We start from the raw sequence: 57167 nt of genomic DNA on the forward strand, positions 1-57167 counted from the left end.
ATTACCTGTATGAGCCGGGCAGCTTTGTGCCGGTGGCCCAGGCCCTGCGCAGGGGGCCGGTGCGGCTGCACAAGCAGCCGGACTGGAGCCAGCGCAGTTACGACTTCGACCAGGACCCGTTGTGGCAAACGCACATGCCGCCGCAGGCGTTTGATGCGCTTGCGTGGTACCAGTGCGATCACCTGGGCACGCCAATGGAACTGACTGACCACCATGGGGCGGTGGCGTGGGCGGGGCAGTACAAGGCGTGGGGGGAGGTGCGTGAGGAGCGGTCGGCTTGGGCGAGGCAGGTTGGACTGGGTAATCCGCTACGGTTTCAGGGGCAGTATCACGACCGGGAGACTGGCCTGCACTACAACCGGTATCGGTACTATGATCCGGGGGTTGGGCGGTTTATTGGGCAGGACCCGATCGGGTTTTCAGGCGGTTTGAACGTATATCAATACGCACCCATCCCAATACATTGGGTTGATCCACTTGGCTTGACGAAAAAATGTAATTTATGCACTGATCAAGAAAATAAAAAAGAAAAACTACAGTGTGATGAAATATACGATGATTACAATCAGGCAATGAATGATGCCCTTAGCTTCACGCATATCACAGCTAAAGGTAGCGTTCCGAACCCAGCAAAATTTGGATCGCAACCGTTTAACGGAAGAGTAGTTCGTGGAGAGTATTGAGGTTTTCGGGTGGAATATGATGAAAGACATAAATCTCACATCAATGCGTTCAATAGAAAGAAAAATGTGCGAACCATTTGCTTTGATGCTTCAGGAAAAACCGTGACCAAAATAGTAAAGAGATTTAATCCATGGGTTTCTCAAAAAAATGTCAAGAGTTTATCGAGTTGCATGCATGTAGCGATCACGAAGAGGTAGATGTTTTTAAAGTTATAAGTGACAACTTCCCCATTAGCTGTTCCTCCATTGACTGGAATCGTGTAGAAAACAAAACAACATATGAAAGTGTTTCGCGAAGCGATCTTAAAAGAGAACTAATTTCAATTTTGGAAGCTATAGGTTTTCAGTCATTCCATGATTTTTTTGTTATGCATATGGATAATGCAATCCCCTTGTTGAAAACAGGTATTTACGAGTGGCTAGACTTTGTGGATGAACTGGATTTTGTTGATACATTATTTTTGTCGGTTGACAGAAAATTAGTGATTCATTGGGACTTCTACAAGAATTTGCATGTAAGAATAATTGGGTAAGGCAGCCGTTCCAGGCATCCAATGCCGCAAGCAAGCTGCACTGACTCCAGAGCGAATCCGGTATCTGTTGAGGCGATGGTACAACACTACTATTTTTGTTGCCGGAATAAGAAGTAAATGAATTTTCCTAACGTTATGAATCCGCAAGCATTGACTACGATATATGGAGGGATGCCAAATTTTCTAGGGTCAGATATTACAGAGGTTAATTTCAGGCGGGATGAACCAAGGTTATCTATTAAGCTGGTTACTCGAGAAAAGCCTGAGAATAGCCCTGTGAAGTGGCCAAGAAATTATGATGCGGTCTATATTGAACTATCATTTATAGGGAGTAAATGTATCGATTTTAGCGAGTGGGGCTATGAGAATGTTATTTGTGAAATTTCGTTTGATGTCGTGGATGAGGCCGTCGCTATAAAGATACGCTGCGTTGATAATAGTCGACTGAAATTTACTTGTGATTTGGTTCGTGTCGAGAGCGTGCGGCATGGTCTCACTGGTACCCCTTGACGAGCTAACTCCACGCAGCTCGGATCGCGCCGCATCGACCTGCGTTCGACAGCATGGAGATTTCACCCTACAACATCCTCTCCAACCCCACCGCCTTGCTCACCCACGCATTGAATCGTCGCCACAGCCCGCCTGGCTCTGTCGTCAACGTGTGCAACTGCCCATTGTCCTCGGTCACCCACACCAGCTTGCCGTCGACCAGCCGCGGCTCGTAGCTCAGCGCCGGCGCCATGCCCTGCAGCGCCAGGTCGCGGGTGTACTCGGCCAGTTGCGGGCTGTCCACCAGCACGCCGACCTCGGTGTTCCACAGCACCGAGCGTGGGTCGAAGTTGAACGAGCCGATGAAGGTCTTCTGCCGATCGAACACGATCGCCTTGCTGTGCAGGCTCGAGTCCGATGCACTGCCGAAGTGATGGATACGCCCGCTGCTGGGGTCGCCGGGCTGGCGGCGCAGTTCGTACAGTTTTACCCCGTGTTCCAGCAGCGCCTTGCGGTACGGCGCATAGCCGCCGTGTACCGCCGGCACGTCGGTGGCCTCCAGCGAGTTGGTCAGCAGGCTCACCGACACCCCGGCGTCGGCATGGCTGGTCAGGTACAGCAGGCCGGTCTCGCCAGGTACGAAGTAGGCCGATACCAGGATCAGCTCATGGTGCACGTCGTTCAGGTCGGGCGCCAACTGCTGGGTCAGCAGCAACCGCGGGTCTGGCTCGGCCTGGGCCAGCACCTTGCTTGGCGCATCCCACAGCGCCTGGTTGTGTGCCCAGATCAACTCGTTGCGCCACGAATCCAGGCGCGGGTGGGTCTTGTAGGCCATCAGGCGGTCGTACAGTGCCTTGCGCTTGACCCTGGCCTCGCTGAGCGAAGCCTCCAGGCGCTCGCGGCTCACACGCAGGTCGTCGGCGTTCGGGGTGCTGAACATGAAGTCGCCAATGGGTCGGCTCAGGGCACTGTTCCAGTACTGGTCGAAGCTGTGCCCCAGCTGTTCGGCCACCGGCCCCACGCCCAGCATGTCGATGTCGGTGAAGTTCAGGTTGGGCTCGGCGTCGAAGTATTCGTCACCCAGGTTGCGCCCGCCGACGATGGCCATGCTGTTGTCCACCAGCCACAGCTTGTTGTGCATGCGCCGGTGCTGCAGCGACAGGTTGAACAGCCTGCCCAGGGCACGGGTCACGCCGGTGCTGCGCCCCAGGTGCAGCGGGTTGAACACGCGAATCTGTACCTTCGGGTGCGCCGCCAGGGTGGCGATGACCTCGTCCAGGCCGTCGCTGGTGGTGTCGTCGAGCAGGATGCGCACGCGCACGCCACGGTCGGCAGCCTGCAGCAGTTCGTGCACCAGCGCGCGGGTGCTGAGCCCGTCATGCACGATGTAGTACTGCAGGTCGATGCTGCTCTGGGCGTTACGGATCAGCTCGGCGCGGGCGTGGAACGCCTCGGTGCTGTTGGGCAGCAGGCGAAAGCCGGACCGCCCCTCATGGGCGCTGGCCTGGCGCTGCACCGAACGGCCAAAGGCCGAGTCGCTGGCGGGCAGGGCCTGGGTCACGGTACGGGGCGTGCTGGAGGTGGCGCACCCGGCAAGGGTGAGCGCCAGCATCAGTAACAGCGCGAAGGCCCTGGGTTTGGTCAAAGGGGCATGTCCTTGAGCAGGAAGGCAGTTGGGGGTTGGACCACGCGGGGCGGCGCAACGTTACCCGCCGCGCTCATCCTCGGCCAGTAGACGAATGGCGGTTTCGCCGACCTTGCGCACGGCCGCTTCGATTTCGGCAGTGGCGCGGGCGGCAAAGTTCATGCGCAGGCAGTTGCGGAACTTGCCCGACGCCGAAAAGATGCTGCCCACCGCAATCTGCACACCTTGCTCAAGTAAAGCCCGGTTCAGGCGCAAGGTGTCGAAACTTTCCGGCAGTTCCACCCACAGCACGAAGCCGCCCTGGGGCCGGCTGGCGCGGGTGCCGGCGGGGAAGTAGCGGCTCACCCAGTCGATCATCTGATCGCGGGCGCGCTGGTACTGGCCGCGCACACGGCGCAGGTGCGGCTGGTAGTGGCCGCCCTCGATGAAGTCGGCAATCGCCAGCTGCGGCTGGGTGGCGGTGTAGCCGGTGCTGATGTACTTCATGTGCATCACCCGCTCCAGGTAGCGCCCCGGCGCCACCCAGCCCACCCGCAGGCCGGGCGCAAGGGTCTTGGAGAACGAGCTGCACAGCAGCACGCGGCCGTCGTCGTCGAACGACTTGATGGTGCGTGGGCGCGGGTAGGTGTAGGCCAGGTCGCCATACACGTCGTCCTCCAGGATCGCCACGTCGAAGCGCTGGGCCAGGGTCAGCAGGGCGCGTTTGCGCGCCTCGGGCATGATGTAGCCCAATGGATTGTTGCAGCTGGGGGTCAGCTGGATCAGCTTGATCGGCCACTGTTCCAGGGCCAGCTCCAGGGCTTCGAGGCTGATGCCGGTGAGCGGGTCGGTGGGGATCTCCAACGCTTTCATGCCCAGGCCCTTGAGGGTCTGCATGGCGCCGTGAAAGCTCGGTGATTCGACCGCGACGATGTCGCCCGGCTGGCACACCGCGCGCACGCTGATCGACAGGGCTTCCTGGCAGCCGGTGGTGATCACCAGGTCTGCCGTGCTCAGGCTGCAGCCCGAATCGAGCATCAGCCGCGCCACCTGCTCGCGCAGGGCTTCGGTGCCGGCGACGGTGTCGTAGTACAGGCCGGGCATGTCCTGGCGCCGGCTCAGCTGCGCCAGGCTGCGCAGCAACGGCTTGAGGGTGGGGCTGCCGACATCGGGCATGCCGCGGCCCAGTTGCACCACGTCCTTGCGCGGCACGCTGCGCACCAGCTCGAACACCTGGTCCCATTGCGAGATATCCACAGGGCGCTGGGCCGGGCGGCTGACGTCGGGCAGGGCGGGTAGTGGGCGATGGTCAGGCACGAAATAGCCGGACTTGGGCCTGGGCGCCGCCAGCCCGTGGTCTTCCAGCACCCGATACGCCTGCTGCACGGTACTCAGGCTCACGCCATGCTCGACGCTCAGGGCCCGCACCGACGGCAGGCGGTCGCCGGGGCGGTAGAGGCCCTGCTCGATGCGTGCGCCAATCAGTTCGGCGAGGTTGACGTAGAGGGTCATGGCGTACTCCTGGGCGGGAAAGCGGCTGGCAACCGGTACAGATTGGGCAAAAATACAGCATTCAGCGCCGTTATCGACACATCTGTATGGAAATAATACCTGGCGGTTGAATCTGTAATGCCTTTCAGCACCCGCGCATCATGGCTGCACGGTTACCCACCCTGGAGGAATGAAACGATGAACGGCGCGAGCGATGCAGGCCTGCCACTGTGCACCAAAGGCGAGGTGGCACGACATGAGGCGCCCGCCAGCCCGAGTCGCTGGGCTGTGATGATGCGGCGGTGGCGTTCACGCCATGCGCTGCTGCAGCTCGATGCCGAGCAGCTGCGCGATATCGGCCTGACCCGCGAACAGGCCGTGAAGGAAGGTCTCAGGCCATTCTGGAGACCCTAGGCCAGTGCCTTGAGGCGGTGCCACAGCATGCCCAGCGCCAACAGCGGCGAGCGCAGGTGCTTGCCGCCAGGGAAGGTGATGTGCGGCACCTGGGCGAACAGGTCGAAGCGCCCGCTCTGCTGGCCGCTGATCGCCTCGCCCAGCAGCCGCCCGGCCAGGTGCGTGGCGTTGAGCCCGTGGCCGGCATAGGCCTGGGCGTAGTAAACGTTGGGCCGGTCGCGCAGGCGGCCGATCTGCGGCAGGCGGTTGGCGCCGATGCCGATCATGCCGCCCCACTGGTATTCGATGCGGGTGTCGGCCAGTTGCGGGAACACCTTGAGCATCTTGGGCCGCATGTAGGCGCCGATGTCCTGCGGATCGCGCCCCGAGTAGTGGCAGGCGCCACCGAACAGCAGGCGCCGGTCGGCCGAGAGGCGATAGTAGTCCACGGTCACCTGCTGGTCGCACACCGCCATGTTCTGCGGCAGCAACTCGTTGGCCAGGGCTTCGCTCAGCGGTTCGGTGGCGATGATGTAGCTGCCGGCCGGCAGCACCTTGCCACTGAGCTCGCGGTCCAGGTCGTTGATGTAGGCATTGCAGCACAGCACCAGCGTGTTCGCCCGCACCGAGCCCTTGGCGGTGTGCACATGCACCTGCGGGCCGTGCTCGATGCGGGTGACACGGGAATGCTCGAACACCTGCACGCCCAGCTGGCGCGCGGCCTCGGCCTCGCCCAGCGCCAGGTTCAGCGGGTGCAGGTGCCCCGAGCCCATGTCCACCAGGCCGCCGGCGTAGCGACGCGAGCCGACCACCGTGTGCATCTGGTCGGGCTGCACCAGGCGCAGCTCATGGGTGTAGCCCAGTCCGCGCAGCTCGTCGATCTCTTCGCTGAAGCCCTCGAATTCCCGTGGCTTGTTGGCCAGGTCGCAGTAGCCCCAGGTCAGGTCGCAGTCGATGGCATGGCGTTCGATGCGCTGGCGCACGATGTCCACTGCTTCCAGGCCCATCAGTTTGAGGCTGCGCACTCCCTCGCTGCCGATCACCGGGGTGAACTGGTCCAGGCCGTGTCCGACCCCGCGAATCAGCTGCCCGCCATTGCGTCCACTGGCGCCCCAACCGATCTTGTGCGCTTCGAGCAGCACCACGCTCAGGCCGCGTTCGGCCAGTTCGATGGCGGTATTGAGGCCCGAAAAGCCGCCGCCCACCACGCACACATCACAGTTCAGCTCGCCTTGCAGGGGCGGGTACGCCGGTTGCCCGGCGCTGTGGGCAGCGTAGTAGGAAGTGGTATGCACGTTTGAAGGATCCTGGTAGGGCTGTGTGGAAAATTTGACACAGCATAGGCGGTGCTTTGATCGGCAGGCAACCGTGGGGCAAAATGGCGCTTCAGCCTTTCCCGCCACGAGTCTGCCATGAGTTGCAACAGTCACAAGATCCGCTTCCTGCGTGAGCAGATCCCGTCGTTCGCCTGCGTGCCGGGCTGCCACGATTGCTGCGGCCCGGTGACCACCTCCAGCGAGGAAATGGCGCGCCTGCCACGCAAGAGCGCGGCCGAGCAACAGGCCGCGCTGGATGAGCTCAACTGTGTGCACCTGGGCCCCGAGGGCTGCACGGTGTACGAGGAGCGGCCGCTGATCTGCCGCCTGTTCGGCACCACCCCGCGCCTGCCGTGCCCCAATGGTCGCGGCCCTGCCGAGATGATCGACCCGCAGGCCGAGCGCCTGGTGCACCAGTACATCGCCAGCACCCGCCAGGTGCTGGTGTAAGGCTCAGTCCGGAATCGGCAGGTTGAGGCTTTCCTTCACCTCTTCCATCACGATGTAGCTCTTGGATTCGCGCACGTGCGGCAGCTTGAGCAGGATGTCGCCCAGCAGCTTGCGGTACGAGGCCATCTCCGAAATGCGGGCCTTCACCAGGTAGTCGAAATCGCCCGATACCAGGTGGCATTCCAATACGTGGGGCAGCTTGAGCACCGCGCGGCGAAACTCCTCGAAAGTGTCCCCCGACTTGTAGTCCAGGCTGATCTCGACGAACACCAGCAGGCTGCCCTTGAGGTGCTGCGGGTTGAGCCGGGCGTTGTAGCCCATGATGATGCCTTCGCGCTCCAGACGCCGGACCCGCTCGGTGCACGGGGTGGTCGACAGGCCGACCTTCTCGCCCAGTTCGGTGAACGAGATGCGCCCGTCGGTCTGCAGGATGCGCAGGATGTTGCGGTCGATCTTGTCCAGTTCACGTTTGCTTTGATGCTGGGTTCTCATAGTGGATGCCCCTCCGTAAAAGCCGACCCTGCCGAGAATTCTCGCCAAATATAGGCTTTTATATAGTGAAAAGCACTGCCTCTACCTTCCTATACTGCGCCCATCCATGCCTTAAACAACAAATGTGTGCGGTACGCCGCCTCGAGGGATAACAACATGCGCGTTCTGGTACTTGGTAGCGGCGTCATCGGGACCGCCAGTGCCTACTATCTGGCTCGTCAGGGGTTTGAAGTGGTGGTGGTCGATCGCCAGCCGGCGGTGGCCATGGAAACCAGCTTCGCCAACGCTGGCCAGGTATCGCCGGGTTATGCCTCGCCCTGGGCTGCACCCGGTGTGCCGCTCAAGGCCATCAAGTGGCTGCTCGAGCGCCACGCCCCGCTGGCCATCAAGGCCACCGCCGACATCGACCAGTACCTGTGGATGGCGCAGATGCTGCGCAACTGCACGGCCAACCGCTATGCGGTGAACAAGGAGCGCATGGTGCGCCTGTCCGAGTACAGCCGCGACTGCCTCGACGAGCTGCGTGCCGAAACCGGCATTGCCTACGAAGGCCGCACCCTGGGCACCACCCAGTTGTTCCGCACCCAGGCGCAACTGGACAACGCGGCCAAGGATATCGCCGTGCTGGAACAGTCCGGTGTGCCCTACGAGCTGCTCGACCGCGACGGCATTGCCCGCGTGGAGCCTGCCCTGGCCAATGTCACCGACATCCTCGCCGGTGCCCTGCGCCTGCCCAACGACCAGACCGGCGACTGCCAGCTGTTCACCACGCGCCTGGCCGAAATGGCGCGCGACCTGGGCGTGGAATTCCGCTTCGGGCAGAACATCGAGCGCCTCGATCACGCGGGCGACCGGGTCAACGGCGTATGGATCGACGGCAAGCTGGAAACCGCCGATCGCTACGTGCTGGCCCTGGGCAGCTACTCGCCGCAACTGCTCAAGCCGCTGGGCATCAAGGCCCCGGTGTACCCGCTCAAGGGCTACTCGCTGACCGTGCCGATCACCGACCCGGCCATGGCCCCGACCTCGACGATTCTCGACGAGACCTACAAGGTCGCGATCACCCGCTTCGACAACCGCATCCGCGTCGGCGGCATGGCCGAGATCGCCGGTTTCGACCTGTCGCTCAACCCGCGTCGGCGCGAAACGCTGGAGATGATTGTCAACGACCTTTATCCTCGCGGCGGCGACCTGAGCCAGGCCAGCTTCTGGACCGGCCTGCGCCCGACCACCCCCGACGGCACGCCGATCGTGGGCGCCACGGCGTTTCGCAACCTGTTCCTGAACACCGGCCACGGCACCCTCGGCTGGACCATGGCGTGCGGTTCGGGTCGCCTGCTGGCCGACCTGATGGCGCGCAAGAAGCCGCAGATCAGCGCCGAAGGCCTCGACATTTCCCGCTACAGCAACAGTCAGGAGACTGCAAAGCATGTCAATCCAGCGCCAGCTCACCAATGAGCGCATGAGCCAGATCGTTACCCACAACGGCACCGTCTACCTGTCGGGCCAGGTGGGTAATGACCTGAACGGCGACGTCGGCCAGCAGACCCGCGAGGTGCTGGCCAACATCGAGCGGCTGCTGGACCTGGCCGGTACCGACAAGAGCCGCGTGCTGTCGGCGACCATCTACCTCAGCGACATCGACACCCAGTTCCAGGCCATGAACACGGTGTGGGACCAGTGGATAGCCAAAGGCAATGCCCCGGCCCGCGCCACCGTTCAGGCCCGGCTGTGCAATCCGCAGATGCTGGTCGAGATCTCGATCGTCGCCGCCCTGCCGTAATCCGTTACCCAACTCACCCGACTGCCAGAAGGCTGCCGTCATGCGTCCCGCCCGTGCCCTGATCGATCTCCAAGCGCTGCGCCACAACTATCAACTCGCCCGCGAACTGACCGGCGCCAAGGCGCTGGCCGTGATCAAGGCCGACGCCTACGGGCACGGCGCGGTGCGCTGCGCCCAGGCGCTGGAGGGCGAGGCCGACGGGTTCGCCGTGGCTTGCATCGAAGAGGCGCTGGAGCTGCGTGCTGCCGGCATCAAGGCCCCGGTGCTGCTGCTCGAGGGCATTTTCGAAGCCAGCGAGCTGCCCCTGATTGCCGAGCAGGACCTGTGGTGCGTGGTGCATTCGCTGTGGCAGCTCGAAGCCATCGAACAGGCAGGCCTGACCCGCCCGATCACCGTGTGGCTCAAGCTCGACACCGGCATGCACCGCGTCGGCCTGCACCCCAAGGACTACCACGGCGCCTACCAACGTCTGCTGGCCAGCGGCAAGGTGACGCGCATCGTGCTGATGAGCCACTTCGCCCGTGCCGACGAACTCGACAGCACGGCCAGCAGCGAGCAGGTGGCGGTGTTCGAAGCCGCGCGCCAGGGCCTGAGTGCCGAGGTCAGCCTGCGCAACTCGCCGGCCGTGCTGGGCTGGCCGCAGGTGCCCAGCGACTGGGTGCGTCCGGGCATCATGCTGTATGGCGCCACGCCCTTCGAGGTGCCGCAGGCCCAGGCTCAGCGCCTGCAGCCGGTGATGACCCTGGAATCCAAAGTGATCTGCGTGCGCGAACTGCCGGCCGGCGAGCCGGTGGGCTACGGTGCGAAATTCATCAGCCCGCGCCCCACCCGCGTGGGTGTGGTCGCCATGGGCTATGCCGACGGCTACCCGCGCCTGGCACCCACCGGTACCCCGGTGCTGGTGGCCGGCAAGCGCAGCCAGCTGATTGGCCGCGTGTCGATGGACATGTTGTGCATCGACCTCACCGATGTGCCCGAGGCCGGGCTGGGCAGCCCGGTGGAGTTGTGGGGCAAGCACGTGCTGGCCAGCGACGTGGCGATCCAGGCGGGCACCATCCCGTATCAGATCTTCTGCAACCTGCGTCGGGTGCCGATGGTGTACAGCGGCAATTGAGGCGCCAAAGCGGACGGGCTGCGGGTCGAAGTGTTGTAAATACTGAACGCTGTTGCGATGATACCGTTCAATTTCGACCCCACGTGTTCGTTTAGGAGGGCCCAGGCCTTGGACGTCGGTGAACGACTGCAAGCCATTCGCAAGCTCAAAGGCCTGTCTCAACGCGAGCTGGCCAAGCGGGCGGGCGTGACCAACAGCACCATCTCGATGATCGAGAAGAACAGCGTGAGCCCTTCGATCAGCTCGCTGCGCAAGGTGCTGGGCGGTATTCCGATGTCGATGGTGGAGTTCTTTTCCGAAGAGCTGCAGCCCGAGAACCCGACCCAGATCGTGTACAAGGCCAACGAACTGATCGATATATCCGACGGCGCAGTCACCATGAAGCTGGTCGGCAAGGCCCACGCCAGCCGCGCCATTGCCTTTCTAAACGAGATCTACCCGCCCGGTGCCGACACCGGCGAAGAGATGCTCACCCACGACGGCGAAGAGACCGGCATCCTGCTCGAAGGGCGCCTGGAGCTGGTGGTGGGGCTTGAAACCTTCATCCTCGAGGCGGGCGACAGCTACTATTTCGAGAGCACCAAGCCGCATCGATTCCGCAATCCCTACGATGAGCCGGCCCGGCTGATCAGTGCCGCCACCCCGGCCAACTTCTGAGCCCACGCGCGTCGCCAATGCGCGGCGGATTGTCGCGGCTAAACCCCTTTGGTCTTTAGGGTTGTTTCGGTGAGGCGGGGTTCCCGCTATACTTGCGCGGCCTGCGAAACCGTGGCCGCGGGCGTGACTAGCCACCATGAGGGTGTACGCGTGAATCTAATCAAGACAATGCTGGCCGTACCAGCAGCCGTAGTAGCCCTATGGGCCGTCAACGCCCAGGCTGTGACCAATGACGACATCGCCAAGCGGCTGGAGCCGGTCGGTCAGGTGTGTGTACAAGGGCAGGAATGCAAGGGCATGGAAGTGGCCGCCACTGCCGGCGGTGGCGGTGCCAAGACCCCGGATGAAGTCATCGCCAAGCACTGCAACGCGTGCCATGGCAGCGGTCTGCTGGGCGCACCGAAGATCGGCGATACCGCCGCCTGGAAAGAGCGCGCCGACCATCAGGGCGGCCTGGACGGCATCCTGGCCAAGGCCATCACCGGCATCAACGCCATGCCGCCAAAAGGCACCTGTGCCGACTGCTCGGATGACGACCTCAAGGCCGCCATCGAGAAGATGTCCGGCCTCAAGTAAGCCCGACGCTGCAGCTACAAGGCCCGCCACGTGCGGGCTTTGTCGTTTCTGACGCTGGCCATTGCAGCAAACGCGGGGCATGCTCGGTCCAACCCTGGAATCACGGATGCCTAGGAGGCCGAGATGGCGCACCGCTGTTCGATCGAGATCGCCGTGGACGAAGTGCTGGCGCGTTTGCCGGCGCACATCCACATGGGCCTGCCACTGGGCCTGGGCAAGCCCAACCGCTTCGTCAATGCGCTGTATGCACGGGTGCGTGAGCTGCCCGAGCGGCAACTGACCATCTACACCGCACTGAGCCTGGGCCGCCCGGACCTGGGTGACGGCCTGCAGCGGCGCTTTCTCGAACCCTTCGTGGAGCGCGTGTTCGCCGACTACCCCGAACTGGACTACCTGCAGGACCTGCGCCGCGACCGGTTGCCGGCCAACATCCGCGTCGAGCAGTTCTTCATGCAGCCGGGCAGCATGCTGCACAGCCACATGGCCCAGCAGGACTACGTCAGCAGCAACTACAGTCATGCGGCCCGCGACATCAATGCCAAGGGCCTGAACCTGGTGGCGCAGATCGTTGCCGCCCACCCCGAGCGCCCCGGGCACCTGAGCCTGAGCTGCAACCCCGACATCACCCTCGACCTGCTGCCGATGATCGCGCGCCGGCGTGCAGCCGGCGAAACCATCCTGATGCTGGGGCACGTGCACGACGAGCTGCCCTACATGCCGGGCGACAGCGAACTGGCGCAGGACGATTTCGACCTGTTGATCGACGCCCCGGAAACCACTCGGCTGTTCTCCACGCCGAACATGCCCGTCACCACCCAGGACCACTTCATCGGCGTGCACGCCAGCACCCTGGTGCGCGACGGCGGCACCTTGCAGATCGGCATCGGCGCCATGGGCGATGCGCTGGCCGCCGCGTTGCTGGCGCGCCAGGGGGACGCGCCGGAGTACCAGGCGCTGCTCGCCGACCTCGACCTGGCGCCCTGGCAGGTGCTGATCGAGCGTGAAGGCGGCACTGCGCCGTTTGCCCAGGGCCTGTATGGCTGCAGCGAGATGTTCGTGAACGGATTGCTCGCGCTGGCGGAGGCGGGCGTGGTGCGCCGGCCGGTGGCCGACGGGGTGCTGGTGCATGGCGGTTTCTTCCTCGGGCCGCAGGCGTTCTACCAGCGCCTGCGCGAGATGCCGCTGGCGCAGCGCAAAGCCTTTGCCATGCACGCGATCAGCTTCATCAACGAGCTGTACGGCGACGAGGCGCTCAAGCGCGAACAGCGCCGCGATGCACGCTTCATCAACACCGTATTCACCATGACCCTGATGGGAGCGGGGGTGGCCGACCAGCTCGAGGACGGTCGCGTACTGAGCGGGGTGGGCGGGCAGTACAACTTCGTCGCCCAGGCCCATGCGCTGGAAGGCGGGCGTTCCATCCTGCTGCTGCGCAGCTGGCGCGAAGCCGGCGGGGAGGTCAGTTCCAACCTGCTGTGGACCTACGGGCACTGCACCATCCCGCGGCATCTGCGCGATATCGTGGTGACCGAGTACGGCATTGCCGACCTGCGCGGGCAGACCGACGCCGAGGTGATTGCGCGGTTGCTGGCGATCAGCGATTCGCGGTTCCAGCCCGGGCTGATGGAGCAGGCGAAAAAGGCCGGCAAGCTGGCGCAGGATTTCGAGCTGGATGCGCGCTTCACGCAGAACACGCCGCAGCGGCTGGAGGCATTGCGTGGGCGGCATGCGCGGTTGTTTGCCGAGTATCCGCTGGGCAGCGATTTCACCGCTGAAGAGAAGGACCTGCTGCGCGCGCTGAACTGGCTCAAGAGCAAGTTCAAGTTGAGCGAGGCGCTGGAGCTGGGCAAGGCGGCACTGGATGCGCCGGGGCCGGAGCGGTATCCCGAGCATCTGCGGCGCATGGGCCTGAGCGAGCCGGACGGGCTGAAGGAGGACCTGTACCAGCGGTTGCTGCTGGCGGCTTTGCAAACTACCGCGTAGAACGCTTTCGCCGGCAAGGCCGGCTCCTGCAGGCGGTGGAGCACCTGTAGGAGCCAGCCTTGCTGGCGAAGAGGTCGGTAAGCCTTACTCGATAAAGCTGACCACACCACCGTCCAGCGACTTCACCCGGGCCAGCGACTCGACGCGATAGCCCTGGCTGTCCAGCTCGGCACGCCCGCCCTGGAACGACTTCTCGATCACGATGCCCAGCCCGGCCACGGTTGCGCCGGCCTGCTTGATGATCGAGATCAGCGCCTGCGACGCCTTGCCGTTGGCCAGGAAGTCGTCGATCACCAGCACGCGGTCGCTGCTGTTGAGGTGACGCGGCGAAATCGCCACGGTGTTCTCGGTCTGCTTGGTGAACGAGTACACCGAAGCCACCAGCAGGTTCTCGGTCAGGGTCAGCGACTGGTGCTGGCGGGCGAAGATCACCGGCACGCCCAGCTTCAAACCGGTCATCACCGCCGGGGCAATCCCCGAGGCCTCGATGGTGACGATCTTGGTCACGCCCGCATCGGCGAACAGACGGGCGAACTCGTCGCCAATCAGTTGCATCAGCGCAGGGTCGATCTGATGGTTGAGAAACGCATCGACTTTGAGAACCTGATCGGAAAGCACGATGCCTTCTTCGCGAATCTTCTGGTGCAGTGCTTCCACTGGTGTAATTCCTCGATGTAGCCAAAAGGCCCCGGCAACAAGCCAGGGCAAAGGTGGATTATCTATCGTTTGAGCATGGCGCGGATATCGGCCAGGGCCGTATTGCCACGCACGGCTTTGACTTCCGTGGGTGTATCGTCCAGGCCTTCCCAGGCCAGGTCGTCATCGGGCAATTCATCGAGGAAGCGGCTTGGCGCGCAATCGATGATCTCGCCGTACTGCTTGCGCTTGGCGGCAAAGGTGAAGGCCAGGGTCTGGCGTGCGCGGGTGATGCCCACGTAGGCCAGGCGCCGCTCCTCCTCGATGGTGTCGGCCTCGATGCTGGAGCGGTGCGGGAGGATTTCCTCTTCCATGCCCATGATGAACACGTAGGGAAACTCCAGGCCCTTGGAGGCATGCAGCGTCATCATCTGCACGCCCTCGGCGCCTTCTTCCTCTTCCTGCTGGCGTTCGAGCATGTCGCGCAACACCAGCTTGCCGATGGCTTCCTCGATGGTCATGCCGCCTTCCTCGTCCTTCTCGAGGGTGTTTTTCAACGCCTCGATCAGGAACCAGACGTTGCCCATGCGAAAGTCCGCGGCCTTGTCACTGGAACTGTTGGTACGGATCCAGTTCTCGTAGTCGATGTCGGTCACCATGCTGCGCAGCGCGGCGATCGGGTCTTCCAGCGCGACCTGCTCGCGCACCTTGTCCATCCAGCGCTTGAAGCGCTGCAGGCGATCGGTGAAGCGGCTGTCCAGGTGCTCGCCCAGGCCCAGCTCCTCGCTGGCGGCATACATCGACACCTTGCGCTCGGTGGCGTAGTTGCCGAGTTTTTCCAGGGTGGTGGAGCCGATTTCGCGGCGCGGCACGTTGATCACGCGCAGGTAGGCGTTGTCGTCGTCCGGGTTCACCAGCAGGCGGAAGTAGGCCATCAGGTCTTTTACTTCCTGGCGGCCGAAGAAACTGTTGCCGCCCGACAGGCGGTAGGGGATCTGGTGGTGCTGCAGCTTCAGCTCGATCAGCTTGGCCTGGTAGTTGCCGCGGTAGAGGATGGCGAAGTCGCTGTACGGGCGGTCGGTACGCAGGTGCAGGCTGAGGATCTCCATGGCCACGCGCTCGGCCTCGGCTTCCTCGTTCTTGCAGCGGATCACGCGGATCTCGTCGCCGTGGCCCATCTCGCTCCACAGCTGCTTCTCGAAGGCGTGGGGGTTGTTGGAGATCAGCACGTTGGCGCAGCGCAGGATGCGGCTGGTGGAGCGGTAGTTCTGCTCCAGCATCACCACCTTCAGGGACGGGTAGTCGTCCTTGAGCAGCATCAGGTTTTCAGGGCGCGCGCCGCGCCAGGCATAGATCGACTGGTCGTCGTCGCCCACCACGGTGAACTGGTTGCGCGTACCGATCAGCATCTTCACCAGCAGGTACTGGCTGGCGTTGGTGTCCTGGTATTCGTCCACCAACAGGTAGCGCACCTTGTTCTGCCACTTCTGCAGAATGTCGGGGTGGTCCTGGAACAGCTTGACCGGCAGCAGGATCAAGTCGTCGAAGTCGACCGCGTTGAACGCCTTGAGCGTGCGCTGATAGTGCGCATACACGATGGCGGCGGTCTGCTCCTTGGGGTTGCGCGCGTTCTCCAGGGCCTCGGGCGGCAGGATCAGGTCGTTCTTCCAGGCGCCGATCATGTTCTTGATCTCGTCGACGCCATCGTCCCCGGAGTATTCCTTCTGCATGATGTCGGTCATCAGGGCCTTGACGTCGGTTTCGTCGAAAATCGAGAAACCCGGCTTGAAGCCCAGCCGTTCATGCTCCTTGCGAATGATGTTCAGGCCAAGGTTGTGGAAGGTCGATACCGTCAGGCCGCGCCCCTCGCCGCCGCGCAGCAGGGTGCCCACGCGCTCCTTCATCTCGCGCGCCGCCTTGTTGGTGAAGGTCATGGCCACGATGTACTGGGCACGGATGCCGCAGTTCTGGATCAGGTGGGCGATCTTGCGCGTGATCACGCTGGTCTTGCCGGAGCCAGCACCGGCGAGCACCAAAAGAGGGCCGCCGACGTAGCTCACGGCTTCCTGTTGCCGGGGGTTGAGTCGGGACATGACGTTAACCGGGGGTCGCTGAAAAATAGCCGGGCATTTTAGCAGGCGCAGAGCAATTGTGCCGCGACCGTCTGACAGTGTGACGTACCACGCGATCTTAATTTGCCGCTTTTGATACTTTCCCGCAGGATGCGTGGCGAAATACCGCGGGATCAGGACGAAGGAATGTCGTGAGTTAAAGTGAAAACCATTTACATTTGATGGTTCAGGATCGAGCATCCCGCCCACATCGTCATTGACCGCGTTCTCGTGCTAAGGAGCCAGCTTGTCTACGCTTGTCGAACCGTTGCGTCTGCTTCTGCTGGCGGACGGGCCGCACTGGGCCGTTGCCCTTGGTGAATGCCTGCTGCCGCTGGGCGGTGGCGCGGTGCTGGTGACCGCACCCGGCTGGGACGCGGTCGACAGCCTGTTCGCCCGCGACCGCAACGCGCTGGTGCTGGCCACCCCGGGCTTGCAGCCGGCGCCGGGGCGTTGCGACCTGCCCATGGTGCTGCTGCTGGAGCAGGAGCCGCCCGAGGCGCCGCCGGGGGTGAGCGACTGGCTGGTGTTCGAGCAGTTGAGCGGCGACATGCTGCGCCGCTGCCTGCGCCATGTGCGCGAGCGAGGTGTGCTCGAAGCCACCCTGCAGCGCCTGGCCGAGCAGGACCCGCTGACCGGCATTGCCAACCGCCAGGGTTTCCAGACCCTGCTGGCCGCGCGCCTGGCCGAAAACGACGGGCGCGGTGTGGCCCTCGGGCACCTGGACCTGGACAACTTCCGCCACGCCAACGATGCCCTCGGCCACCAGGCCGGTGACCGCCTGATCCTGCAGGTGGTCAGCCGGCTCAAGCGCCAGCTCGAGGCAGGCGATCAGGTGGCGCGCCTGGGCAGCGACGAGTTCGCCCTGCTGATCGACACCCGGCGCGAGCCGCAGCGTGCCGAGTGGATGGCCGAGCGCATCACCGAGGCCCTGGCCGAACCCTACTGGATCGACGGCGAAAGCCTGCTGCTGGGGTGCAGCCTGGGCGTGGCGCATGCCCGTGCGCAGGCTGGTGCCGACCCGCTGATGTGGCACGCGCACATCGCCATGCAGCAGGCCAAGAGCACCCAGGGCTGCACCTTTCACATCTTCAACGAGCGCATCAACCGCAACGCACGCAGCCTGGCCGACCTGGAAAGCGAGCTGCGCCGAGGCCTGCGCCGCGACGAACTGGAACTGCACTACCAGCCACGCCTGGACCTGAGCGACGGGCGCATCGTCGGCCTGGAGGCACTGGTGCGCTGGCGCCACAGCGAGCGTGGCCTGCTGCCACCGAGCGAGTTCGTGCCGCTGGCCGAGCAGAGCGGGCTGATCGTGCCGCTGGGGTACTGGGTGATCTCGCGTGCCCTGCGCGACATGCAGGCACTGCGCGAGCAGGGGCTGGCGCCATTGCACATGGCGGTCAACCTGTCATTTCGCCAGTTTCAGGACAGCCAACTGCTGGCAACGCTGGGGCGGTTGATCGTCGAGCACGGTGTGGATGCGGGTTGGCTGGAGTTCGAGCTGACCGAGACCGCAGTGATGCGGCGCAACGACCTGGTCAAGCAGACGATGGACGCGCTGGGACGCTTGGGGGTGCGGTTTTCGCTGGATGACTTCGGCACCGGCTTTTCGTCGTTCGTGCACCTGAACAGCCTGCCGATCGCCCTGCTCAAGGTCGACCGCAGCTTTGTCGGTGGCATGGAGCAGCGCGAAGAGAACCGCAAGCTGGTGCACGCCATGATCAACCTTGCGCACAACCTCAACCTGGAGGTGGTGGCCGAGGGCGTGGAGACTGAGGAACAGCTGGCGTTGCTGCGCAGCTTTGGCTGCGACCAGGTGCAGGGCTTTCTGATCAGCCGGCCGTTGCCGATCGAGCAACTGGTCGAGTATCTGGTGCAGGGGGCGGGGCAGGGCGCAGTGGCGCTGTAGCCCCCGTCGCCGGCATGCGCGAAACAGGTAGGAGCCGGCCTTGACGGCGAACAGGCCCTCAAGGTTGTACAGAAACCTGTGCCATCTGCGAACTGCCCAGCAACCGCCGCATCCGCCACTCGAACGCCACCGTCAGCCCGATTGCCGCACACGCCAACCCCAGCGCCAGCCCCCACCACACGCCTACCGCGCCGCCGCCCATGGGAAACGCGAACACCCACGCCGCCGGTGCGCCGATCAGCCAGTACCCGGCCAACCCCACCAGGAACGTGGTCTTGGCGTCCTTGAGCCCGCGAATCGAGCCCATCGCGATGGTCTGAATACCGTCGAACAGCTCGAACCACGCCGCCACCATCAACAGGCTCACCGCCACCCGGATCACATCGGCGAAGGCCGGGTCCTGGCGGTCCAGAAACAGCCCCACCAGCGCCTCGGGCATCAGCCAGAACAGCAGCGAGAAACCGAGCATCATCGCCGCGCCAAAACCGATGCCCACGCGCCCGGCCTGACGCGCCGCCAGCAGGCGGTCGGCGCCGTAATGCAGGCCCACACGCATGGTCACCGCGTATGACAGGCCCGCCGGGATCATGAACGCGGTCGAGACGATCTGCAGGGCGATCTGGTGCGCGCCCAGGTCGGTGGTGCCCATGGTGCCGATGCACAGCGCTGCGAAGACAAACAGCCCGACCTCCACGGTGTAGGTGCCACCAATCGGCAGGCCCAGGCGCCACAGCTCGCGCAACGCCGGCAGGTGCGGGCGGCTCAGGCCCTGGCGTATCGGGAAGTCCGCGTAGGCCGGATGGCGGCGGATGTACAGCGCCAGTGCGATGGCCATGGCATTGGCCACCAGCGCGGTCACCAGGCCGATGCCCATCAGGCCCAGCTTCGGCAGGCCGAACATGCCTTCGATCAAGGCGTAGTTGAGCAGGAAATTGACCACGGTGCCGACCAGGCTGATCACCATCACCGGCGTCGAACGCCCCAGTGCACTGGTGAACCCGCGCAACGCCATGAAGCTCAGGTAGCCGGGCAGGGCCAGCGGCAGCACCAGCAGGAACTGGCTGGCAAAAGCCACGTTGCCCGGTGTCTGGCCCAGCATCAGCAGCACCGGCGACAGGTTCCACAGTACCAGCGCGGCGACGATGGCCATGCCCCAGGCCAGCCATAGCCCGGCCTGGGTCAGGCGCGTGGCACCGGGGTTGTCGCCCGCACCCTGGCGAATTGCGACCAGGGTACCGACGGCGGCAATCACTCCCAGGCAGAAGATCGACACGAAGGAATAGCTGGCCGCGCCCAGCCCGCCACCAGCCAGGGCCTCGGGGCTGATTTTGGCCATCATCAGGGTGTCGGTGAGCAGCATCAGCATGTGCGCCAACTGCGAGGCGATCAGCGGCCCGGCCAGCCGTAGCAATGCCTTGAGTTCGGTAACGGGCGCAGCCTGCATGATGCAGCTCCTGAAAAGGGAAGGGTAAGCCGTGGATTCTCGGCCTTTGCGGGCCATTGCACAAAAGGATAAAAACGATCATTGGCATGATTAAAACTCATGTGAGTATGATCCGTGCCAACCCGTATTTCATTGCTGGAGCACGCCCGCATGTCACGCCGTTTACCGCCTCTCTACGCCTTGCGGGCGTTCGAGGCCGCTGCCAGGCACAGTTCGTTCACCCGTGCCGCCGATGAGTTATCGATAACCCAGAGTGCGGTCAGCCGGCACATCCGCACGCTGGAGGAGCACTTCGCCTGCCGGCTGTTTCTGCGCAATGGCCGCACCCTGCAGTTGAGCGAGGCGGCGCGCCTGCTGTTGCCCGGTGTGCGCGAGGGTTTCGCCGCACTTGAGCGTGCCTGCAACACCCTGCACAGCGAAGATGGGGTGATCCGCATGAAGGCCCCTTCGACCCTGACCATGCGCTGGCTGCTGGCGCGCCTGAGCCGTTTTCGCCACTTGCAGCCGGGCAACGAGGTGCAGCTCACCAGTGCCTGGATGGACGTCGACCATGTGGATTTCAACCATGAACCCTTCGATTGCGCAGTGCTGTTGGGCGACGGGCATTTTCCGCCGGACTGGGAAGTCAGCCCGCTGTTCCCTGAACTACTGATACCGGTGGGTGCGCCCGCGCTGCTTGATCAGACGCCCTGGGACGTGGAGCAGTTGAAGGCCTGCGAACTGCTGCATCCCACGCCCGACAAGCGCGACTGGCGCAGCTGGCTGGCGCAGATGGGGCTGACCGAACAGGTCTCGCTCAAGGGCGGCCAGGTGTTCGATACCCTCGAGCTGGGCATGATCGCTGCCGCGCGAGGGTATGGTGTGTCGATGGGGGACTTGCTGATGGTGGCCGAGGATGTCGCCCAGCGGCGCCTGAGCCTGCCCTGGCCGACGGCGGTGGCCAGCGGCCTGAATTACTACCTGGTGTGGCCACGCACGCGTCCCGGTGGCGAGCGTCTGCGCCGGCTCAGCGACTTCCTGCAGGGCGAGGCCCGTGCGATGGACCTGCCCAAGGTGCAGATACTGGGGGCAAATGAGCCCAACATCGGCGATTGAACGTTTGCGCAGAATATCCCTGTGATGCACTCAAGTAATCGATGACGCCGCCGAATCAGTGGGGTCGAGAGCCGCAACCAGAATGGCTCACTTCCCCATGCCGACGGTGCAGCGTGATCAGGATGATCCGGCCCCCATTGCCAGGAGCTTCCATGTCCCAACCCCGTGCCCGAATTGCCTCGCAACTCGGTATTGCCCTGGCCGCCGTGCTGGCGGTCGTCATTACCGGCAGTACGCTGTTTGCCCTGCGCTCGCTCGACAGCGCCAACCTGATCACCCGCCAGGAACACCTGGCCAGCGAGGCGCGGCTGCTCGCCGACCAGCTCGACACGTTCCACAGCACCTTGCGCGAGAGTACCCAGCGCCTCAGTGGCCTGTTCGAAAAACGCTTTGCCGGCGGGCTGCGGCTTGCCTCCGACCAGTCACTCAGCGTGGCTGGAGTGGCCACGCCGGCGCTGTACCTGGCGGACCATGCGCTGAACAACGATTTTCGCGAGGTTGACGACTTTCGCCAGATGACGGCGGGTGTTGCCACCGTGTTCGTGCGCAGCGGTGAGGACTTCATTCGTATCAGCACATCGCTGACCAAGCAGGACGGCAGCCGCGCCATCGGCACTCAGCTCGATCACCAGCACCCGGCCTACGCGCGGCTGATGGCCGGGCAGCCCTACGTGGGGCGTGCCGTGCTGTTCGAGCGCTCGTACATGACCCAGTACACACCGGTGCGTGACGTGTCGGGTCGGGTCATCGCGGTCCTGTTCGTCGGCTTCGACTATACCGACGCGCAGAACGCCCAGTTCGACAACCTCCGGCGCTTCCGTATCGGCCAGACGGGTTCGCTGGCGCTGCTGGACGAACAGCAACACTGGTTGGTGGCGCCGGCAGGTGTCAGCGACACGGCACTGGCTGCCCACCAACTGGGCGGGTTTGCCGCGCATGCAGGGGAAGGGCGCTTCTGGAACGATGGGGTCGAAACCCTCTACAGCGTGGCCATGCCCTTTGCCGACGGCCCGTGGACAGTACTGGCAAGCATGCCCAAGGCCGAGATTCGTGCCGTGACCTGGAGCGTGGGCGCAAGGTTGGCCATTGGCAGCCTGCTGGCCATGATGCTGGCGGTGGGCGCCACCCTGTGGCTGCTGCGCCGCAAGCTGCGGCCGCTGGCCGACCTGGTGCGTCAGGCCCAGGCCCTGGGCGCGGGCGACCTGAGTGCCCGCCTGGCGGTGGCCAGCCACGACGAAATCGGCCAACTGGCGCGCAGTTTCAATCAGATGAGCGAAGCGCTGGCGAGCACTGTGCTGCACATTCGTGATGCCTCGCAGCAGGTCAGCCAGCGTGCTCAGGCGCTGGCGGGGCTGTCGTCGGGTGCTTGCGAGGGCATGGAGCAGCAGTCGGGCGAAATCACCAGCATGGCCGGTGCAGTCGAGGAGTTCAGCGCCACCTCCCTGAACATCGCTGACAACATGGGCAGCACCGAACGCATGGCCCAGGACAACGCGCAGCAGACGCGCATTGGCCGTGCATCGATGGACGAAGCGTCCACCTCGTTGCAGCAGATCGCGCAGGCGCTGGGCAGCACCGCGACAGTGATCGATACCCTTGGGGTGCGCTCGAAGGAGATTGGCGGCATTGTCGGCACCATCACCTCGATTGCCGAGCGGACCAACCTGCTGGCGCTGAACGCGGCCATCGAGGCGGCACGGGCGGGCGAGCAGGGGCGCGGGTTCGCCGTGGTGGCGGACGAGGTGCGCAACCTGGCGGCGCGCACCCGCGAAGCCACCGACGAGATCTCCGGCATGATCGCCAGCATTCAGCAGGAGACCGGCAACGCCATCAGCACCATGGAGCAGGGCAACCGCTTGATGGAGGACGGCTTGCAACGCAATGCCAAGGTCGCCGAGGCCTTGGCGCGCATCGACGAGCAGAGCCGGGCGGCGGGGCAGCAGTTTGCCGCGATCACCACCGCGACTCAGGAGCAGAGCAGCACGGCGACGTTGCTGAGCAGCAACTTGCAGAGTATTGCGCTGGCCAACAGCGAGCAGCGCGAGGTGGCAGCCAACCTGGCGGCTACGGCGCGGGAGCTGGAGGGCTTGGCGGGGCAACTGCGGGCAGAAGTGGGGCGGTTTGAGGTGGGGCATTGAGGGCCCCTTCGCCGGCAAGACCGGCTCCTGCAGTGTAGGAGCCGACCTTGCCGGCGAAGCTGTTAAATCAGCCCAGGCAGGTTCAACGCCTGCGCACACGCTGTCAGCGAGCGCCGCTCGCTCTCGGCATACAGCGCCAGCTCATCCTGCACCGACTTGCCCAGCGCCTGCTCGAACGCGTCGCGGTTGGCATTGCTGCCGTACTCGCTCTGCGCGCCTTCGCCCAGGTTGGACTGGAAGATCCCCGCCGCACTCACCGGCAGGAAGTCCTCGTAGACCAGGGCTTCGAAGTGCACATGCCCGGCTTCGATCAACGCGTTCAGCGAGGTCGGCCGCTGCGCCTGGTCGCGGGCACTCAGGCCGGCTTCGGTCGGGAAGTAGCGGAAGTACGCCAGCCCCTGCTCGCGCATCTGCGCCAGGTCGTCCGGGAATGCTTCGAAACGCTTGCCCAGCAGGCTCATGTAGCGCTCGGCATTGGCCTCGGCCGGCACGCCGCCCAGGTCGGCCCGCGCTGCGTCCAGCAACTGGTCGTACAGCACGCGACCCTTGGGGGTCAGCGCCGCGCCGCGTTGCTCGATCTCGCCGAAGCGTGCGGTATGGCTGCCCCCTTCGCTGCCCTGCTGGTCGGTGAATGCCACGCGCTCCTGCAAGGCCTTGAAGCTGGTCTGACGCAACAGGATCGGGCAACGACGCGGTGGCGGGCCCTCGATCACGGCCTTGGGCGGAATGCCCTTGGCCGGCATGCCGACCTGGATCGCATCGATGTCCAGGGTGCGCGGCGTCAGGTGGTTGATGTGCGGGCCCTTGAAGGCCACCACATCGGCGATCAGGCGGTGCTGGTCGTGCAGTTGCTGGTACTGCTCGGCCGTGACCGTCGCGTCGTGGTGCCAGCGGAAGGTGTGCAGTGCTTCATTGACGAACGCCTCGGCGTCGGCGGCATTCAGGCCTGCGTCGGCTTCGAACTGGGCAATCAGCTGCAAGGCACGCGGGGTGAAGATCTGCCGCTTGGCCAGGATCGATGCGGCCAGCTCGCGCAGGGCCGGGTTGTCGATCAGCTCCAGGCGCAGCAGCGAGGTGAACACGCGGAACGGGCTGATGTGCAGCGACTGCTCGTGCACCGCGCGAAACGCGGTGGAGTGCACCGGTACGCCGGCCGAGCTGAGGTCGTAGTAGCCCACCGGGTACATGCCCATCACCGCGAACAGGCGGCCGATGGTCGCCAGTTCCTGGGCGGTGCCGACGCGGATGGCGCCGTGGCGTTCCTGGTCCAGGCGTTCGATCTCGCCGGTCCAGCGTAGCGCCTCGGCCACCTTGGGCTGCTGGGTCATCACCTGTTGATTGATCTCGCTCACCAGTTCCAGCAGGGTGCCGTAGAGCGGCACCTCCTGCTTGTACATGAGCGACATGGCCGCGGAAAACTGCGCGCGAATGCTGTCCGGGCTGACGAAATCTTGAGCGGGCATCGAAAGCTTCCTGGTGGTAAAAGTCACCCTTACATGAAAGCGAGGAATGCAGGCCGGGCACAAGCGAAAAAAATTCGAGGGATCATTCCTGTAATTCAGGACCTCGGCGCGGTCGCCTGTTCACGGATCCATTCCACCAGGCTGCGCACCTTGGGTACCTCGGCGGCATGCTCGGCGAACGCCACAAAGTACGCGCCGCTGCTGCGCATCGCGTAGGGCCACGGTATCACCAGCTTGCCCTCGGCCAGTTCCTGCTCCACCAGATAGCGCGGCACCAGCGCCACGCCGCAGCCCGACAACGCGGCGCCCACGCACATATAGAAGGTATCGAAGCGCGGGCCGTGGTAGCTGTTGGCCGAGTGCAGGCCCTGTTCCAGAAACCACTCGTGCCAGGCCTCCGGGCGCGAGGTGCTTTGCAGCAACACGCGCTCGGCCAGCTCGCCGGCCTCGGTCAGGGTATGCCCCTGCAGCAGTTCCGGGGCGCACACCGGCACAACCTCGTCGCCGAACAGCTCGATGCACGTGGCCCCCGGCCAGGTGCCCTGGCCATAGAAGAACACCACGTCGGCGGTGTTCTGCAGCAGGGCGAAAGGCTCCATCTCGTTGCAGATATCCAGGTGTATATTCGGGTAGCGCTTGCCGAAGCCCTTCAGGTGCGGGATCAGCCAGCGCACGCCGAAGCTCGGCTGGGTGGCCACCTTGAGCACTTCGGTCTGCTGACCGTAGGACAGGATGTAGCGGCTGGACATGTCGACCTGGGTGAGGATCTTGTTCACCTCGGCCAGGTACAGCGCGCCCGCCGGGGTCAGCTGCAGGCGTCGGCGGATCCGCAGGAACAGATGATGGCGCAGCATGTCTTCGAGCTGCGCCACCTGCTTGCTCACCGCGCTCTGGGTCAGGTGCAGCTCTTGCGCAGCGCGGGTGAAGCTCAGGTGTCGGGCGGCCGCCTCGAAGCATTGCAGGGCGGCCATCGACGGCACCAGACGTTTGGACATAGCGGTATCACTCACCCGTCGAATCATTACCTGGCGGAATGATGTGCAGAATAAAGGTCGTTTGTAGCGCCAGAGTGATCGGATTAATACTGATCCCATCACCAATTACAACCACTCACCGCCTTGCAGGAGAAGAATAATGGTTGATGGATTGCTCGACCGCCTGGGTGTACCGGCCTCTGCCTACACCCATGGCAACCATCCCGTTCACACCCCGATCGACGGCAGCGCGATTGCCTCGGTGCACCTGGAGTCCAAGGCTCAGGTACTGGGCAAGATCGAACAGGCCGAACAGGCCTTCCTGGCCTGGCGCAACGTGCCGGCGCCGCGTCGCGGTGAGCTGATCCGCCTGTTTGGTGAAGTGCTGCGTGAGCACAAGGCGCAGCTGGGCGAACTGGTATCCATCGAAGCCGGCAAGATCACCCAGGAAGGCCTGGGCGAAGTGCAGGAAATGATCGACATCTGCGACTTCGCCGTCGGCCTGTCGCGCCAGCTGTACGGGCTGACCATCGCCTCCGAGCGCCCGGGCCACCACATGCGTGAAACCTGGCACCCGCTGGGCGTGGTTGGCGTGATCAGCGCCTTCAACTTCCCGGTGGCCGTGTGGGCGTGGAACACCACCCTGGCGCTGGTATGCGGCAACGCCGTGATCTGGAAGCCATCGGAAAAGACCCCGCTGACCGCACTGGCCTGCCAGGCGCTGTTCGAAAAAGCCCTGAAAGCCTTTGGCGAAGCGCCGCAAGGCCTGGCGCAGCTGATCATCGGCGACCGCGACGCCGGCCAGGCACTGGTCGACGACCCGCGCGTACCGCTGGTAAGCGCCACCGGCAGCACCCGCATGGGGCGCGAAGTCGGCCCACGCGTGGCGGCACGCTTCGGTCGCAGCATCCTCGAGCTGGGTGGCAACAACGCAATGATCCTGGCCCCGAGCGCCGACCTGGACCTGGCCGTGCGCGGCATTCTGTTCAGCGCCGTGGGTACCGCCGGGCAGCGCTGCACCACCCTGCGTCGCCTGATCGTGCACCGCTCCATCAAGGACGAAGTGGTGGCCCGCGTCAAAGCCGCCTACGCCAAGGTACGTATCGGCGACCCGCGCCAGGACAACCTGGTCGGCCCGCTGATCGACAAGGGTTCGTTCACCGCCATGCAGGACTCCCTGGCCCGTGCCCGTGATGAAGGCGGCAGCGTGTTCGGCGGCGAGCGCCAGTTGCAGCAGCAGTACCCGGATGCCTACTACGTGAGCCCGGCGATCGTCGAGATGCCTGGTCAGAGCGAGGTGGTGCGCCATGAAACCTTCGCGCCGATTCTCTACGTGCTGGCCTATGACGAGTTCGACGAAGCGCTGCGCCTGAACAACGAAGTGCCACAGGGCCTGAGCTCGTGCATCTTCACCACCGACCTGCGTGAGGCCGAGCGCTTCCAGAGCGCGGCGGGCAGCGACTGCGGCATCGCCAACGTCAACATCGGCACCAGCGGTGCCGAGATCGGTGGCGCGTTCGGTGGCGAGAAAGAGACCGGCGGTGGCCGTGAGTCGGGTTCCGATTCGTGGAAGGCCTACATGCGTCGTCAGACCAACACCGTGAACTACTCGCGCGAGCTGCCGCTGGCGCAGGGCATCGTGTTCGACTGATAACCGCGTCGGCCCCTTCGCCGGCAAGGCCGGCTCCTACCGCAACCGTGTAGGGGCCGGCCTTGCCGGTGAAGGGTACTTCCCGTTCCAAGGCCAACCAACGGAGGCGGCCATGACCGACCTGCGTCAAGAATGTCTGTGGGAGTTCGTCACTCCGCCTGCGGCGCCTGCCGCCGCACTGACGGCACAGATCAAGGCCGATGTGTGCGTGATCGGCGGGGGTATCACCGGTCTGTGCACGGCCATCAACCTGCTCGAGCAGGGCAAGTCCGTCGCGCTGCTCGAAGCCCGTGTCATCGGCCATGGTGGCTCGGGGCGCAACGTCGGGCTGGTCAATGCCGGCACCTGGATCCGCCCCGACGATGTCGAGGCCACCCTGGGCCAGCAACAGGGCAGCCGCCTGAACAAGGTACTGGGTGAAGCCCCGGCCGAGGTGTTCGCCATGATCGAACGCCTGGGCATCGACTGCCAGGCACGCAACGAAGGCACCCTGCACATGGCGCACAACGCCAACGGCGTAGCCGACCTGCAGTCGCGTCACCAGCAATGGAGCCGACGCGGTGCCGATGTCGAGCTGCTGACCGGTGCGCAGTGCCAGGAATACTGCGGTACCGACAAGATTTCCGCCGCGCTGCTCGACCGCCGCGCCGGCACCATCAACCCCATGGGCTACACCCGGGGCCTGGCCGCTGCGGTACGCCGGCTGGGTGGGCAGGTGTTCGAGCAGTCCGCTGTCACCGGGCTCACCCGCGAAGGCAGCGCCTGGCTGGTGAAGACTGCCCAGGGCGCGGTCAGCGCCGACAAGGTGGTGATCTCCACCGGTGCCTATACCGAGGGCGACTGGACCGCGTTGCAGAAGCAGTACTTTCGCGGCTACTACTACCAGGTGGCTTCCAAGCCCCTGCAGGGCGCTGCGGCCGACAACGTGCTCAAGCACGGCCAGGGCTCGTGGGACACGCGCACGGTGCTCAGCAGCATCCGTCGCGACGACCAGGGCCGCCTGCTGCTGGGCAGCATGGGCCGGGTCGACAACAAGCCGGCGTGGTTCGTGCGCAGCTGGGCCGACCGCATCCAGGGGCACTACTTCCCGCAACTGGGCAAGGTCGACTGGGAAATGCACTGGACCGGCTGTATCGACTTCACCCCGGACCACCTGATGCGCCTGTTCGAACCGGCCCCGGGCATCGTTGCGGTCACCGGCTACAACGGCCGTGGCAACACCACCGGTACTGTGATCGGCAAGGCCTTCGCACAGTACCTGCTGCAGGACGATCCGGATGCACTGCCGATCCCGTTCGCCCCGATGAAACCGGTATCGGCCCCGTTGCTGCGCACCGGCTTCTACGAAACCGGCTTTTCGCTGTACCACGCCGGGCAGTGCCTGCGCGTGCTGCTGTAACCCCCGCTCCAGTGCGCGGCCATCGACAGGGATGCCCTGGTCGATGGCCTTCGGCATTGCCCGCATGCCGTCCACCTGCCCGCATTTTCAACGCCCCGTACCGCTCGCGCCCGGTCGAGAATCATTAACACCCGCGATTTTTTCAATTGGACTGGATCCAATCGGTAGTGTCGTTTAGCCTTCGCCGCCATCATGAGCGCCTTTGCGCTGAACGCGCTCGCTAAAACGGACTTGAAGGGTGCCACTTGCACAACATTCCCCATATTCGCCTCCACCTGCGTGACCTGGTTCGTACCGAGTCCTTCGCCGAGCTGAACAGCTACTTCGATGCCCTGCAGGCCGAGTGGAGCAGCGCCGAGCCTGGCACCCACCATTATCTGGACACCGCCCGCACCGGCACGCTGTTCGACTTCAGTGTGACCCCGGCGCCGGAGATCGCACGCTTTCTGCAGGCCTGGGTCGCCGCCTGCCCGGATGCCTTCCATCCGCGCCTGTTCCTGGGCAACTACTGCTATGGCCGCGCCGGCAATATCCGCGGCAACGGCTGGGCCAACAGCGTGACCGACGACTGCTGGCTGGGCGCGGCGCTGGCCTGTGAACTGTCGGCGGTGCACCTGCTGGCGGCGCTCGAACGTTCGCCGCAGCCGGTGGCTGCAGGCGTCACCCTGATGGAGCTGTGCGCGCACTTCCACGAGCCGGCGTGGCTGAACGCGCTGTTCGGTGGCGAGCCTGCCAAGGGCATGGCCAGCGACAACCAGGACCCCGAAACACTGGAGATGGCGGTCGAACACCTGGCCCACTACGGCCTGACGCCATTGCAACAGGCCCCCACGGCGCTGCCGGCCGGCTTGCCGCAACGCCAGGCGCACGAGATGGACCAGGGGCAGGATTACTGGCTGCACCGCGTGATGGAGTGGCGCCCGGACTGCCTGGAAGCGCTGCTCAACTATGCCAACTACCTGTTGCCGCGCTGGGGCGGCAGCTACGAAGACATCGAAGGCTTTGCCAGCGGGCCGCTGTGCGCCGCGCTGAGCGAGGCGCAGCGCAATGCGATCCGCTGGCTGGCGTTCTACGACATCCACGAGGATTACCCCGCCAAGGAGGAATTCAACGCTGCACGCGAGTACCTCGAGCACTTCGAGGCCTGGCTGCAGCGTGACCTGCTGCCAGCTTACCGCGGTTATGCGCTGGGTTACTTCGGCCAGTTCTGCAGCTATTCGCTGGACAACCAGCCACGTGCGATGGCGATGCAGGTCGCGAGCGTGCAGGCCTTCCCCGAAGGCGAGTACTTCCGCCATGTCGAGGGGCCGTTCCACAGCTTCGTCTACCTCACCATGGTGGCCAACATGGCCGACGAAACCGGTGCCTTCAAGGTGGCGGTCGAGCGCATGTGCGCGATGAACGAGTTGGGCGTGCCGGTGGCGATCAAGGCTGGCGGTCACCAGTTCGGCCTGTGGGGTTTCGACAAGGACCCGCAGTGTGTGCCGGCCTTGCTGGACCGCGCGCGGGTGCTGGGCGAACACGACCTGGGGGACTCGGGCCTGGACATCGTCAGCCTGCCGTCATTCCTGTGGGACGGTGGGCGCCACGACGAGGGTTACTTCCTGGCGGTGCAATGGGGCGAGCGTGGCCTGCCGGGCGCGGCCTATTTCCTGCACGAGGTACACACCGGTGCCCGTGAAGAGGCCCCGCAACGCTATGTGGACGAGGGCGAAAGCCTGCGCTGGCTGGAGCGCGGTGCCCAGGACGGCTGCCCGCAGAGCATGTTCAACCTGGCCTGGAAAAAGCTCTTCGACGACGAACTGGACATGCGTGTGCGTGCCAACCTCGACGAGGTGCTGCGCCTGTTCGAAGGCGCCCGCCAATCGTCGCGGGCAGAACAGCGCGCGCGCATCCGCATCGGCATCCTGCTGCGCGACTTCGGCACTGCCGAAGAACAGGAAACCGGCGTGAAGTACCTGCGTTCGCTGGTCGACTGTGATGATGACTGGGTCTCGGCGCGTACCAGTGCCGAGATCGCACTGGCCTACCTGCGCGGGCAGGGCGTTCAGCAAAGCCGCTTCGCTGCCATCGAGTGGGCGCAGCATGCCGTGACCCAGTTGCCCGACAACGAAGGCATCCAAGAAGTCCAGTACGAGGTGCTCAACTCCCACAGCCTGCTCAAGAGTGTCACCAGCGTGTTCGGTGCGTTCCTGGGGCGTGGCAAGGTCGGCGCCGACGACCTGCCGCCCAAGCCGGCGCAGTAACGCCCATGGCCGCACTGCAACGGTTGCGACTTCGTGCCTGGCTGCTGCTGGGCAACGGCTTTCTGCTGGTGGGCGGGCTGGCCCTGTGCGCGCTGCCGCTGGCGATGTGCATGTGGCTGCCCGGTGCTGCGGGGCTGCTGGCCGGGTTCGTGACCCTGCCAGCGGGCATGTTCGGCTACAGCATGCTCAAGCTGCCCTTTGCGACGCGTGCCGATTCCAGCGAGGACGGCATCGCCCTGCAGGCAGTGGACGCGCCGCAGCTGTTCGAGGAAATCGAGCGGTTGCGCCTGGCACTCGGCGCGCCTGCGCTGGATGCGGTGTACCTGAACGACGACTTCAACGCCAGTATCCGCCAGCACCACGTACTGTTTCGCAGGACGCGCAACGTGATGTGGCTGGGCCTGCCCTTGCTCGACACGCTGTCGCCACGGGCCTGTGCGGCGATCCTGGCGCATGAGTGCGCGCACATCGCCCAGCGTCATGGCCGCTATGCCAGCCGCGTGTATTTCGCACGGCTGCAATGGCAGGCGGCGAGCGAGCGGCTGGAGCGCCATCGCTCGTTGTCGAGCGCGCCGCTGCGTCTGTTCGTGGGCTGGTACGTGCCGCGTTTTCTGGCCGTGAGCATGGATTTTGCGCGGCGCTGCGAGTACCAGGCCGACGCCGAGGCGGCGCGGGTAGGCGGGGTCGAGGCGATGCGCGAGGCGCTGGTCGGCCTGGCCTTGCAGGGGCGGGCACTGGAGCAGGCGTTCTGGCCCAAGGTGTTTCTTGCCGGCAGCGCCACGCCATTGACCGACCTGGCCCGCAGCGGTGCGCCGAGCCTGCCGCAGGACATTGCCGAGGCCCGCAGCTGGCTGCATGGCGCACTGTGCAACGAGACCGACGACAGCGATACCCACCCGGCGCTGGCCGACCGCCTGGCGGCGCTGGGGGGGGCACCCGATCAGCCCGATGCGGCACTGGTGTGGCAGCGCAGCCAGCCCAGCGCGGCGCAGGCCTGGCTGGGTGAGCAGCACCTGCCATTGGCGCAGCGCCTGGACGAACAGCAGGCCGATGACAATGCCCGGCATTGCCAGCGCGCCCGTGACGAGCGCGAGGCATTGGTGGCCGAGCAGCACGACCTGCAGCGCAAACGGCGTATCCGTGCGCTGTCGGGCCACGAGATTGCCCGGCTGGCCTGGCTGTACCGCACCCTTGGCGAGGCGGGCGATGAGGCGCTGCGTTTGCTGGAAGATGCACTGCAGCAGGCGCCGGACGCGGCGGTGCGCTATCAGCTGGCCGAGTGTCATGCCCAGGCCGGGCGCCCGGACGCCGCCGCAGCACTGTGGCGGCAGGTGGCCGAGCAGCGCGGGCCGTTGCAGCTGTACAGCCTGCGCAAGCTCAGCGTGCTGGCCCTGCGCAGCGATGACCGCGGCGCGGCCGAGCACTATCGGCGCGAGGCCGATGCCCTGCAGCGTGCCGATAGCGACGATGACGGTGAAGACGGCGAGTGGGTGCCCCACGACCTGGTGCCCGTGGAGCGCAACAAGCTGATCGAGACGCTCACGCCGCTGCTGAAACTGGCGACCGGCGTGTGGCTGCTGCGCGAGACCGGCACGCGGCGCTACATTTTGCTGGTACTGGCGCGGGACTCGCTGACTTTCCGCCTGGTCAGTCGCCTGACCGGCGAAGACAGCTACCTGCGCCGGGATTGCCAGCAGATGCTCAACCGCCTGCTGCCGCGCATTCGCCTGGACCTGGTGCCCGTGGTGATGTCGGCCGGGGATGCGCGGCTGGTGTTCTGCTCGCAGGCGTCGCAGCTGCGCTTGAGCGCGTTGCTGTAGCGCTCAGATTCGATTGGTAAATGCCTTATTGCCTGCTCTTCAACACTTGCCTGTTTTTGCGTCAGGGGCTTGGGGAGCCGGCGGTTTACCGTCCGTTACGGCTTGCTCAAGTTGAGCAGGCCTACGCCAAACATGAACCAGGCAAACCCAATGATGATCAGCCATGAGGTAATAGTCAGGCGCCTTTTGAGCGCAAGAGGGAATTCATGAAAGTCCTTCGGATCCAGCTGCCCTCGTTTGATGGAGCGTCTTGCATACAACATGATCCCGCTGAGTCCTGATACGATCATGCATCGAGAAATGAAGCCGTGTGTTCCCCATATCTGCAAGAATCTGGGCAGACAGTCACTGCGCCGAAAGGCGTGAAGCAAACTTGAAAAATGTCGAGAATGGGCAAGTTGTACCTCTGACAAGAGGCCCCCGATCCCCAAGAAGCAGGGGGTTAACATAAACGCCAGCGCCCAGTGGGACTCCCAGAAGGCCATCATGGCTGGGCGTGCTCATAGATAACTTCCCCTAGCCATTCACCACCTGACATACCACCCAGACTCCCTGCTAAAGCCCCTGCACCGACGATGGCGACACTACAAACGGTCGCACTCACCGGTCCTAAACTCAAGCAACCTAACGCGAAAACCCTGTTTGCAGCGGCGCCCCCCAGTGAACCAAAACTAAGCCCTCCCAAGAAACTGCCAGCCTCGGTGAAGCGTATCTTTTTACACGCCTTGGTTTCTCCAGCCATGCACGCCTCTCGAATCTTGAAGTACGAAGAAGCAGCACCTATCACTACGCCGATGTGCCCGCCGGTCTTCAGGTACGTTGACATCCTTGCCACCTTCTCCAGGTGCGTTGCATATCCCGGAATTTGTCCTGGGACGCCCGCTTTGCTCCAATGATGCACCAGACTCCTGCTCGATATTCCAAGGCCTCTGCGCAAGGTGTCATGGCTGCCCAGGTTCATCGGTTTGTTGAGGAAGGCTATCCGCAACTGCGCTTCCATTCGCTTGAAAAGTTCTTTACGGGAAGCGAAGAACTGTGGGCTTTTCAAATGGCCATGCTTGGAGAATTGCTGCTGATGCAAGAGCTCGACCTGATGCAGTGTATTCTTCAGGTCTTCGAATGACCTCGCCATCATGGCCTGGGCCACCCCCATCGACAGACTCACGTCACTTAGTAATCCTGCGATTTCGGCCTGGTGCCTCATCATGAAATCGGCCTCATCGGGGCTCAGACCGGCAAGACTATCTCGCGCCAGTTCTGCCGCTTCCATCAGATGCAGTTCCTCACGCGTACACATCTGTGCACTTCCTGGATCACCGATGACAAAGATTTCCCCTGCCTTGAAGCCGTTCTCAAAGGTTGGGTTGAGACGCTGCAGACGAATGGCCAGGTGCCTCTGCGGGTCAGCCAGCCCATGCAGCACCTGATTGAATGACTGGCTGTGCTGGACAATATGAAAGCCCGGCTCCAGTCTGGGCTGCGCGAATGTTGTCATTGTGCTGACTGCTTGTCGTGGTGAGGGAGTCGACTCAAATCCGAGCGTCGATGCGCTAGGCTGGAGTGGAATGCTGCTCCTGATGGCAGGCCCTTGATGTAGCGGTGCAATGACATAGTTGCTGCCCAGCGGACATTTGCACTGAACCAGTGAGCCATCCACGGCTGTGCTGAGGCCGTCCTGTCGCCAGCGCGATTCACCCTCGATGATCGTGCCTTCTGCACCGCAGTGAGGGCAGGGTGTGGTCCTGTCGCCTTCAAGTAGCCAAGGGATGTCGTGCACCTGGCCGCGCGCATGACTGGCTATGCAGATTGCACCTGTACTGGTGAGATCTCCGTCCAGACCTTGGCCCTTGCCGAAGATATTCATGCGCTGGCTCATGATTCACCCGCGCAATGGAAGCAATGGGAAAGGAGAACGTTTTTCTTGGTCATGAGTGGGTGTCGCAAGCTGGGAAGAGCGCAACTTAGCAGTTGCTTATCCCGGATTTTCCCGGCTTGGAACGGTAAGGAAAGGTCCTGCGTGATTTTAGGATTTGGACGTAATCAGGTGTGCCAGGCTGTCGTCGTGGCTGGTATCCGGGGCGATCACGGCGCCCAGTTGCAAACGCTTGGCCAGGGGCACCGCAATGACCGCGGCAAGCAGGAAGATGACGGCTGTTTGCAAAAGGCTGCCTTCGTGTGGCATCGCTCGGCTCCAGGGGGCTGCTACGGCGGCAGCGTTGAACAGTGAGGGCGCATGATGAGGCTGCGCCCGGCATTGCACAAACCGATGGGCGTCAAGGCACCTAAGGCCCGGGGCGGTACTGCAGGGCCTCGGCCAGGTGCACACGCGCAATGTGTGCGGCCTGTTCCAGATCGGCCAGCGTACGCGCCACCTTGAGCAGGCGGTGCGCGGCCCGTAGCGACAAGGTTAGTCGTTCGCACGCGGTTTCCAGCCATTGCTGATCGTCAGCGGACAGCGCGCAGTGCTGGCGCAGGCCGGGCAGCTCGAGAAAGGCGTTGGCACAGCCCTGGCGCTGTTGTTGTCGTTCGCGTGCGGCAGCCACCTGCCCTGCGATGTGGGCACTGGCGGGGCCGTTGTCGGTGCAGTGCGAGAGCGCCGTGGCTTCACGGGCGACGGTCAGGTGCAGGTCGATGCGATCAAGCAACGGGCCGGAGAGCTTGTTGCGGTAGCGCTGGATCTGGTCGCTGCTGCATCGGCAGCGACCGGTGGGGTCGCCATGGTAGCCGCAGGGGCAGGGGTTCATCGCCGCCACCAATTGGAAGCGGGCCGGGAAGCGGATCTTGTCCTTGGCCCGGGCGATCACGATTTCGCCCGATTCGAATGGTAGGGGGGTATCCCACACAATTATTAGCAATGGATTTTTGCTCCCGATTGGATTGAGAATGGCGTTTTGCCAACAGGAGGTTGTATGGGATTTCTATCAAAGGCTGGGAGCATTGCGTTCGGGGTTGCCATTTTTCTAGGACTGCTGGCATTACCGTTCTTATTTTTTGCAGGTATTACCAGAGCTTACGAACAAATAATTCCGCCGTTAATATCAATAGGATGGATATGCATAGGGTTGATTTTGTTTGTGCTGTTGCCGCTTTCAATATTCAAAAGGCTTAGGGTTTTTACTGGCACAACTATATACATATTCTCATATGTTTTCGGTCTCCTGAGTTTTCTCATCAGCCTTTTGACTACGTGGTTCCTGTGGGGTGGTTTTTGGGCAATTCTTGGCATGGTATTACTTGGGGGAGCAGTAGTGCCATTTGCATTGTTAGCCAGTGCTTTCAAAGGGATGTGGACTTTGTTCTTTATAGTCGTTGGTCTTCTGGTAATTACTTGGGTGGCTCGTATCGTTGGAATGTTAATCGCTGAAAGCGGTGTAAATAATAAGTATAGGTAAGCAAGGTCATTTTGAGAGCTTGAACTTGTTCAAGTTTGAAAAATGAGCAGATGATTGCGTTGATTAAGGTCTAACCCTATTTGACTAATAAGGTTCGACCTTAAATTTATTTTTGCTTTGCTATTGACAACGTTTTTCATTGAATTTAAGCCAAAAAACGACTGTCCAAGAAAATGAAAACCCAAAAAAATGACCTAAAAACCTATAAAAAACTCAATGCACTTTTTTAGTGCGTTAACAGAAATAGGTAAAAAACGGCGTCTTTTAATTTTCCGTATTAACATACGCATAAGATAGTAAATCACCTAAAAATGGCTATTCCATAAGTTTTGATTTTTGGAAATTCTCCTGCCCAAGATGCTTTTTGATTTTGATATGCGAACTTGGTTCGCAATACCCAGATGCTTTTGATTTTGACCTTCTTGGATAACTCTTAAATAAGTGTCGCAAGTTAAATTTATAAGGTTTTTTGAGCGTTTTTGAATTGGCTTTCTATTGAGGGTGAAGTCAATAAAACGTATATCTATATTTGACTTATAAAAATCGCATGATATATCTGTATGTATTAACTTAAAATACATATATGATTTTTATACCTCAAAGGATATCCACTGACAAAGCAAACATCGAATTCTTCTTCAAAGAATGTGAGCGTCAGTATTTCTTTGAGAATGCAATTGAAAGGAATATGGCTTTAAAAGAAAACTTTAATAACAAGAATAACAACTCATCAAAAAGGAAAGCCGGAAGTATTGCGAAAGAAATTCGCCATATTAAAGAGAAATTCAATTGGGTTTCACAATGCCCTGAATACACTTGCTGGAAAATACAAGAAAAGTATTCCATTTGCAAAAACAGCGAATTAAATGAAATTGTCAAAAATATCTCATTTGTGTTCGGCAATATACAAGACATTCTTATAGTTAAACAACGAAACCTTAATAATAATGATGGCGTTGCTGGTGATGTATTCGCATATGTAAACCCTGAATGGAACATTGGATATGGCATTAAAATAAAAGATATTAAAGGCTCAACGCTCAAAGATAAATTGATAAACATAGCTGATGAAAAGAAACTAAAAACGCAGATTAGAAGAATACAAAAACAAAGAAATGAACTCTACAAGTTGAAGTTGGGGGTGATTGGTGCTGGTCGTGACTTTGAAATATGTAGCGATGAAGTTGTTCGAGATAGAGAAGCGGACGAAGCCAAGCAACTTGATTACATCATGAAAAATTCTGTGGTTTATGAGAATAAAAAGAAAGTTCCTCTATCAAAGATAGCGAGCACTGAAAAACAAAGATTCGCTGAGATATTTATTCAAGTTACTTCTTTGGACTTATACGCCAAGCAACTTGATTACAAGCCTCTTTTCATCACGTTCACTGCACCCGCTAGATTTCACCCAAAGCCTTCAAATGGCGTGAGTTCTTGGGATGGTTCAACTCCAAAAGAAAGTAATGATTACTTGAAAGGCTTATGGAACGCTTTTAGAAAAGACATCCATAGGCATAAGATTGAAATGAATGGTTTCTGGGCGGTCGAGCCACACAAAGACCAGTGCTTTCATAAACACGCTTTAATGTATGTTAACAAGAAACATTTTGATGGATTGATTGTATTGATTAACAAGCATTTTAGGCACTCGGAGAATGCCGTTAGAATTGAAGAGATAGACACTAAGAAAAGTAAAGCAACGTCATATGTGATGAAATATCTAACCAAGTCATTCAATATGGATTTCGAATTGAAAGGTGGCGTGTTAAATATTGATAAACTGGAAATATCAAACCACAAAAAAGTTAGAGCGGTTCAAGCGTTGTGGTCTGTCCGTAGATATGCGATGTTCGGCGTTAAAAATACATTATCGCTGTGGAGAGAGTTGAAAAGGAAACCATTTTTAAAAGGTAAAAATGAAACAATAGACAAGGCTTTCGCGTTTGTTGAAATAAATGATTTCATAGGGTTCTCTATGTTTGTTAATGGAAAGCTCAAAATAAAGAGAGTATTTAGTGAAATACAAATCATGAAAAACGATTTGCTGGGTGATGTGTTTGGAAAAAGTCTAGTAGATAAATATATTTTAGATTTAACAAGTGATGAAGTTTTAAGCATAAAAGCAAACTGCAAGGTTGTGCCCGCTGAGTGGTTAGATATTGAAATCACATAAATAAATATATACTAATGTATTGATTTATGATTACAGCATGTTATGTTGTAACTAACAGACTGGGGGATGAGTTATGGAACTAATTAGGATGGCGAGTGGGAAAAAGAAAGTTTTAAGGGTTATTAAGCAATTGGGGCTTACTGAGATGTATAAAAACATTAGCAGCTTGCATAGTAGTAGCGAGTATCATTTGCTATTTGATACGGCGGATTGCGAGTTTAAAGTGCTGGTGAATCAAAGCAATGTGCCCTATCAATATCAAGATGAGTGTTTAAGAGAACAACAATAAAGCCAGCGAATGCTGGTTTTGCTTATTGCAAGTATATACATTATTGACTTGGTTAAAATATATGTTCTAATTGATATATAAACAGCCGAGAACAATATGAAGAGCAACAAGACAAACAGATACCTGCTTAAATCAGAGAAGGAAACAATGCAACGCTTTCAAGAGATAGCCAAAATGAATGATTTCCCTATGTCCCGATACATCAATGACTGCATTGAGCAATACTTGAAATCCTACGATAGTGATGGATTTAAAGATGAGGTATCAATCAAGGTGCCAATAAGGAAATTTGAAAGAATTAACAAATAAAAAGCCCTGTTGGGGCTATTTTTTCAACTGTGGTTTTAAGTCGAACGTTACCGCTCTTTTGTTTGCCATCTGTGCTTTAAAAGCTTGTTCAAGCTGTTTTGCTGCCGCTGGGTCTCTTTCACTAATTTCATCAAATATCTTATAAAAATCCTGTCTTAAATTATATTGGCGTTTAATTTCACCTTTTCTCTCATAGATAAAATTTTGTTTGTCCATGTATCTATGGCCCGCAATGTCGCTTTTACTGTTTCCAGTAAATAGTGTTTTTTCAAGCTTTTTCTGTATACCTTCAAATACTTCCACGAGTTCATCATTAGAATATGTTGAATAGTCACCTTCAACCTTATCGCTTTCAGGTTCTGGAAGCGACTCCGGTGCCATCGGCATGTAAAGCTCATCTATGGCAGAACCTACTGGTTTAAATGGTTCTATGGCTTCCGTAGGCGTGTGTGCGACAGGGGTAGCTATGGCTGGCCCGAACATATCGTGCAAGTCATCAATCAAGCCTTCATTGGCTGGCGTAACCTTTTCTTGTTCAACCTGCTTTGTTGGTTCTGCTGGCTTCGCTGGTGTGGTTTGAACAGGTGGAGCAATGACAGGCTCAACTGGCTTAGGTGGCTCTACGGCCATCCTTGGGGCTTCTGGTGCTGGTGCTGGTGCTGGTGCTGGTTCTGGCTTCTTGTTCATAGAAGCGTAGTGCTCTTGGATTTTGTTCAATTCTTCTAAATCTGCTGGTGTAGGTTTGTAACCTTCAAGCTTGAACCCTTTGGCTTCCAATCCCATTAACTGAAATTCAAGCCATATATTTTTCTTAAAGAAATCAGGGCCATTCACTGTGAATGATTGTGGTGGTTTGGCGTCGGCAACTAGCCTTTGAATGCCAGCCTTTGCTGACTGTCTTGATAAATCATGGAATGAAACTTTTGACGGGTCTTTGTAATACTCGAATGATTTCTTGCTGCTGGCTGAATTATAGAAATATTCAACTTTATCACTATGTTGAATAAACTTGAACTTGGTGGCAAGCACTGAGTTCGGTTTAATCTTTTTCATGTAGTCGGGTTCTGCTTCATTGGAAGCAATAAAACAATCTTCGTATTTCTTAACGTTGTGCTTATTTTTCAAAGTCTGCTCAAAGCCACTGTCATCACCTAGTTTCGCTTTAAGTGTTTTGTAAGATAGGCCAAGCTCGGATGCTTTGAATATCTGGTCTTTATGTTGAATGGAAAAGGAAGTTTTCCCATTATAGATAACGTTGTATCCGTTATCTGCGATTTTGTTTATGAAGTCACTCGGAGAGCTAGACTGTTGCAGTAAAATTTTTAAGTCAGTCTTCATTTCTTCTTTATTAGAAATAATCCCGCGTATTTCAAGCATGCGTTCATTTGATGATGGTTTTTTGTCGGCGTATTTTTTGTTTATTAAGTCTTTCTTTTGCTCCGCTGTTTTGTCTTTGTATTTTGAATTATTGTTCAAGGTGTCAATGTCTCTTGATATTCTATTCTTGGGAGCAATCAAGTTGTGTTTCTTTTCTAGATATTCGCACTTTCTTTCTATATTGCGATAGTCGTTGCTGACGTTGTAGCATTTACCATCAAAGTCTTTTATTGCCCATACAATATGAACATGAACCTCATCTGTATCAATGTGAACGCCTAACGAATACTTTCTGTTTGAAAGTTTGTGCGTGGCTTCATAAAGTTCTTTTGCAATATCTCGGGCTTGCTCTGGTGTAACATTGTCATTCGTATGAAAGCTAACAACATCGTGCTGGGTTCTAACTGATTGCTTTCTACCTTTCTTGCTGTCAGTAATATCGCTTTCAATTGATTGTGATATTGCTTTCGCAATATCTTTCTTTGAAGCATTCAAAGGCGTGTGCATGTTGGACTCGAATAATACGCACCCATCTTCTTTGTTGAAATACTTGGCCGTTTTATAAATGGCTGATTTTGATTTTTGAGTGCTGAGTTTTTTGCGTATCATGACTTACCTACGTTGGTTAATGTCTCCTTTTTTAATTTGTCCAACTTTTTAGTAAGTATGGTTATGTTCTGGTCGAGTTCAGTTAGCCTTTTTAGAATATCAAAAGGAGGTGCCTCATTAGCATTTAGACTTTTAGCTATTTGATTTAGGTTGTTTCCATATCCGCCCAGAAACCTTTCAATCTTATCAATGTCTTGTCTAAGCTCAGGATTGGTGATTTCAATAATTGAATTGATGCCATTATTGATAATGTGGGAGATAAAGCCGGACTGGCTTTTGTGCATCATTTTTCTTTCGTGCTCAATCTTTTCGTAATCACTTTCGGATATTCTTACATTCATCTGTCTTGGTTTTTTATTATCACTCATACATTCCTCATGGTTGTTGATTTTAATTTTTCAAACGTAGTGCGAAAAATCGAGCGTAAATGTAAGCAAAGAACGAAGTGAATTTGCTATACATTTACATTGCTCGCATATAAAGAATTCAAACTACTAATATCAAGTTACCATATATTAAAATGTTTTCAAGTTTGTATAGTGTTCAAGAATGAGTAGGTGGCGTGCTAGCTGTGTGTAGCAGCGTATAGTAACGTATAGCAGACATAAAAAAGGCCACCTACTTAGGCAGCCTAATTTTATTATGATGGCGTCAATTAAAGTATTCGTTAAGATTGTTGATGCCAAACTCTTTAAGCGGATTATGTAGGCTGAACTGCTTAGCTATGCGGTCAATTTCAAAACCGTTCTGGAAAATCTTAGCAAACAAAGTTCTTGTGGCTTTGTCGAAGTTGAATTTGAAAGTGATGTCGTTAGCAACAAAGAATTGATTTATCTTTAAGCGGCCATCTTCTGTTTTATACAAACCAATTATGTCGTTTTCCGAGTAAATGTTTATAGTGGTTTTCTTGATGTTTATTTGTGTTTGTAGTTCTGCAAGGTTTTGTTCAATATCGTTGATGTTTGCTTCTGTTTTGCTGACTACCTCTAAGAATTCTTTTGGGATGACTCCGCTGGTGAAACCGGCAAAAGATTTCATTAGGTTGTCTCTATAACTTTTTTGTTCAAGCAAAAGGTTGTTCAGTTCCACAATTTTCTTGTTGTCTTTGGTTTGGCTCTCTCTGTTTGACAGGAGCTTGATTAATAATTCTCTGAAATTCTCTACCCGTTCCTCTTCATCAATATCTTCTTGTGTTGTGAGACGATAAATCATCCCGCTTTCACGAGTTATCCATTCATGTTGACGTTCAGGGTTCGGGTCTTCGTTCTGCCATGGGTGAACGTCGAAGTCTTCATCTGTTGTGGATTGATATATAAGTTCAAGAAATAACCCAAAAGCCAAGTCAAAACGAAAGCGAGGTTGGTCACATCCATTTTTTAATTCTTTGCGTGTATAGCATTGAAAATACGGATAAACGACGCCTTTGGGGTTTGTTTGTTTTTCAAACAGCATAGATGCCTCACAACAATCACATTTGATGCTGTGGCGGAAAATGTTCAAGCTGCCAACACTTTGGTTGCCGTAGTTTTTTCTTTGTGCTCTATTTTTCATTGCTGCTATTGCTTCATTAAACAGCTCATATGAAACAATTTGCGGATAATAGTTTTCAATATATCGCTCAAATACTTTCTTTTTATTTTCGTCTCTTCGTTGAGCCATGTAGGCACCGAGAACATATTTCGTATCTATTAGATGCTTTATATTTCTACTTGACCATTTTCGTTTTGAGTAAGCGTTGAGCTTTTTAATTGACAATGACACGCCGACATATTTCAGGCTCTCAAAGAAATCTCTTATTTCCTGAGCTTCTTCTTCATTGATTTCAAAGCAGTTAAGTTCTGTGTTATATCGAATGCCATAAGGTGGATTATGAGCGTTAAAAATTACCTTTTCTTCTTCGGCTAACTTTTTGGCTCTATTCCATGCGGATTTTCTACGAACTGATTTCGTCTTACTTTCTTCGTATGCTCGCTTTGCGATAACACTTAAAAGAATATCTTGTTGTAAGTCATCAATGCGGTTTGTTTCGTTTGGTTTTTCATATCGTTGACCATCAATGGTGGTTATTAAAATGACGCCTTTTTCAAGGATGCCATTGACTAATTCTTTTGCTTGTAGAAGTCTTTGGCGACTAAGCCGGTCGATACTTTCAACGAATATATAATCGCCCTCTTTGATATGCATATCGCTAATCATATCAATGAGTTCTTTTAGTTTTCCTTTTCGTTTGTTGCTTCCATCGTGTGCAGATATGCCCGTATCCGAGTAGATATTCTCAGGCGGCAACTCAATACCTTGTTGCTTTGTAATGGCTTGGATTGAAGCCATTTGACGGTCTACGGAGTCCCTACCGGCTTCGCCTTGGGCCTTGGATGAGTAGCGGATATAAGCGTAGGCAGTAGGCATTCCGGGCTTCCTGTGACGTTTGGAAAAGTGTGAGAATACCACCTACCAGTCTCCAGGGGCTCGCGCAGCACTTCCAGCACGCGCCGCTCGAACTCCGGCAACTCATCCAGAAACAGCACGCCATGGTGGGCCAGGGTGATCTCGCCGGGTTGCGGGCGGCTGCCACCGCCGACCAGTGCGGCCCCCGACGCCGAGTGATGCGGGTGGCGAAACGGACGCTGCGGCCAGCTGTTGAGCGGCAGCGGGCTGGCGACCGACTGGATGGCCGCCACCTCCAGCGCTTCGCGCTCGTTCAGCGGTGGCAGCAGGCCGGGCAGGCGGCTGGCGAGCAGAGTCTTGCCGGTGCCGGGTGGCCCGCTGAACAGCAGGTTGTGGGCCCCGGCCGCCGCGACCAGCAGGGCACGCTTGGCGGCAAGCTGGCCCTGCACCTCGTTGAGGTCGGGGTAGGGCTGGCTGTGCAGGACCAGGCCGTTGGCCTTGTAGGGTTCGAGGGGCTGCTGGCCGTTGAGGTGCGCGACCAGTTCCAACAGGTGGTCTACGGCGTACACCACCAGGCCCGAAGCCAGGCAGGCCTCCTCGGCATTCTCCCGTGGCACCACCAGGGCGCGCCCGGCTTCGCGGGCGGCAAGGGCGGCAGGCAGCACGCCCTGCACGCAGCGCACCGCCCCCGACAGCGCCAGCTCGCCCAGGCATTCCACTGCGTGCAGCGAGGCGATCGGCATCTGCCCGTTGGCGGCCAGGATGCCCAGGGCTATGGCCAGGTCGAAGCGTCCGCCATCCTTGGGCAGGTCGGCGGGGGCGAGGTTGAGGGTGATGCGCCGCGCGGGGAACTCCAGGCCGGAGTTGAGGATGGCGCTGCGCACACGGTCCTTGCTTTCCTTTACCGTGGCTTCGGGCAGGCCGACCAGGGTCAGGTTGGGCAGGCCGCTGGCCAGGTGCGCTTCGATGGTGACCGCAGGGGCCAGTACGCCCACCTGGGCGCGGCTGTGGACAAGGGCGAGGGACATGCACACTCCATGATCGGGACAATGCCGCGTCCTGCGGCTGGGGCAAGGATAGTGGTGCGCGCGCAGGGTGCGCGGGGGAGAGTGAGTCGAGGTTTTGCAGCGGTTGACGGGGCCAGGAGCGCTGGTCAAGATCACGGCGCCCCGGTGCAGCCTTCGGGCCGCGACGGCGTGCGTGCCAATGGCTTCTATCGCCGCTTGGGGGTGGGAGGTGGTGGCGCAGTTGGAGGAGGGGGATGTGCGGTATGAGAAGGTGAGGCAGGCCCCTGCATGACCCTGCAGGCGCCGGCCCCGCCGACGAAGGCTGCGCTGCGCTCTACTCGGCAGCCGCCGGGTTCAGCCGCGCTTCCATCTCTTCGACCTTGGCCTCCAGCGCCTCCAGGCGTGCGCGGGTGCGGGCCAGCACTACCATCTGGCTGTCGAACTCCTCACGGCTGACCAGTTCCAGCTTGCTGAAACCACTTTGCAGCAGTGCCTTGAACTGGCTTTCCAGTTCGCTGCGCGGCTGCGCGGTGTCACCGCTGAACAGGCGCGAGGCCTGGTCGCTCAGGGCATCGAGAAAGGCTTTGGGCGCGAGCATGTTGGTCCGTCCGGTAAATGCAAAGAGGCGGCCAGTGTAACACGCACCCCACGCCCGCTCGCCCCGCACGCTTTTCGCGCATTCCCCCGATCGGTAGCGCACCGTTTTTGTGCGTGTTTGCCCTGCTGGCGACTGGCCAATTCCAAGCAAGGCACGCAAGCCCGTGTAATTGGTGGCTTTGGCAGACATGGCAAGGTTTCTGCTTAGAGCCAAGTGACTCATGCACTGGTGTCGGGCCTTGGGATTGAGGCCGACGAAGCGTTACAAAGCCAGGCACTGCGCTTAGACTTGAGACGGGTTTGTTTTCCTGGGGCAAGTCCACCAATTCGGGAGAGAGTTTCATGAAGCTAGTCACTGCCATCATCAAGCCATTCAAGTTGGACGACGTGCGCGAGTCGCTGTCCGAAATCGGCGTGCAGGGCATTACCGTCACGGAAGTCAAAGGCTTCGGACGGCAGAAAGGCCACACCGAGCTGTATCGCGGTGCTGAATACGTAGTCGATTTCCTGCCCAAGGTGAAGATCGATGTCGCCATCGACGACAAGGACCTGGACCGGGTCATCGAGGCGATCACCAAGGCGGCCAACACCGGCAAGATCGGTGACGGCAAGATTTTCGTGGTCAATCTGGAACAGGCCATCCGCATCCGTACCGGTGAAACCGATACCGACGCGATCTAAGTAACGCCGCCCCAAACCCCAACGCCCCAGGAGATAACAATATGACTCTGCGTCAGTTCGCAGGGCTAGGAGCCCTTTTGTCCCTCGTAATGCCTGGCATGGCCATGGCAGAGGAGGCAGCCGCCCCCGTGCTCAACTCCGGCGACACCGCCTGGATGTTGACCGCCACCGCGCTGGTGCTGTTCATGACCATCCCGGGCCTGGCGTTGTTCTACGGCGGCATGGTGCGTTCCAAGAACGTGCTTTCGGTGATGATGCAGTGTTTCGCCATCACCGGCCTGATCAGCATTCTGTGGATGGTCTACGGCTACAGCCTGGCGTTCGATACCACGGGTATGGAAGAGGGCGTGGTCAACTTCAATTCCTTCGTCGGCGGGTTCTCCAAGGCCTTCCTGGCCGGCGTCACCCCCGCAAGCCTGACCTCGTTGTTCCCCGAGGCGGTGTTCATCACCTTCCAGATGACCTTCGCCATCATCACTCCGGCCCTGATCGTCGGTGCCTTTGCCGAGCGCATGAAGTTCTCGGCCATGCTGATCTTCATGGCCGTGTGGTTCACCCTGGTCTACGCACCGATCGCGCACATGGTCTGGTCCGGTGCCGGCGGCCTGATGTGGGACTGGGGCGTACTGGACTTTGCCGGTGGCACTGTGGTGCATATCAATGCGGGTATCGCAGGCCTGGTGGCGTGCCTGGTGCTGGGCAAGCGCAAGGGCTTCCCAACCACCCCGATGGCCCCGCACAACCTGGGCTACACCCTGATGGGCGCGGCCATGCTGTGGATCGGCTGGTTCGGCTTCAACGCCGGCTCCGCAGCCGCTGCCAACGGCACCGCCGGCATGGCCATGCTGGTGACCCAGATCGCCACGGCCGCCGCTGCGCTGGGCTGGATGTTCGCCGAGTGGATCACCCACGGCAAACCCAGCGCCCTGGGCATCGCCTCCGGTGTGGTGGCAGGCCTGGTGGCGATCACCCCGGCTGCGGGCACCGTAGGCCCGATGGGCGCACTGGTGATCGGCCTGGTATCGGGTGTGGTGTGCTTCTTCTGCGCCACCAGCCTCAAGCGCAAGATGGGCTATGACGACTCCCTGGACGCCTTCGGCGTGCATGGCATCGGCGGCATCGTCGGCGCGATTCTCACCGGCGTGTTCGCGGCCCCTGCACTGGGCGGCTTCGGTACCGTCGAAGATATCGGCGCACAGGTCTGGGTGCAGGCCAAGGGCGTGGGCTTCACGGTGATCTACACCGCCATCGTCACCTACGTGATTCTGAAGGTGCTGGACCTGGTGATGGGCCTGCGGGTCAACGAAGAGGAAGAAGCGGTCGGCCTCGACCTCGCGCAGCACAACGAGCGTGGCTACAACCTGTAACATGCTCGAAAAAACATGCCCGGCTTGCCGGGCATTTTTTTGCCTGGGTTTTGTCCATCCAAGGGCACGCAAACGGTTTCCACGGGGGCATTTGCAGGCGCTTGACGCTGTAATGGCCATCAAGCATAAAACTTACAGCGAACAAGGATATTTAGGCACTTTGCTTTTTCACACATCACGCTAGAATGCGCGCCGTAGGGTGCGGATGACCTGTCCGCGCACTTCGATACCCTTTGCTAGGCTTGGCATTGAACAGGCCGCTCACGGCGGGGTCAGCTGGTGAAGCAATGCCGGCAGCTCTTTCTTTTTGTCGGGCCCTGCACGGGCCCGCACGGTGCTCGCCAGGTGGTAGGGCGGGCGCCGCTGGCCGCGGGCTACCCGTGGCCCTGGATTTTTCCGGCAGTGGCCGCACCTGGCGCTGTTGGTCTATAACTTATCTGCTTTTCGCAAGTCATGAGGTAGAACATGAGCGACGATGATCTGGAAAACGACGACCTCGAAGTGGGCGACGAAGACGATACCGATGAAGGCCTGGAAGCGGCTGCCGACGACGTTGCCGATGACAGCGGTGACGACAGCCCCGCACCGGTAGCCAAGGGCAAGTCCAAGGCTGCGGTCTCGGTCGACGAAATGCCCAGCATGGAAGCCAAGCAGAAGGAGCGCGACGCGCTCGCCAAGGCGATGGAAGAGTTCCTGTCGCGTGGCGGCAAGGTGCAGGAAGTGGAGGCCAACGTGGTCGCCGATCCGCCCAAGAAGCCAGACAACAAGTACGGTAGCCGTCCTATCTGAGGGTGCCGTCGAACAGAAGAGCCCGCCGTCGCTGCGGGCTTTTTTGTGGGTGGCGTTACGGGTTGCCGCTGCTGACGCTATGGCGGGGCAGGCCCGCTCCTACAACGATCACCGCAACCCTTGTGGGAGCGGGCTTGACCCGCGATGGGGCCAGCGGGGCTAACGCCAACTGAGCAACAGCTCAGGCAACTGCGACAGGCGCTCGATCTCGGCATCCGGCTGCCCCTCGGCTGTCCACGCCTTGCCCTGCGGGTTGAACCATATCGCGCGCAGGCCGGCCTGCTGGGCCCCGGCGATGTCGTCGCCCGGGTGGTCGCCGATATGCACGGCATTGCCGGCCTCGGCCTGGCCCTGGCGCAATGCTTCGAGAAACGGCTGCGGGTCTGGCTTGCCGATGCCCAGGTCCTCGGCGCACAGGGCGAACCTGAAATAGTCGGCCAGCCCCAGGCGCCTCACGTCGGCATTGCCATTGGTGACCACGCCCAGGGTGTAGCGATGGCGCAGCACCTCCAGCACTGGCTGCACCTCGGGGAAGATATCCACCTGGTGGCGCGCATGCAGGAACACTTCAAAGCCCTCGTTGGCCAGGGCGTGGGCCCTGGCTTCGCTGTAGCCGACGTCGCTCATGGCATGGAACAGCACCTTGCGCCGCAAGGCGCTGATGCGATGCCGCAGGCCCGGCTCGGCCTGCACCAGGCGCTCGCGAATGGCATACAGGTGCTCCACCGGCACCGCGCCCAGGTCGGGTGCATTCGCCGCCAGCCAGTCGCGCAGCACGGCCTCGGCACTGACAATGACCGGGGCGGTGTCCCACAGGGTGTCGTCCAGGTCGAAGGTGATCAGCTGAATGCTCATGAGTCACTGTCCTTGCTGCGTTTGGCCCTTGGGTGGGCGCTGTCATAGACGCTCGCCAGGTGCTGGAAGTCCAGGTGAGTGTAGATCTGCGTGGTGGCGATGTCGGCATGCCCGAGCATTTCTTGCACCGCACGCAGGTCCTGGGACGATTCGAGCAGGTGGCTGGCGAAGGAGTGGCGCAGCATGTGCGGGTGCAGGTTCTGCCCCAGCTCGCGGCTGCCCGCCGCCTGGACCCGCAGCTGGATCGCCCGCGGGCCCAGGCGCCGGCCTTGCTGGCTGACGAACACCGCGTTGTCCTGCGGGGCGCTGATGCCGCGCAGCGCCAGCCACTTTTCCAGTGCCTCTCGGGCTTTGCGGCCTACCGGCAGCACGCGGGTCTTGCTGCCCTTGCCATGCACCTGCACCAGGCCGGCTGGCAGGTCGAGCTGATCGAGATCGAGGCTGGTCAGCTCCGACAGGCGCAGGCCCGAGGAATAGAACAGCTCGAGCATGGCCTGGTCGCGGCGGGCGAGAAAGTCGTCGTCCACAGCGCCTTCGAGCAATTGCAGCGCGCGGTCGGTATCGAGGGTCTTGGGCAGCCGGCGCTCGCCCTTGGGCGCGGCCAGGCCGTTGGCCGGGTCGTGGTCGCACAGGCCTTCGCGGTTTAGGTAGCGGTACAGGCCGCGCACCGCCGAAAGCATGCGCGCCAGGCTGCGCGACGACTGCCCGGCATGGTGCTGGCGCGCCACGAACTGGCGCAGGTGCTGGATCTGCAGGGCGCTCCAGCTGGCGATGCCGGTTTTCTCGCAGTAGGCCAGCACGTTGGCCAGGTCACGCCGGTAGGCCAGCTGGGTATGCTCCGACACCTGGCGCTCGTTGCGCAGGTGCGCGATGAACGCGTCCAGCTGGCGCTCCATCAGCGTACCGGGCGCAGGGTCTGGGTAAAGCGCGGTAGCACGCGGCCGAGCACTTCGGCGATGTAGCTCAGGAACAGGGTGCCGACGCTGCTCTTGTAGTGCTGCGGGTCGTGGCTGGCGATGGCGAGCACGCCATGCAGGCCCTGATAGTCGAGCGCGGCGACGGCACTGGAGCCGACTTCGGGGCGCTGGGCCTCGCCGAACAGGAAGTCCAGCTCGTGGTCGCGCAGGGTGCCGCTGACCGTCTTGCCCGCGCACAGCAGGCCGCCGATGGCCTGTTGTGCTTCGGTCGGGTTGACCCAGCGGCCCACGGGCGCCACGGTATCGCCGAACAGGATCAGGCTCACGAACGGCACCTTGAACTCCTGGCGCAGGCTGTCCTCGACGGCCATCACCACGGCCTCGAGGCTGTCGGCGGCGAGCAGGTCGAGGATCAGCCGGCGGGTCTTCTCGAACAGCCGGTCGTTGTCGCGGGCCACGTCCATCAGGTGCGAGAGGCGGTGGCGCATCTCGATGTTGCGGTCGCGCAGCAGCTTGAGCTGGCGCTCCACCAGCGACACGCTGTCGCCGCGCTGGTGAGGGACCTGCAACTCCAGCAGCAGGTCGTCATGCTCGGCGAAGAACGCCGGGTTGGCACGCAGGTAAGCCACCACGTCCTGGGCCCCGACGCTGGGCGTCGAGCCCTGGGCGTCGGAGGCGTCGGGCTCTGCGGTGGGCGTGTGGGGCTGGTCGGTCATGGCTGGTACTCACTCATAGGCGAACCTGTCCTTCATACACGCGTACGGCAGGGCCTGTCATCACTACAGGCCGGCCCGGGCCGCCCCACTCGATGGACAGGCGCCCTCCGGGCAGGTCGATCAGCAGCGGCGAATCCATCCAGCCCTGGCTGATGGCAGCCACCGCCGCGGCGCAGGCACCGGTGCCGCAGGCCTGGGTTTCCCCGGCGCCGCGCTCCCACACGCGCAACTGGGCGCGGTGGCGGTCGATGACCTGGAGGAAGCCGACGTTGACCCGCTGCGGGAAGCGCGGGTGGTTCTCGATCTGCGGGCCGAGGTCGTGCACCGGGGCGCTGTTGATGTCGTCGACGCGCAGCACCGCATGGGGGTTGCCCATCGACACGGCAGCCAGGTTGACCGTGCGACCGGCCACTTCCAGCGGGTAGCTCAGGGCCTGGGCGGGGGCGTCGAAGGGGATCTCGGACGGCACCAGGCGCGGTGGGCCCATGTCGACGCTGATCTGCCCGTCGCCGCGCACATCGAGTTCGATGATGCCGCTCTTGGTCTCGACGCGGATGCGCTTTTTCGCCGTCAGGCGCTTGTCCAGCACGAAGCGCGCGAAGCAGCGCGCACCGTTGCCGCACTGCTCGACTTCGGACCCGTCGGCGTTGAAGATCCGGTAGCGAAAGTCCACGTTCGGATTGCTCGGCGCCTCGACGATCAGCAGTTGGTCGAAACCGATGCCGGTGTGCCGGTCACCCCATTGCTTGGCGTGCTTGGGCAGGATGTGCGCGTGCTGGCTGACCAGGTCGAGGACCATGAAGTCGTTGCCCAGGCCGTGCATCTTGGTAAAACGCAGCAGCATGGGGTCACTCCGGCAGCAGGCTTTCGCCGGCAAACAGCTCGGCCACGGTTTCGCGACGGCGCACTTCGAAGGCCTGATCGGCATCCACCAGTACTTCGGCGCAGCGACCACGGGTGTTGTAGTTCGAACTCATGACGAAACCGTAGGCACCGGCCGAATGCACGGCCAGCAGGTCGCCTTCGGCCAGGTTCAGCGCACGGTCCTTGGCCAGGAAGTCGCCGGTCTCGCAGATCGGGCCGACCACGTCATAGCTGCGCGGCTCGCCATCACGCGGCTGCACGGCGGTCACGTCCATCCAGGCCTGGTACAGCGCCGGGCGGATCAGGTCGTTCATCGCCGCGTCGACGATGGCGAAGTCCTTGTGCTCGGTGTGCTTGAGGTACTCGACGCGGGTCAGCAGCACGCCGGCATTGGCCACGATGTAGCGGCCCGGTTCGAATACCAGCGCCAGGTCGCGGTCGCCCACGCGCTCGCGGATGGCCTTGATGTAGTCGCCGGCCAGTGGCGGCACTTCGTCGCGATAGCGCACGCCCACGCCGCCGCCCAGGTCCAGGTGGCGCAGGTAGATGCCGCACTCGCCGAGGCGGTCGATCAGCGCCAGCAGGCGGTCGAGGGCATCGAGGAAGGGCTCCAGCGTTGTTAGCTGCGAACCGATGTGGCAGTCGACGCCGACGATTTCCAGGTTCGGCAGCTGCGCGGCGCGCACGTAGACTTCTTCGGCATCGGCAATGGCGATACCGAACTTGTTCTCTTTGAGGCCGGTGGAAATGTACGGGTGGGTGCCGGCATCGACATCCGGGTTGACCCGCAGCGAGATCGGCGCGCGTACGCCCATTTCGGCGGCAACCACCTGCAGGCGCTCCAGCTCGTCGGTGGACTCGACGTTGAAGCAGTGCACGCCCACTTCGAGGGCGCGGCGCATGTCGTCGCGGGTCTTGCCCACGCCGGAGAACACCACACGGTCGGCGCGCCCGCCGGCGGCCAGCACACGCTCCAGTTCACCGCCCGAGACGATGTCGAAGCCTGCGCCCAGGCGTGCCAGCACGTTCAGCACGCCGAGGTTGGAGTTGGCTTTTACGGCGAAGCACACCAGGTGCGAAACACCCTGCAATGCATCGGCGTAGCTACGGTACTGGGCTTCGATATGCGCCCGCGAGTACACGTAGGTAGGCGTGCCGAAGCGTTCGGCAATCGCCGACAGCGCCACGCCTTCCGCGAACAGCTCGCCGTCGCGGTAGTTGAAAGCGTCCATGGGGATCCCTTAATCAGTGCTGGTGCGATTGCGACTTTTTGCCGTCTTTGCCGTCTTCAGGCAGGTACAGTGGGCCTTTCTGACCGCAAGCGGAGACGAGGCAGGCAATCGCGACTAGCGCCGCGAGGGAGGAAATCAGGCGCTTCATGGCGAAATCCTTTGAATTTAAGCAGTATTGCGCCCGAGTATACCGAGCGCCCGGCGCCTTGCCTATGTAGCCGCTGCGCCGTCGGACAGGCGCCCGTGCAGGGTGTCGGCTGCGGGCGTTAACCTTTGCATTCGTGGCGCGGCGCTCGTATCTTGCCCGGCTTGCGTGTGTGCAGACATTTTCGAGGTTCTTGCAATGAGTTTGAGCGAAGCGCGTTTTCACGACCTGGTCGACGCGACCCAACAGGCCCTGGAAGACCTGTTCGATGAAACCGACCTGGACCTGGACATGGAGAACTCGGCGGGCGTTCTGACCATCAAGTTCGACAACGGCAGCCAGTTGATCTTCAGCCGCCAGGAGCCGCTGCGCCAGCTGTGGCTGGCCGACAAGTCGGGTGGTTTCCATTTCGACTATGACGAAGCCAGCGGCAAATGGACCTGTGAGAAGACCGAGGAGCTGCTCGGCGAGATGCTCGAGCGCATCGTCTGGGAGCGGGTCGGCGAAAAGCTCGACTTCGACGAGATCTGAGATGAGCACTGCTGCCAAACCGGCCAAGCCGCTGTACAGCAATGTCAGCCCGGCGGTGCCGTCGCCCTGCATCAGCCTGTGCCGGCTGGACGAGACCAAGGTGTGCCTGGGCTGCTTTCGGCATGTCGAGGACATTCGCCAGTGGCGCAGCGCCGACGACCAGCGCCGCCGCGAGATCTGCGCCCAGGCACAGGCACGACGCCAGGCGGCCGGCTAGGCTGCGACGGCGAGCCTCTTGTGTATTTATTGTGCTGTGGTAGTGTCGAGGTTGATCGGCCTGGCCGAAAAACATGCAAACCCCGCCCTTGGGCGGGGTTTTGCTTTATAACGCCCAGCACTTTTACCCATGAACAAGGAGTCTGACTGGATCATGAGCACCAAGCCTTCCCTTATCCTCACCCGATTGGACGTACAGCGTCTCGAGCGTCTGATCGATGGCCTCGATGAAAAGACGCAGGACTCGCCGGGTGTGCTCGCCCTGCAGGACGAGCTGGACCGCGCCGAGCAGGTAGTGAGCCACGAGGAGGTTCCGGCCGGTGTCGTGACCATGAACTCGCGCGTGCATTGCCGCGATGAAGTCAGCGGCAAGGACTACCACCTGACCCTGGTATACCCGAAGGACGCCGGCGCCGAAGGCACGGTCTCGATCCTGGCGCCGATGGGCAGCGCATTGCTCGGCCTGTCGGTGGGCGAGCAGATCGACTGGCCGGTGCCCGGCGGCAAGACCCTCAAGCTCAAGCTGCTCGAAGTCGAGTACCAGCCCGAAGCCGCAGGCGACTTCGACCTCTGATCAGGCCGCTTCCAGCGCCTGGTTCAGCACCCGCTCCAGTTCCTGCTTGTAGCGCAGGTACAGGATGCTCGAGCCCTGGCCTTCGGCAAGCAGGTCGGACAGGTCCAGGTCGGTGATGTAGCAGCGGTAGCGCTGGGCGTCACGGCGCTGGCCGACGATCTCGCGGGCGACCACCGCATACAGCTGGTCGCCATACTCGAGCTCCGAAAACTCCTTCTGGTTGCAGTACAACGTCACCTGCAGGGCGTCTTCGACGCCTGCCTGGATGATCGCCTGCACTTCGTAGGCGGTGCTGCCCAGCGTGGTGGGCGGTGCCTGGCGCGGCTCCAGCTGGCGTGCCCGGCCGATACCGGGGGGCGACAGCTGATAGTAGAGGATGTCCAGCGCGCCCTGTGCCGGCAGCTCTTCCAGCGGCAGCCGTGCGTTGTGCCGGAACACCACCGATTGCAGAAAGCGCTGCAGCGGCAGCAACAGGCTGCTGTCGTCGTGGTAGGGCAGGCGTTGCTGCCACAGCGCATTGAATTCATCCAGCACGTAGACGTCGGCCCAGTTCTCCTGCACCCGGTAGAACACCTGCAGGCACTGCGGCTGGCCCTGGGGCAGCACCAGCGCCAGGTCGTGGTCTTCCAGCACGTTGGCGTCCAGGTGCAGCGGGGTGTAATCGGCACGTTCCTCGCCCAGGTATGCCAACAGTGCATCCTGACTGTCCAGGCTGACCAGGTTGACCGCCCCGTGGTGCAATTCCAGTACATGGGTGTGATGCTGCACCTGTATCAGGTAGCGATGCCCCAGGCCTTCGGCAAGCAGCGCCTGAGCGGTGGCGAACACCTCTTCGACCCGCTGGGCGATGGCCTGGGCGCGGTTGTGGCAGAAGCAGCGCACGTTCAGCGTAGGCAGGTGGCCCTTGCTGCCCAGGCTGTTGAGGTAGTCGCGCAGGTTGCGCATCAGGGCGTGCTCGCCGTCATACCGCTGCACCAGCACTTCGTTCCAGCTGTTGAGGGTCACCTGGTCCAGGGTCAGCACCAGGTTCTCGCGCACCCCGGCGTAGCTCAGCGAGTCGGTGCGCTCGGTGGTCATCAGGATGTTGAGGTCGCGGTGATGCTGCAGCGGGTCGATGCCGACGTTGACCAGCAGCAGGATCTCGTCCGCCACGCTCGGTTGCAGCAGGCGCGCCTCGCTGACGTCCTTGAACGGCAGGGCCACGCTCTGCTGCAGGCTGCCCAGCAGGTTGAACAGCTCGTACTCGCTCAGGTCGCTGCTGCCGGGGTTGAGCGCCAGGCGCGTGGTGCTGTCGATCACCCCGTTGCGGTGCGCCCAGGCCAGCAGTTCGAGCAATTCGCGGCAGCGCTTGAACGGCACGAACTGCTCCCACTCATGGGCGTTCAGGTTGCCGCTGTACAGGCTCCAGTGGGTTTGCCCAGGCTCCTGGCGATTGGGTGCCTGGACCAGGGTCAGGGTGTCTTCGGCCAGGTCCGGGGCGATGCCCGGGTTGATGAACTCGACCTTGCCGGCGCGCCGCTCGAAGGCGGCGTAGAGGCGTCGGCCCAGCACGTTGAGGTCGCGCTGGTCGAGGCGCGTGGCAGCTTGCGGGTTGCGTGCGAACTGGCCGAGAAAACGGTAGCTGTGGTTGAGTTCGGCCACCAGGATGCGCCGTTCGGCTTCCACCTGGCGCACCTTCCACTGGCTGCGGCTGTCCAGCAGCATCAGCTGGCGCTCGTCCCAGCCCCACTCGCGGGTCAGGCGCTCGAGCAGGTCGCGCTGCCAGCCGCCGCTGCGCTGGCGCGCCAGCAGGCTGATCTTCTTGTTCACCTTCAGGTACAGGCTGCGTCGCACCAGTTCCAGGCGCTGGGCCTCGCCGCGGTGCTGCAGGTACTGCTCGATACGCCGGTACACCATCATGTACGGGTCCAGCTCGTCGAGGTCGAGGCGGTTGGCGAACACCGCCTGCTTGAACTGCAGGCTCAGGCACTGCACGTGCGGATGTTCGCTGGCATACACCTCGGTCAGCAGCAGCTTGAGCAGCGACTTGTAGGGTGACTCGATGCCCTTGAACAGCTGCCACAACCCGGCGCCCACGAACTCGCCGGGCGGGATGTGGGCCAGGTGGCCGAGGTCCAGGTTCTCGTCGGCGCGGATGAAGCGCTTGGACAGCAGGGTCTGGGTGTAATGCGCGTAGCTGCCTTCCTCGTAGACCGGCACCAGCCACCACAGCGGCGTGCGCCCGGCCAGCCACAGCGCGGTGCGGTAGAACTCGTCCAGCAGCAGGTAGTGCTGGGTGGTGCCGCAGTCGTCGGAACTCAGTGCGGTATTGCGCTCGCCGGTGACGAAGCGCTCCGGCTCGATCAGGAACAGGTGCAGTTCGGCGCCCTGGGACGCGGCCCAGACCTCCAGCAACACGCACTTTCTGCGCAGCTCGCTCAGCTCGGCCTCGCTGAGCCCGGGGGCGTGGCACAGCCACACGTCCATGTCGCTTTCATCGGCCTGGGCCAGGGTGCCCAGGCTGCCCATCAGGTACAGCCCCAGCAGCGGGCGCGGTGGCTGGCCGTGGCGCTTGCGGTAGGTGAACGAGCGGGTCAGGCGCTGGGCCTCGGCCAGCGCCTCGTCGTCGGGCTCGTAGCACGAGATGCCCGCCGGAGTGGTGCCCGATACGTAGCCGGGCAGCAGCGGGTGATTGACGTGGAAGAACAGCGCCAGCAGGTTGAGCACCTGCTGCTGGCGGCTCGACAACCCTTCCATGGCGCGTGCCAGTCGACCCTGGTTGATGGCCAGGAAGCGCTTGCGCAAATGGCTGAGCACCTTGCGATCGATGCCTTCGTCGAGGTCGGGTCGAATTTCGTGGGGGTGGTTCATTGCAGGGCTCTAACTGGCCATCACGGGAGCAATGGCGAGTTTAGCCGCTACGGGGCGAGGGGCTGAAATCTATTTGATTTCTGGCGCCATTTTGTCAGCGCCTGACGTATTGACCGGGTGTGGCCTTCGCCGGCAAGGCCGGCTCCTGTATCGATCTGCAGGATCCGGCCTTGCCGGCGAAGGCTTCAGCGAAGCTCTCAAGCCGGCTCGGCGACCGTGTTCAGGATGATCAGCAACTGCTGTACGTTCTGCGCCGCATCGCGGCCCAGCGGGGTCAGGTAGCCGCCGTCTTCCTGGGTGATCAGTTCCTTGGAGAACAGGCGCTTGGCGGCGGCAATCGCCTGGGGTGCTGCGGTGGCATGGACTTTCAGTCCTTCCTGCGTGCTGTCCAGGTTGAACAGCGCGAGTATTTCCAGTTCGGCAATCAGCTCGGGGGTAAACGACATAGATACTCCGGACTTTCCTGAAGTGGAGGGCAGCACCCTTGCAGGGGTACATGAAGTTGCAGTGTAGCCACGCCAGCCGGTAATTGCTTCAGTCCTTTTCGGGTGGCAACTCAGGCAGCGCACGCAGGGCGGTTTCGTACCACTGCGTATCGAACGCTCGGTCGTCCTCGAGCATGGCGTCGATCTCGCAGGCCAGCACGTGGGCCATCAGGTTGAGGATGTCCTCGCGCTCATAGCCCACCAGCGTCAGCTTGTTGAACGTGGCCTTGGCCGCTGGCGGGTTGTCGTTCTCGATCTGGTTCTCGATGGCCTGGATCAGGGTCGATTCGGCGAACGCTTCTTCGTCATTGTCGATATCGGTGGGCTCGCTCAT

At 60.7% G+C, this 57167-nt stretch carries 49 protein-coding genes and 3 pseudogenes; 26 read left to right on the plus strand and 26 right to left on the minus strand.

Annotation, left to right across the window (positions count from 1 at the left end; translation table 11 throughout):
• From MF6396_RS13870 to MF6396_RS13875, 3 genes are all read left to right on the plus strand, one after another.
• A partial coding sequence (locus MF6396_RS13870) for an RHS repeat domain-containing protein (RefSeq protein WP_177346325.1) occupies positions 1-683 on the plus strand: 683 nt, incomplete at its 5' end.
• Positions 684-814: 131 nt separating this feature from the next.
• Positions 815-1216 carry a hypothetical protein gene (locus MF6396_RS28450; RefSeq protein ID WP_153046090.1) on the plus strand — a complete coding sequence of 134 codons (402 nt, stop codon included), beginning with the start codon at positions 815-817 and terminating at the stop codon, positions 1214-1216.
• A 117-nt stretch (positions 1217-1333) separates the two neighbouring features.
• On the plus strand, positions 1334-1726 hold the full coding sequence (locus MF6396_RS13875) for an immunity 50 family protein (RefSeq protein WP_078480634.1): 393 nt from the start codon (positions 1334-1336) through the stop codon (positions 1724-1726).
• A 67-nt stretch (positions 1727-1793) separates the two neighbouring features.
• On the opposite strand, the gene MF6396_RS13880 is transcribed toward MF6396_RS13875, so the two are convergent.
• Together MF6396_RS13880 and MF6396_RS13885 are read right to left on the minus strand one after the other, a co-directional pair.
• Positions 1794-3317 (minus strand): phospholipase D family protein, encoded by a 1524-nt coding sequence (locus MF6396_RS13880; RefSeq protein WP_058541849.1) that lies wholly within the window; start codon positions 3315-3317, stop codon positions 1794-1796.
• A gap of 93 nt (positions 3318-3410) precedes the next feature.
• Positions 3411-4841: an aminotransferase-like domain-containing protein gene (locus tag MF6396_RS13885; protein WP_043863325.1), complete on the minus strand. Its 1431-nt coding sequence runs from the start codon at positions 4839-4841 to the stop codon at positions 3411-3413.
• Positions 4842-5018: 177 nt separating this feature from the next.
• Between MF6396_RS13885 and MF6396_RS13890 the strand changes: the two genes are divergently transcribed.
• Positions 5019-5234 carry a DUF1127 domain-containing protein gene (locus MF6396_RS13890; RefSeq protein ID WP_078480636.1) on the plus strand — a complete coding sequence of 72 codons (216 nt, stop codon included), beginning with the start codon at positions 5019-5021 and terminating at the stop codon, positions 5232-5234.
• On the opposite strand, the gene MF6396_RS13895 is transcribed toward MF6396_RS13890, so the two are convergent.
• Entirely contained in the window at positions 5231-6508 is a 1278-nt protein-coding gene (locus MF6396_RS13895; RefSeq protein WP_043863327.1) for an NAD(P)/FAD-dependent oxidoreductase, read from the minus strand. The two genes, MF6396_RS13890 and MF6396_RS13895, sit on opposite strands and share 4 nt — an antisense overlap.
• A 117-nt stretch (positions 6509-6625) precedes the next feature.
• On the opposite strand from MF6396_RS13895, the gene MF6396_RS13900 reads away from it, so the two are divergent.
• Entirely contained in the window at positions 6626-6979 is a 354-nt protein-coding gene (locus MF6396_RS13900; protein ID WP_043863328.1) for a YkgJ family cysteine cluster protein, read from the plus strand.
• A gap of 3 nt (positions 6980-6982) precedes the next feature.
• On the opposite strand, the gene dadR is transcribed toward MF6396_RS13900, so the two are convergent.
• Complete coding sequence (dadR, locus tag MF6396_RS13905; RefSeq protein ID WP_042121505.1) at positions 6983-7471, minus strand: transcriptional regulator DadR; 489 nt, start codon at positions 7469-7471, stop codon at positions 6983-6985.
• A 156-nt stretch (positions 7472-7627) separates the two neighbouring features.
• On the opposite strand from dadR, the gene dadA reads away from it, so the two are divergent.
• The 6 genes from dadA to MF6396_RS13935 all read left to right on the plus strand — a co-directional run bounded on the left by dadA (position 7628) and on the right by MF6396_RS13935 (position 13584).
• On the plus strand, positions 7628-8929 hold the full coding sequence (dadA, locus tag MF6396_RS13910; protein ID WP_043863329.1) for a D-amino acid dehydrogenase: 1302 nt from the start codon (positions 7628-7630) through the stop codon (positions 8927-8929).
• Positions 8901-9254, plus strand: coding sequence for a RidA family protein (locus MF6396_RS13915; protein WP_078480637.1), 354 nt, complete (start codon positions 8901-8903; stop codon positions 9252-9254). The genes dadA and MF6396_RS13915 overlap by 29 nt, the downstream gene beginning before the upstream one ends.
• 40 nt (positions 9255-9294) lie before the next feature.
• The gene (gene alr / locus MF6396_RS13920) at positions 9295-10368 is read left to right on the plus strand and encodes an alanine racemase (RefSeq protein ID WP_078480639.1); all 1074 of its coding nucleotides are present in this window, start codon (positions 9295-9297) and stop codon (positions 10366-10368) included.
• Positions 10369-10476: 108 nt separating this feature from the next.
• Positions 10477-11025, plus strand: a complete 549-nt coding sequence (locus MF6396_RS13925) for a cupin domain-containing protein (protein WP_043863332.1) — start codon at positions 10477-10479, stop codon at positions 11023-11025.
• Positions 11026-11193: 168 nt separating this feature from the next.
• Positions 11194-11601 (plus strand): c-type cytochrome, encoded by a 408-nt coding sequence (locus tag MF6396_RS13930; protein WP_043863333.1) that lies wholly within the window; start codon positions 11194-11196, stop codon positions 11599-11601.
• Positions 11602-11724: 123 nt separating this feature from the next.
• On the plus strand, positions 11725-13584 hold the full coding sequence (locus MF6396_RS13935) for an acetyl-CoA hydrolase/transferase C-terminal domain-containing protein (RefSeq protein WP_078480640.1): 1860 nt from the start codon (positions 11725-11727) through the stop codon (positions 13582-13584).
• Between the two features lie 84 nt (positions 13585-13668).
• Here the strand turns inward: MF6396_RS13935 and MF6396_RS13940 are convergent, their stop codons facing one another.
• Both MF6396_RS13940 and rep read right to left on the minus strand, forming a co-directional pair.
• On the minus strand, positions 13669-14241 hold the full coding sequence (locus tag MF6396_RS13940; protein WP_078480642.1) for a xanthine phosphoribosyltransferase: 573 nt from the start codon (positions 14239-14241) through the stop codon (positions 13669-13671).
• Positions 14242-14303: 62 nt separating this feature from the next.
• Positions 14304-16313: a DNA helicase Rep gene (gene rep / locus MF6396_RS13945; protein ID WP_043863336.1), complete on the minus strand. Its 2010-nt coding sequence runs from the start codon at positions 16311-16313 to the stop codon at positions 14304-14306.
• Positions 16314-16578: 265 nt separating this feature from the next.
• Here rep and MF6396_RS13950 point away from each other — a divergent pair, with 265 nt between their 5' ends.
• Entirely contained in the window at positions 16579-18243 is a 1665-nt protein-coding gene (locus tag MF6396_RS13950; protein WP_058541722.1) for a putative bifunctional diguanylate cyclase/phosphodiesterase, read from the plus strand.
• A gap of 58 nt (positions 18244-18301) precedes the next feature.
• Here the strand turns inward: MF6396_RS13950 and MF6396_RS13955 are convergent, their stop codons facing one another.
• Positions 18302-19687: a NorM family multidrug efflux MATE transporter gene (locus MF6396_RS13955; protein WP_078480643.1), complete on the minus strand. Its 1386-nt coding sequence runs from the start codon at positions 19685-19687 to the stop codon at positions 18302-18304.
• Positions 19688-19837: 150 nt separating this feature from the next.
• On the opposite strand from MF6396_RS13955, the gene MF6396_RS13960 reads away from it, so the two are divergent.
• Both MF6396_RS13960 and MF6396_RS13965 read left to right on the plus strand, forming a co-directional pair.
• The gene (locus tag MF6396_RS13960) at positions 19838-20782 is read left to right on the plus strand and encodes a LysR substrate-binding domain-containing protein (protein ID WP_043863339.1); all 945 of its coding nucleotides are present in this window, start codon (positions 19838-19840) and stop codon (positions 20780-20782) included.
• A 152-nt stretch (positions 20783-20934) separates the two neighbouring features.
• Positions 20935-22920, plus strand: coding sequence for a methyl-accepting chemotaxis protein (locus tag MF6396_RS13965; RefSeq protein WP_058541724.1), 1986 nt, complete (start codon positions 20935-20937; stop codon positions 22918-22920).
• A 62-nt stretch (positions 22921-22982) separates the two neighbouring features.
• Here the strand turns inward: MF6396_RS13965 and hglS are convergent, their stop codons facing one another.
• The gene (gene hglS / locus MF6396_RS13970) at positions 22983-24383 is read right to left on the minus strand and encodes a 2-oxoadipate dioxygenase/decarboxylase HglS (protein WP_058541725.1); all 1401 of its coding nucleotides are present in this window, start codon (positions 24381-24383) and stop codon (positions 22983-22985) included.
• A 95-nt stretch (positions 24384-24478) separates the two neighbouring features.
• Entirely contained in the window at positions 24479-25378 is a 900-nt protein-coding gene (locus tag MF6396_RS13975) for a LysR family transcriptional regulator (RefSeq protein WP_043863342.1), read from the minus strand.
• Between the two features lie 139 nt (positions 25379-25517).
• Here MF6396_RS13975 and amaB point away from each other — a divergent pair, with 139 nt between their 5' ends.
• The 4 genes from amaB (at position 25518) to MF6396_RS13995 (ending at position 32473) form a co-directional block, all read left to right on the plus strand.
• Positions 25518-27008 carry an L-piperidine-6-carboxylate dehydrogenase gene (amaB, locus tag MF6396_RS13980; RefSeq protein WP_043863343.1) on the plus strand — a complete coding sequence of 497 codons (1491 nt, stop codon included), beginning with the start codon at positions 25518-25520 and terminating at the stop codon, positions 27006-27008.
• 112 nt (positions 27009-27120) lie between these two features.
• Positions 27121-28407, plus strand: coding sequence for an L-pipecolate oxidase (gene amaA, locus MF6396_RS13985; protein ID WP_058541726.1), 1287 nt, complete (start codon positions 27121-27123; stop codon positions 28405-28407).
• Between the two features lie 245 nt (positions 28408-28652).
• Positions 28653-30653, plus strand: coding sequence for a DUF4034 domain-containing protein (locus MF6396_RS13990; protein WP_078480645.1), 2001 nt, complete (start codon positions 28653-28655; stop codon positions 30651-30653).
• 5 nt (positions 30654-30658) lie between these two features.
• Positions 30659-32473: a M48 family metalloprotease gene (locus MF6396_RS13995; RefSeq protein ID WP_058541728.1), complete on the plus strand. Its 1815-nt coding sequence runs from the start codon at positions 30659-30661 to the stop codon at positions 32471-32473.
• 484 nt (positions 32474-32957) lie between these two features.
• On the opposite strand, the gene MF6396_RS14005 is transcribed toward MF6396_RS13995, so the two are convergent.
• From MF6396_RS14005 to MF6396_RS14010, 3 genes and pseudogenes are all read right to left on the minus strand, one after another.
• Entirely contained in the window at positions 32958-34349 is a 1392-nt protein-coding gene (locus MF6396_RS14005; protein WP_058541730.1) for a PAAR domain-containing protein, read from the minus strand.
• A gap of 204 nt (positions 34350-34553) precedes the next feature.
• A pseudogene (locus MF6396_RS29470) lies at positions 34554-34655 on the minus strand (hypothetical protein); the annotation flags it as partial.
• 100 nt (positions 34656-34755) lie between these two features.
• A pseudogene (locus tag MF6396_RS14010) lies at positions 34756-35298 on the minus strand (ATP-binding protein); the annotation flags it as partial.
• An 84-nt stretch (positions 35299-35382) separates the two neighbouring features.
• Here MF6396_RS14010 and MF6396_RS28455 point away from each other — a divergent pair.
• Both MF6396_RS28455 and MF6396_RS14015 read left to right on the plus strand, forming a co-directional pair.
• A complete protein-coding gene (locus tag MF6396_RS28455) occupies positions 35383-35865 on the plus strand; it encodes a hypothetical protein (RefSeq protein WP_153046091.1) in 483 nt (160 codons plus the stop codon).
• A gap of 688 nt (positions 35866-36553) precedes the next feature.
• Positions 36554-38038 (plus strand): replication endonuclease, encoded by a 1485-nt coding sequence (locus tag MF6396_RS14015; protein WP_161493038.1) that lies wholly within the window; start codon positions 36554-36556, stop codon positions 38036-38038.
• A 613-nt stretch (positions 38039-38651) separates the two neighbouring features.
• On the opposite strand, the gene MF6396_RS14020 is transcribed toward MF6396_RS14015, so the two are convergent.
• From MF6396_RS14020 to MF6396_RS14040, 5 genes and pseudogenes are all read right to left on the minus strand, one after another.
• Positions 38652-40622 (minus strand): relaxase/mobilization nuclease domain-containing protein, encoded by a 1971-nt coding sequence (locus tag MF6396_RS14020; RefSeq protein ID WP_078480648.1) that lies wholly within the window; start codon positions 40620-40622, stop codon positions 38652-38654.
• On the minus strand, positions 40619-40990 hold the full coding sequence (locus tag MF6396_RS14025) for a plasmid mobilization protein (RefSeq protein WP_078480650.1): 372 nt from the start codon (positions 40988-40990) through the stop codon (positions 40619-40621). Before MF6396_RS14025 ends, MF6396_RS14020 begins: the two co-directional genes overlap by 4 nt.
• A gap of 283 nt (positions 40991-41273) precedes the next feature.
• The gene (locus MF6396_RS14030; protein WP_078480651.1) at positions 41274-43028 is read right to left on the minus strand and encodes a recombinase family protein; all 1755 of its coding nucleotides are present in this window, start codon (positions 43026-43028) and stop codon (positions 41274-41276) included.
• 44 nt (positions 43029-43072) lie between these two features.
• Positions 43073-44035: pseudogene (locus MF6396_RS14035) on the minus strand (YifB family Mg chelatase-like AAA ATPase); the annotation flags it as partial.
• 313 nt (positions 44036-44348) lie between these two features.
• Positions 44349-44612, minus strand: a complete 264-nt coding sequence (locus MF6396_RS14040; protein ID WP_043863349.1) for an accessory factor UbiK family protein — start codon at positions 44610-44612, stop codon at positions 44349-44351.
• 341 nt (positions 44613-44953) lie between these two features.
• On the opposite strand from MF6396_RS14040, the gene glnK reads away from it, so the two are divergent.
• The 3 genes from glnK to sutA all read left to right on the plus strand — a co-directional run bounded on the left by glnK (position 44954) and on the right by sutA (position 47448).
• Positions 44954-45292 carry a P-II family nitrogen regulator gene (gene glnK / locus MF6396_RS14045; protein WP_002555808.1) on the plus strand — a complete coding sequence of 113 codons (339 nt, stop codon included), beginning with the start codon at positions 44954-44956 and terminating at the stop codon, positions 45290-45292.
• Positions 45293-45333: 41 nt separating this feature from the next.
• Positions 45334-46659 (plus strand): ammonium transporter, encoded by a 1326-nt coding sequence (locus MF6396_RS14050; RefSeq protein ID WP_043863350.1) that lies wholly within the window; start codon positions 45334-45336, stop codon positions 46657-46659.
• A gap of 465 nt (positions 46660-47124) precedes the next feature.
• The gene (gene sutA / locus MF6396_RS14055; protein WP_043863351.1) at positions 47125-47448 is read left to right on the plus strand and encodes a transcriptional regulator SutA; all 324 of its coding nucleotides are present in this window, start codon (positions 47125-47127) and stop codon (positions 47446-47448) included.
• Positions 47449-47607: 159 nt separating this feature from the next.
• Here sutA and MF6396_RS14060 read toward each other — a convergent pair whose 3' ends face one another.
• The 6 genes from MF6396_RS14060 to lptM are packed head-to-tail and all read right to left on the minus strand — an operon-like array spanning position 47608 to position 52180.
• The gene (locus MF6396_RS14060; protein WP_078480654.1) at positions 47608-48303 is read right to left on the minus strand and encodes an HAD family hydrolase; all 696 of its coding nucleotides are present in this window, start codon (positions 48301-48303) and stop codon (positions 47608-47610) included.
• A complete protein-coding gene (gene xerC / locus MF6396_RS14065; RefSeq protein WP_078480655.1) occupies positions 48300-49199 on the minus strand; it encodes a tyrosine recombinase XerC in 900 nt (299 codons plus the stop codon). The genes MF6396_RS14060 and xerC overlap by 4 nt, the downstream gene beginning before the upstream one ends.
• The gene (locus MF6396_RS14070; RefSeq protein ID WP_078480657.1) at positions 49199-49936 is read right to left on the minus strand and encodes a DUF484 family protein; all 738 of its coding nucleotides are present in this window, start codon (positions 49934-49936) and stop codon (positions 49199-49201) included. The genes xerC and MF6396_RS14070 overlap by 1 nt, the downstream gene beginning before the upstream one ends.
• 13 nt (positions 49937-49949) lie before the next feature.
• Positions 49950-50780 carry a diaminopimelate epimerase gene (gene dapF, locus MF6396_RS14075; protein ID WP_078480658.1) on the minus strand — a complete coding sequence of 277 codons (831 nt, stop codon included), beginning with the start codon at positions 50778-50780 and terminating at the stop codon, positions 49950-49952.
• Positions 50781-50784: 4 nt separating this feature from the next.
• Positions 50785-52032 (minus strand): diaminopimelate decarboxylase, encoded by a 1248-nt coding sequence (gene lysA, locus MF6396_RS14080; protein WP_078480660.1) that lies wholly within the window; start codon positions 52030-52032, stop codon positions 50785-50787.
• 13 nt (positions 52033-52045) lie between these two features.
• On the minus strand, positions 52046-52180 hold the full coding sequence (lptM, locus tag MF6396_RS14085; RefSeq protein ID WP_043863360.1) for an LPS translocon maturation chaperone LptM: 135 nt from the start codon (positions 52178-52180) through the stop codon (positions 52046-52048).
• Between the two features lie 195 nt (positions 52181-52375).
• Here lptM and cyaY point away from each other — a divergent pair, with 195 nt between their 5' ends.
• The 3 genes from cyaY (at position 52376) to rnk (ending at position 53498) form a co-directional block, all read left to right on the plus strand.
• A complete protein-coding gene (cyaY, locus tag MF6396_RS14090) occupies positions 52376-52708 on the plus strand; it encodes an iron donor protein CyaY (protein ID WP_043863361.1) in 333 nt (110 codons plus the stop codon).
• Position 52709: 1 nt separating this feature from the next.
• Positions 52710-52925, plus strand: coding sequence for a DUF1289 domain-containing protein (locus MF6396_RS14095; RefSeq protein ID WP_078480661.1), 216 nt, complete (start codon positions 52710-52712; stop codon positions 52923-52925).
• A 153-nt stretch (positions 52926-53078) separates the two neighbouring features.
• Positions 53079-53498: a nucleoside diphosphate kinase regulator gene (gene rnk, locus MF6396_RS14100; RefSeq protein WP_043863363.1), complete on the plus strand. Its 420-nt coding sequence runs from the start codon at positions 53079-53081 to the stop codon at positions 53496-53498.
• On the opposite strand, the gene MF6396_RS14105 is transcribed toward rnk, so the two are convergent.
• The 3 genes from MF6396_RS14105 to MF6396_RS14115 all read right to left on the minus strand — a co-directional run bounded on the left by MF6396_RS14105 (position 53499) and on the right by MF6396_RS14115 (position 57167).
• A complete protein-coding gene (locus MF6396_RS14105; RefSeq protein WP_078480662.1) occupies positions 53499-56348 on the minus strand; it encodes a class I adenylate cyclase in 2850 nt (949 codons plus the stop codon). It lies immediately after the preceding gene.
• A gap of 197 nt (positions 56349-56545) precedes the next feature.
• Positions 56546-56794 (minus strand): TIGR02647 family protein, encoded by a 249-nt coding sequence (locus MF6396_RS14110; protein WP_043863365.1) that lies wholly within the window; start codon positions 56792-56794, stop codon positions 56546-56548.
• 88 nt (positions 56795-56882) lie between these two features.
• Positions 56883-57167: a hypothetical protein gene (locus MF6396_RS14115; RefSeq protein ID WP_043863366.1), complete on the minus strand. Its 285-nt coding sequence runs from the start codon at positions 57165-57167 to the stop codon at positions 56883-56885.

This window comes from Pseudomonas sp. MF6396, assembly GCF_002018915.1.
GTDB lineage: Bacteria > Pseudomonadota > Gammaproteobacteria > Pseudomonadales > Pseudomonadaceae > Aquipseudomonas > Aquipseudomonas palmensis.

What these genes read in the sequence shown, in the direction of transcription:
- MF6396_RS28450 (WP_153046090.1), top strand. Translation starts at nt 815, where the DNA reads ATGGGTTTCTCAAAAAAATGTCAAGAGTTTATCGAGTTGCATGCATGT.
- MF6396_RS13875 (WP_078480634.1), top strand. Translation starts at nt 1,334, where the DNA reads ATGAATTTTCCTAACGTTATGAATCCGCAAGCATTGACTACGATATAT.
- MF6396_RS13880 (WP_058541849.1), bottom strand. Translation starts at nt 3,317, where the DNA reads ATGCTGGCGCTCACCCTTGCCGGGTGCGCCACCTCCAGCACGCCCCGT.
- MF6396_RS13885 (WP_043863325.1), bottom strand. Translation starts at nt 4,841, where the DNA reads ATGACCCTCTACGTCAACCTCGCCGAACTGATTGGCGCACGCATCGAG.
- MF6396_RS13890 (WP_078480636.1), top strand. Translation starts at nt 5,019, where the DNA reads ATGAACGGCGCGAGCGATGCAGGCCTGCCACTGTGCACCAAAGGCGAG.
- MF6396_RS13900 (WP_043863328.1), top strand. Translation starts at nt 6,626, where the DNA reads ATGAGTTGCAACAGTCACAAGATCCGCTTCCTGCGTGAGCAGATCCCG.
- dadR (WP_042121505.1), bottom strand. Translation starts at nt 7,471, where the DNA reads ATGAGAACCCAGCATCAAAGCAAACGTGAACTGGACAAGATCGACCGC.
- dadA (WP_043863329.1), top strand. Translation starts at nt 7,628, where the DNA reads ATGCGCGTTCTGGTACTTGGTAGCGGCGTCATCGGGACCGCCAGTGCC.
- MF6396_RS13915 (WP_078480637.1), top strand. Translation starts at nt 8,901, where the DNA reads ATGTCAATCCAGCGCCAGCTCACCAATGAGCGCATGAGCCAGATCGTT.
- alr (WP_078480639.1), top strand. Translation starts at nt 9,295, where the DNA reads ATGCGTCCCGCCCGTGCCCTGATCGATCTCCAAGCGCTGCGCCACAAC.
- MF6396_RS13930 (WP_043863333.1), top strand. Translation starts at nt 11,194, where the DNA reads ATGCTGGCCGTACCAGCAGCCGTAGTAGCCCTATGGGCCGTCAACGCC.
- MF6396_RS13935 (WP_078480640.1), top strand. Translation starts at nt 11,725, where the DNA reads ATGGCGCACCGCTGTTCGATCGAGATCGCCGTGGACGAAGTGCTGGCG.
- rep (WP_043863336.1), bottom strand. Translation starts at nt 16,313, where the DNA reads ATGTCCCGACTCAACCCCCGGCAACAGGAAGCCGTGAGCTACGTCGGC.
- MF6396_RS13955 (WP_078480643.1), bottom strand. Translation starts at nt 19,687, where the DNA reads ATGCAGGCTGCGCCCGTTACCGAACTCAAGGCATTGCTACGGCTGGCC.
- MF6396_RS13960 (WP_043863339.1), top strand. Translation starts at nt 19,838, where the DNA reads ATGTCACGCCGTTTACCGCCTCTCTACGCCTTGCGGGCGTTCGAGGCC.
- MF6396_RS13965 (WP_058541724.1), top strand. Translation starts at nt 20,935, where the DNA reads ATGTCCCAACCCCGTGCCCGAATTGCCTCGCAACTCGGTATTGCCCTG.
- hglS (WP_058541725.1), bottom strand. Translation starts at nt 24,383, where the DNA reads ATGCCCGCTCAAGATTTCGTCAGCCCGGACAGCATTCGCGCGCAGTTT.
- MF6396_RS13975 (WP_043863342.1), bottom strand. Translation starts at nt 25,378, where the DNA reads ATGTCCAAACGTCTGGTGCCGTCGATGGCCGCCCTGCAATGCTTCGAG.
- amaB (WP_043863343.1), top strand. Translation starts at nt 25,518, where the DNA reads ATGGTTGATGGATTGCTCGACCGCCTGGGTGTACCGGCCTCTGCCTAC.
- amaA (WP_058541726.1), top strand. Translation starts at nt 27,121, where the DNA reads ATGACCGACCTGCGTCAAGAATGTCTGTGGGAGTTCGTCACTCCGCCT.
- MF6396_RS13995 (WP_058541728.1), top strand. Translation starts at nt 30,659, where the DNA reads ATGGCCGCACTGCAACGGTTGCGACTTCGTGCCTGGCTGCTGCTGGGC.
- MF6396_RS14005 (WP_058541730.1), bottom strand. Translation starts at nt 34,349, where the DNA reads ATGAGCCAGCGCATGAATATCTTCGGCAAGGGCCAAGGTCTGGACGGA.
- MF6396_RS28455 (WP_153046091.1), top strand. Translation starts at nt 35,383, where the DNA reads ATGGGATTTCTATCAAAGGCTGGGAGCATTGCGTTCGGGGTTGCCATT.
- MF6396_RS14015 (WP_161493038.1), top strand. Translation starts at nt 36,554, where the DNA reads ATGGCTTTAAAAGAAAACTTTAATAACAAGAATAACAACTCATCAAAA.
- MF6396_RS14020 (WP_078480648.1), bottom strand. Translation starts at nt 40,622, where the DNA reads ATGATACGCAAAAAACTCAGCACTCAAAAATCAAAATCAGCCATTTAT.
- MF6396_RS14025 (WP_078480650.1), bottom strand. Translation starts at nt 40,990, where the DNA reads ATGAGTGATAATAAAAAACCAAGACAGATGAATGTAAGAATATCCGAA.
- MF6396_RS14030 (WP_078480651.1), bottom strand. Translation starts at nt 43,028, where the DNA reads ATGCCTACTGCCTACGCTTATATCCGCTACTCATCCAAGGCCCAAGGC.
- MF6396_RS14040 (WP_043863349.1), bottom strand. Translation starts at nt 44,612, where the DNA reads ATGCTCGCGCCCAAAGCCTTTCTCGATGCCCTGAGCGACCAGGCCTCG.
- glnK (WP_002555808.1), top strand. Translation starts at nt 44,954, where the DNA reads ATGAAGCTAGTCACTGCCATCATCAAGCCATTCAAGTTGGACGACGTG.
- MF6396_RS14050 (WP_043863350.1), top strand. Translation starts at nt 45,334, where the DNA reads ATGACTCTGCGTCAGTTCGCAGGGCTAGGAGCCCTTTTGTCCCTCGTA.
- sutA (WP_043863351.1), top strand. Translation starts at nt 47,125, where the DNA reads ATGAGCGACGATGATCTGGAAAACGACGACCTCGAAGTGGGCGACGAA.
- MF6396_RS14060 (WP_078480654.1), bottom strand. Translation starts at nt 48,303, where the DNA reads ATGAGCATTCAGCTGATCACCTTCGACCTGGACGACACCCTGTGGGAC.
- xerC (WP_078480655.1), bottom strand. Translation starts at nt 49,199, where the DNA reads ATGGAGCGCCAGCTGGACGCGTTCATCGCGCACCTGCGCAACGAGCGC.
- MF6396_RS14070 (WP_078480657.1), bottom strand. Translation starts at nt 49,936, where the DNA reads ATGACCGACCAGCCCCACACGCCCACCGCAGAGCCCGACGCCTCCGAC.
- dapF (WP_078480658.1), bottom strand. Translation starts at nt 50,780, where the DNA reads ATGCTGCTGCGTTTTACCAAGATGCACGGCCTGGGCAACGACTTCATG.
- lysA (WP_078480660.1), bottom strand. Translation starts at nt 52,032, where the DNA reads ATGGACGCTTTCAACTACCGCGACGGCGAGCTGTTCGCGGAAGGCGTG.
- lptM (WP_043863360.1), bottom strand. Translation starts at nt 52,180, where the DNA reads ATGAAGCGCCTGATTTCCTCCCTCGCGGCGCTAGTCGCGATTGCCTGC.
- cyaY (WP_043863361.1), top strand. Translation starts at nt 52,376, where the DNA reads ATGAGTTTGAGCGAAGCGCGTTTTCACGACCTGGTCGACGCGACCCAA.
- MF6396_RS14095 (WP_078480661.1), top strand. Translation starts at nt 52,710, where the DNA reads ATGAGCACTGCTGCCAAACCGGCCAAGCCGCTGTACAGCAATGTCAGC.
- rnk (WP_043863363.1), top strand. Translation starts at nt 53,079, where the DNA reads ATGAGCACCAAGCCTTCCCTTATCCTCACCCGATTGGACGTACAGCGT.
- MF6396_RS14105 (WP_078480662.1), bottom strand. Translation starts at nt 56,348, where the DNA reads ATGAACCACCCCCACGAAATTCGACCCGACCTCGACGAAGGCATCGAT.
- MF6396_RS14110 (WP_043863365.1), bottom strand. Translation starts at nt 56,794, where the DNA reads ATGTCGTTTACCCCCGAGCTGATTGCCGAACTGGAAATACTCGCGCTG.
- MF6396_RS14115 (WP_043863366.1), bottom strand. Translation starts at nt 57,167, where the DNA reads ATGAGCGAGCCCACCGATATCGACAATGACGAAGAAGCGTTCGCCGAA.